Source organism: Amaricoccus tamworthensis, assembly GCF_049800875.1.
GTDB classification, from domain to species: Bacteria; Pseudomonadota; Alphaproteobacteria; order Rhodobacterales; family Rhodobacteraceae; genus Amaricoccus; species Amaricoccus tamworthensis.
Map to the genome: position 1 here is coordinate 1 of NZ_JBNAFV010000025.1, position 41,397 is coordinate 41,397.

The 41,397-nt window shown below is 59.9% G+C and carries 30 protein-coding genes and 7 pseudogenes; 12 read left to right on the forward strand and 25 right to left on the reverse strand.

Annotated elements, in window-relative coordinates:
• Positions 1 to 17: 17 nt before the first annotated feature.
• From ACP15P_RS22000 to ACP15P_RS22060, 13 genes and pseudogenes are all read right to left on the reverse strand, one after another.
• A complete protein-coding gene (locus ACP15P_RS22000; RefSeq protein WP_424927820.1) occupies positions 18 to 1,118 on the reverse strand; it encodes an IS110 family RNA-guided transposase in 1,101 nt (366 codons plus the stop codon).
• A gap of 281 nt (positions 1,119 to 1,399) precedes the next feature.
• Positions 1,400 to 2,413: pseudogene (locus ACP15P_RS22005) on the reverse strand (transposase); the annotation flags it as partial.
• A 57-nt stretch (positions 2,414 to 2,470) separates the two neighbouring features.
• A pseudogene (istA, locus tag ACP15P_RS22010) lies at positions 2,471 to 3,061 on the reverse strand (IS21 family transposase); the annotation flags it as partial.
• Positions 3,062 to 3,489: 428 nt separating this feature from the next.
• Positions 3,490 to 4,011, reverse strand: coding sequence for a DUF2478 domain-containing protein (locus ACP15P_RS22015; protein WP_424930614.1), 522 nt, complete (start codon positions 4,009 to 4,011; stop codon positions 3,490 to 3,492).
• A gap of 12 nt (positions 4,012 to 4,023) precedes the next feature.
• Complete coding sequence (locus ACP15P_RS22020; protein ID WP_424930615.1) at positions 4,024 to 5,301, reverse strand: molybdopterin molybdotransferase MoeA; 1,278 nt, start codon at positions 5,299 to 5,301, stop codon at positions 4,024 to 4,026.
• Positions 5,298 to 5,930: a carbonic anhydrase gene (locus ACP15P_RS22025; RefSeq protein WP_424930616.1), complete on the reverse strand. Its 633-nt coding sequence runs from the start codon at positions 5,928 to 5,930 to the stop codon at positions 5,298 to 5,300. The genes ACP15P_RS22020 and ACP15P_RS22025 overlap by 4 nt, the downstream gene beginning before the upstream one ends.
• Entirely contained in the window at positions 5,920 to 6,489 is a 570-nt protein-coding gene (locus tag ACP15P_RS22030; RefSeq protein ID WP_424930617.1) for a hemerythrin domain-containing protein, read from the reverse strand. The genes ACP15P_RS22025 and ACP15P_RS22030 overlap by 11 nt, the downstream gene beginning before the upstream one ends.
• Before the next feature lie 20 nt (positions 6,490 to 6,509).
• The gene (locus ACP15P_RS22035) at positions 6,510 to 7,304 is read right to left on the reverse strand and encodes a peptidylprolyl isomerase (protein ID WP_424930618.1); all 795 of its coding nucleotides are present in this window, start codon (positions 7,302 to 7,304) and stop codon (positions 6,510 to 6,512) included.
• Positions 7,305 to 7,309: 5 nt separating this feature from the next.
• Positions 7,310 to 8,095, reverse strand: coding sequence for a respiratory nitrate reductase subunit gamma (gene narI / locus ACP15P_RS22040; RefSeq protein ID WP_424930619.1), 786 nt, complete (start codon positions 8,093 to 8,095; stop codon positions 7,310 to 7,312).
• 1 nt (position 8,096) lies between these two features.
• Entirely contained in the window at positions 8,097 to 8,816 is a 720-nt protein-coding gene (gene narJ, locus ACP15P_RS22045; RefSeq protein ID WP_424930640.1) for a nitrate reductase molybdenum cofactor assembly chaperone, read from the reverse strand.
• 2 nt (positions 8,817 to 8,818) lie between these two features.
• Positions 8,819 to 10,345, reverse strand: coding sequence for a nitrate reductase subunit beta (gene narH / locus ACP15P_RS22050; protein WP_424930620.1), 1,527 nt, complete (start codon positions 10,343 to 10,345; stop codon positions 8,819 to 8,821).
• Entirely contained in the window at positions 10,342 to 14,088 is a 3,747-nt protein-coding gene (locus ACP15P_RS22055) for a nitrate reductase subunit alpha (protein ID WP_424930621.1), read from the reverse strand. The genes narH and ACP15P_RS22055 overlap by 4 nt, the downstream gene beginning before the upstream one ends.
• 64 nt (positions 14,089 to 14,152) lie before the next feature.
• Positions 14,153 to 15,211, reverse strand: a complete 1,059-nt coding sequence (locus ACP15P_RS22060; RefSeq protein WP_424930622.1) for an MFS transporter — start codon at positions 15,209 to 15,211, stop codon at positions 14,153 to 14,155.
• A gap of 60 nt (positions 15,212 to 15,271) precedes the next feature.
• Between ACP15P_RS22060 and ACP15P_RS22065 the strand changes: the two genes are divergently transcribed.
• Complete coding sequence (locus tag ACP15P_RS22065; RefSeq protein WP_424930623.1) at positions 15,272 to 16,633, forward strand: ISKra4 family transposase; 1,362 nt, start codon at positions 15,272 to 15,274, stop codon at positions 16,631 to 16,633.
• Between the two features lie 66 nt (positions 16,634 to 16,699).
• Here the strand turns inward: ACP15P_RS22065 and dld are convergent, their stop codons facing one another.
• The 4 genes from dld to ACP15P_RS22085 form a co-directional block, all read right to left on the reverse strand.
• Positions 16,700 to 18,394, reverse strand: coding sequence for a D-lactate dehydrogenase (gene dld, locus ACP15P_RS22070; protein ID WP_424930624.1), 1,695 nt, complete (start codon positions 18,392 to 18,394; stop codon positions 16,700 to 16,702).
• Positions 18,391 to 19,602 carry an alpha-hydroxy acid oxidase gene (locus tag ACP15P_RS22075; protein WP_424930625.1) on the reverse strand — a complete coding sequence of 404 codons (1,212 nt, stop codon included), beginning with the start codon at positions 19,600 to 19,602 and terminating at the stop codon, positions 18,391 to 18,393. Before ACP15P_RS22075 ends, dld begins: the two co-directional genes overlap by 4 nt.
• Positions 19,603 to 21,669 carry a TRAP transporter large permease subunit gene (locus tag ACP15P_RS22080; protein WP_424930626.1) on the reverse strand — a complete coding sequence of 689 codons (2,067 nt, stop codon included), beginning with the start codon at positions 21,667 to 21,669 and terminating at the stop codon, positions 19,603 to 19,605.
• A 114-nt stretch (positions 21,670 to 21,783) separates the two neighbouring features.
• The gene (locus ACP15P_RS22085) at positions 21,784 to 22,833 is read right to left on the reverse strand and encodes a TRAP transporter substrate-binding protein (protein ID WP_424930627.1); all 1,050 of its coding nucleotides are present in this window, start codon (positions 22,831 to 22,833) and stop codon (positions 21,784 to 21,786) included.
• Between the two features lie 338 nt (positions 22,834 to 23,171).
• On the opposite strand from ACP15P_RS22085, the gene ACP15P_RS22090 reads away from it, so the two are divergent.
• A complete protein-coding gene (locus ACP15P_RS22090; RefSeq protein ID WP_424930628.1) occupies positions 23,172 to 23,957 on the forward strand; it encodes a FadR/GntR family transcriptional regulator in 786 nt (261 codons plus the stop codon).
• A 137-nt stretch (positions 23,958 to 24,094) separates the two neighbouring features.
• On the opposite strand, the pseudogene ACP15P_RS22095 reads toward ACP15P_RS22090, so the two are convergent.
• A pseudogene (locus ACP15P_RS22095) lies at positions 24,095 to 24,841 on the reverse strand (helix-turn-helix domain-containing protein); the annotation flags it as partial.
• 171 nt (positions 24,842 to 25,012) lie between these two features.
• Between ACP15P_RS22095 and ACP15P_RS22100 the strand changes: the two are divergent.
• Both ACP15P_RS22100 and ACP15P_RS22105 read left to right on the forward strand, forming a co-directional pair.
• On the forward strand, positions 25,013 to 25,723 hold the full coding sequence (locus ACP15P_RS22100; RefSeq protein WP_424930629.1) for a helix-turn-helix domain-containing protein: 711 nt from the start codon (positions 25,013 to 25,015) through the stop codon (positions 25,721 to 25,723).
• Positions 25,720 to 26,754, forward strand: coding sequence for a TniQ family protein (locus ACP15P_RS22105; RefSeq protein WP_424930630.1), 1,035 nt, complete (start codon positions 25,720 to 25,722; stop codon positions 26,752 to 26,754). Before ACP15P_RS22100 ends, ACP15P_RS22105 begins: the two co-directional genes overlap by 4 nt.
• On the opposite strand, the gene scpB (ACP15P_RS22110) is transcribed toward ACP15P_RS22105, so the two are convergent.
• Together scpB (ACP15P_RS22110) and ACP15P_RS22115 are read right to left on the reverse strand one after the other, a co-directional pair.
• Complete coding sequence (gene scpB / locus ACP15P_RS22110) at positions 26,738 to 27,337, reverse strand: SMC-Scp complex subunit ScpB (protein WP_424930631.1); 600 nt, start codon at positions 27,335 to 27,337, stop codon at positions 26,738 to 26,740. The genes ACP15P_RS22105 and scpB (ACP15P_RS22110) overlap by 17 nt on opposite strands.
• Before the next feature lie 3 nt (positions 27,338 to 27,340).
• Complete coding sequence (locus ACP15P_RS22115) at positions 27,341 to 28,225, reverse strand: DUF1403 family protein (RefSeq protein ID WP_424930632.1); 885 nt, start codon at positions 28,223 to 28,225, stop codon at positions 27,341 to 27,343.
• Positions 28,226 to 28,379: 154 nt separating this feature from the next.
• Here ACP15P_RS22115 and ACP15P_RS22120 point away from each other — a divergent pair.
• Positions 28,380 to 29,401, forward strand: a pseudogene (locus ACP15P_RS22120) (integrase).
• 153 nt (positions 29,402 to 29,554) lie between these two features.
• Here the strand turns inward: ACP15P_RS22120 and ACP15P_RS22125 are convergent.
• Together ACP15P_RS22125 and ACP15P_RS22130 are read right to left on the reverse strand one after the other, a co-directional pair.
• Positions 29,555 to 30,589 carry a ParB N-terminal domain-containing protein gene (locus tag ACP15P_RS22125; protein ID WP_424930633.1) on the reverse strand — a complete coding sequence of 345 codons (1,035 nt, stop codon included), beginning with the start codon at positions 30,587 to 30,589 and terminating at the stop codon, positions 29,555 to 29,557.
• Positions 30,586 to 31,896, reverse strand: a complete 1,311-nt coding sequence (locus tag ACP15P_RS22130) for an AAA family ATPase (protein WP_424930634.1) — start codon at positions 31,894 to 31,896, stop codon at positions 30,586 to 30,588. Before ACP15P_RS22130 ends, ACP15P_RS22125 begins: the two co-directional genes overlap by 4 nt.
• A 369-nt stretch (positions 31,897 to 32,265) precedes the next feature.
• Between ACP15P_RS22130 and ACP15P_RS22135 the strand changes: the two genes are divergently transcribed.
• The 7 genes and pseudogenes from ACP15P_RS22135 to ACP15P_RS22165 all read left to right on the forward strand — a co-directional run bounded on the left by ACP15P_RS22135 (position 32,266) and on the right by ACP15P_RS22165 (position 38,361).
• A complete protein-coding gene (locus ACP15P_RS22135; RefSeq protein ID WP_424930641.1) occupies positions 32,266 to 32,964 on the forward strand; it encodes a DnaA N-terminal domain-containing protein in 699 nt (232 codons plus the stop codon).
• Between the two features lie 137 nt (positions 32,965 to 33,101).
• A pseudogene (locus tag ACP15P_RS22140) lies at positions 33,102 to 33,985 on the forward strand (DUF1403 family protein).
• A 2-nt stretch (positions 33,986 to 33,987) separates the two neighbouring features.
• A complete protein-coding gene (scpB, locus tag ACP15P_RS22145) occupies positions 33,988 to 34,602 on the forward strand; it encodes an SMC-Scp complex subunit ScpB (protein ID WP_424930635.1) in 615 nt (204 codons plus the stop codon).
• Between the two features lie 112 nt (positions 34,603 to 34,714).
• Positions 34,715 to 35,554: pseudogene (locus ACP15P_RS22150) on the forward strand (IS3 family transposase); the annotation flags it as partial.
• 181 nt (positions 35,555 to 35,735) lie between these two features.
• Complete coding sequence (locus tag ACP15P_RS22155) at positions 35,736 to 36,335, forward strand: helix-turn-helix domain-containing protein (RefSeq protein ID WP_424930636.1); 600 nt, start codon at positions 35,736 to 35,738, stop codon at positions 36,333 to 36,335.
• Positions 36,328 to 37,545, forward strand: coding sequence for a type II toxin-antitoxin system HipA family toxin (locus ACP15P_RS22160; RefSeq protein WP_424930637.1), 1,218 nt, complete (start codon positions 36,328 to 36,330; stop codon positions 37,543 to 37,545). Before ACP15P_RS22155 ends, ACP15P_RS22160 begins: the two co-directional genes overlap by 8 nt.
• A 12-nt stretch (positions 37,546 to 37,557) precedes the next feature.
• On the forward strand, positions 37,558 to 38,361 hold the full coding sequence (locus ACP15P_RS22165) for an AbiJ-NTD4 domain-containing protein (protein WP_424930638.1): 804 nt from the start codon (positions 37,558 to 37,560) through the stop codon (positions 38,359 to 38,361).
• Between the two features lie 38 nt (positions 38,362 to 38,399).
• Here ACP15P_RS22165 and ACP15P_RS22170 read toward each other — a convergent pair.
• The 3 genes and pseudogenes from ACP15P_RS22170 to istA (ACP15P_RS22180) form a co-directional block, all read right to left on the reverse strand.
• Positions 38,400 to 39,239 (reverse strand): annotated as a pseudogene (locus tag ACP15P_RS22170) (IS5 family transposase); the annotation flags it as partial.
• Positions 39,240 to 39,382: 143 nt separating this feature from the next.
• A complete protein-coding gene (istB, locus tag ACP15P_RS22175; protein WP_424929791.1) occupies positions 39,383 to 40,111 on the reverse strand; it encodes an IS21-like element helper ATPase IstB in 729 nt (242 codons plus the stop codon).
• On the reverse strand, positions 40,044 to 41,397 hold a 1,354-nt coding region (gene istA / locus ACP15P_RS22180), incomplete at its 5' end, for an IS21 family transposase (protein WP_424930639.1). The genes istB and istA (ACP15P_RS22180), both read right to left, overlap by 68 nt.

Genomic DNA, 41,397 nt, shown 5'->3' on the forward strand with positions numbered 1-41,397 from the left:
GATCCTTGGACGCCCTTCTAACAGTCAAGGGCTGATTTGGTCCGGGCGATCTCGAGGTTTCGTTTCCGGATGATGTGGTAAACCTCCCGGGCAAGGTAGCGCTTCAGACATCGGATCGCCTCCATTTTTGATTGGCCGTCTGCGACCCGTCGCTCAACATAAATTTTTGTTCGCTCTTCGGTTCGCAGACGGCCAATGGCGATGATGTGCAGGGCAGAGTTGGCAGCCCGGTCTCCACCGCGGTTCAAACGGTGGCGCTGAACTTTCCCCGATGACGCCGGAACGGGACTGACACCGCAGAGTGCTGCAAACCCCGCCTCCGACTGCAAACGGTCGGGATTGTCGCCAGCGGTTATCAAAAGCTGTGCCGCCGTTTCATATCCAATGGACGGGCGTGCGATCAAATCCGGTGCCAGGCTGTCGATGATTTCCTTAATCAGGGCATCGAGGTCAGCGGCCTCATCGGTCAGCTCGAGATACCGGCGTGCAAGCGACTTCAGTGCGATCCTGTAGGCCGATGTTACGTTCCCTCCGTCCGACAGATCCGGGCGCCACGCTGCAAGTGTCCGGATCAGTTGCATCCGGCTCATGGAACGGAGTTGCTCCCGCAGGTGATCCGGGGCGCTCACAATGTTGGTCTGGATCATCTGAAGGGCAACACGGCGGGCGGAGATTGCTGTTTTCCTGCAGGTTTTCAGAACACGTAACGCCTCGATCATGCCATCCCGGCTTTTGGGTGTGACGGTCCGGGCTCCAGAGAAAGCTGCATGAGCCGCGTTTACCGCATCGAGCGTGTCGTCCTTGCCGCGCCGCCGCCGGTCTGCTTTGTCCGGTGCCGTCACTTCCAGAACCGTGATGCCGGCATGCTGAAAATAGCGCAGCAGCCCCGCCCCGTAGGTCCCGGTGCATTCAATGCCGACGCGCTCCAGCTCTCCAAATGACAGCATCCAGGTCAGCATTCTTTTGTATCCATGACGCGTCGTGGCAAATGTTTCCGTTGCCAGAAGCTGATCCCGCGCATCGACAATGGCCGCGACATGAAGGTCTTTATGTGTATCGACCCCGGCAGTAACCTGGGCAATTGTTGTGGGATCAACAGTGTTGTGGTCTTTGGGCATGTGTGTCTCCGATGCTGGAATGAATTGATCCGCATCGGCCAAATGTCTGGACAGGACAGTAAAGTGACAAAAGTCAGGCCCTTCTCGGGTCACAGGCACAGCTGAGGCGGAGCCTCACCGCCCGATGCCCACAGGCCTCCGACAGGTCCAGGGAATGACACGGAAATCCCGGTCGATCGCTGTTTGGGTCAGGAGGCCTGGAACACCTTGCGGTACCAGCTTCCTCTCGGTCGACCCAATGCTGCAAGTGCCTGGGAGAACTGTCGGAAGATGGCCATCACACTATTACTATCGGTGTTGAATATCTCGGGGGTGCCGTATCCGGCCAGCGCTTCTTTCAAAGCCTCGTACCATTGCCCGGCAGGCGATTTGCAACGCAAATCTGCCGAGAGGGGCAGAATCCCGCGTCCATGCTGTTCGACAGCCGCCAACTCAGCACTTTCCGGCTGTGCCAGTCCATGATGGCAACGAGGTAGAGAAATCCCCGGCGCATAGGGATGTAGCTGATGTCGGCACACCCGTTGCCCGGCAGGCGATGTTTACATCGCCGAGAGGGAGACCTGGTTGGGCCGGCTGATTGCCAAGCCTTTAAGGAGGTACGGGTAAATCTTGTGCTCGGGATGCTTCCTGCTGGTCTTAGGCTCCTGGTAGATCGGCACCAGTCGCATGAGCCTCATCAGCCGCCGCACACGGTGGCGGCCGCATCTGTGCCCCTCTCGCTGCATGTGACGGGCCATTCGTTGGCCGGCAGGCGATTGCACAGCAATCGGCCGAGAGGCTGCCGCGACCCGTACCAGGGCGTCTCGAGGAACTGCCGGTCCCCTCCCGGCAGATTTGCAGATGCAAATCGCCTGCCGGGCAATGGATGATTTCCATGAGCTTCAGGTTCTCGGTTCTTTCCCCGCGCGGCTGATAGTAGAGAGTTGAGCGTGCCAGTGACAGCAGGCGGCATTGCCGCCGGAGGCTGAGATCGGGATGGTCTTTCTTCACCGCTTTTTGCCTCCAGTGCCGGGGACGAGACTGGAGGCTTCCGACAAAAAATCCCGTTCCACGACCAACTGCCCGATCTTTGCGTGCAGCTTTTCGACCTCTGCCGTTGATATCGGCGGCTCGGCAGTCGACGGACCGTTGAAGGCCTGTGCCATGTTCTCAATCGCGGTCCGTTTCCAGCCGCTGATCATGGTAGGGTGGATGTCATACTTCTTGGCCAACTCGGCCGTCGTCAGCTCCTCGCGGATGGCCTCCAAAGCAACCTTCGCCTTGAACTCTGCCGAATAGCGTTTCCGTTTGGTCATTTCTGTGCGTTCTTCCTCAGGCGCTACAGCTTAACACCTGGTCCGAAATCCCGCGACCACCTCTGTATTGTCATACAGGATCGACACCGGCACGCCGCCAAAAAACGTGAAGGCCGCGACATGCCCGTCACAAAACGCCTCGGTCGTCTCGGCAGGGTATGTCTTTATGAAGAGCGCGTCCGAATGTGGCATGGACATCGCGAAGTAGTGCAGCTTGCATTTGACACCGCCAATCACGCCAACCGCCTCGCCGAAATCAACCTGCGCATGCCCCGGCGGATGCGACAGCGGTACGAACACCTCGCGCGACCTCCGTTTCTTCTCCCGGACATGGTCGGTGACGATGGTGATGCCGCCAGTGAACCCGTGCTCGTCGCGCAGCCGTTCGAAGATCCGCTTCGCCGTGTGCCGTTGTTTCTTCAACTGGCTTTTGTCGTCTTCCAGGATCTGGTCGATAATCGGAATGAAGGGATCGAGCTTCGGCCGCACCGGCGACTTCGAACGCCGGTAGCCCGGTGGCACCGAGTGCTTCAGGATCTTCGCAACCGTCTTCCGGTCAATCCCGAACACCCGCGCCGCTTCGCTCTTGCTCATCCCTTCAACATGGCACGCCCGGCGCACCCGGTTGTACAGTTCCACAGAATACATCTCCCGCCCTCAGCTCATTCGCATCGGGCTCAAGATGCGGAATTTTACTCCGCGACGGTCAGATCATCCGACAGTTTCCGCTGTCCATATTGTCTCCGGGATTCACACACGGTGCACGAAATATCGCCACGCGATATATGTTACATTCGAAGGTGAGGGAGCAGAAAAATCGAAAATCGGTGCTTAGAGACAGATGACCAATTTGCATGCAGTTCCGGGTACTTGGTGTTGCAAATGCTACTAGGGCGAGTAGCGATGACCGTCAATACACCATGACACGAAACAGCGTCAGTCACGCATAATGAAGTTTATGTAAATTTTTGAAAAGCCGGGCCAACTCCGAAACCGGGCAGAACATGCTCTTTTTCAGTGACCGCCCGACCTTCAACTCGGAAAGATAAAAAACAGACCCCGACAATCGGCCGAAATCAGACCAGCATGTCAGCCGACGCGGTCATCTCGTTCACCCAAGCCATCAGCGCCGCGGGATCAGACGGTAGCTGAACTGCCAGCCCTTCCGCGAAACTCTCGAAGGCCGGTCGGTTGAGCGCGTTGAGGCCGACCAGAACGGGGATATCCATCGCGACCGCCTCGGCGATCACGCTACGCAACCCTCTCCCTTCGGCCTCGTGTTTGCCGAACTTGTTGACGATCAGCAGGTCGGCGCCGGAGGACAGGCTGGCCGCAACCATTGCGACCGCCGTTTCCAGCGCGGTCGGGTCGAGGCGGCACCCCCGCGCCTGCGGGCCGAGGTCCTGGCTGATGCGCAGAACGGCACCAGCGGGCAGCACCCGCACATCCATGTCGCAAGGGCCAGCATCGGCGCGCTCGCTGTTGATTTGGACTGTGCCGCAGCATCTGAGGCCCCGGGCCGCGAGGTCTGCTGCCAGCCGTTCAAGCACCAGATCCGTATCGCCGCGTCCCGGCGCCATCGTGTAGGCGAGTTTCATGTTCGGGCTCCTTCAGGATTGGCAGAATGGTTGGAATTCGACCAGCGCACCGGCTGGCAGGCTCTCGGCGTCGGCGGGCAGGAAGATCAATCCATCCGCCGCGGAAAGCAGGCCGACACGGGCCGAATGTGTGGCATCCTCGAAACCGACGATCTCGCGACCATGGGCATCGAAACCGGCCAACCTGACGGGCCGGAGTTCGCAGCGCCCGGGCTTGCGGCGGATCGGGCTTGCGGTCACGACATGGCGCCGGGTCGGAGTGGGTCCCTCGCCGCTCAGGGCACGGATCAGCGCCAGTCCGAAGACTTGCCATGTGACGAAGGCTGATACCGGGTTGCCGGGCAAGCCAAGCCACTGAGCCTTGCCGATACGGCCGACCGACACCGGCTTGCCCGGTTTGATCGCGACGCCGCTGAACAGGGCTTTGCCGCCCAATGCCATGACGGCCGACTTCACATGATCTTCTTCGCCCACCGAGATACCGCCCGTGGTGACGACAAGATCGGCTTGCGCCGCCATGTCGCCCAATTGACGGACAAGGCCGGAAAGGTTGTCGGCACCATGATCCGAGGCAACGATGTCGACATCCGCAGCTGCAAGGCTTGCCGTCAGCATCGGAGTGTTGACGTCCCAGATCTGGGCGGCCTCACGCGCGCCTCCGGCGCGCCGAACCTCGTCGCCGGTGACCAGTAATGCCACGCGTAGCCTGCGCCGAACGCGCAGGATGCCTGCACCGGCGGCGGCACAGGCGGCGATCTCCCTCGGGCCGAGCCTCTGCCCCTTGTCGAGGACGGTCGCGCCGCTGGCCATGTCACTGCCCGCACGGCGGATATTCAGTCCCGATCCAGGTCGGCGCGACAGATGAACCACGTCCCCGTCACGCTGAACCTCCTCCTGCATCACGACCGCGTCCGCGCCATCCGGGATTGGCGCGCCCGTGAAGATCCGGGCCGCCACGGCTCCTGCAACCGGCGTCGTCACCGCCTGCCCGGCAGGCACGCGCGCAACGACAGGCAACACCCAGGGTCCGGCGCCAGTCAGGGCCGATGTCGCGATCGCATAGCCATCCATTGCCGCATTATCGAAAGCCGGTGCCATGGACCGGGACCGGACCGGCTGGGCAAGAATGCGGCCAAAGGCGTGGCCGAGCGACAAGGCCTCGGTGCGGCCGACCGGTGCTACATTTCCTGCAATCCGGGCCAGGGCCTCGTCGATGCTGATCAGCGCGTGAAGCATGTCCTGACTGTCACAGCCGCAGCCCGGTGACGCGATGGCTTGATGGATGGTCATTGTGCTGCCTCCTCGGCGGAATGGGTAGGCTGGAAATGCCCGGGCCCGATGCTGCAATCGAGATCGCGCAGGCGCCCGTCCTTGAGCCCGTAAATCAGGCCGTGCACCCAGACATCAGCCCCGCGACGCCATGCCCTCTGAAGGATCGGCGTTTCGCAGACACGCCGAACGCCTTCGACGACGTTCAGTTCGGCCAGCCGGTCACGTTGTCCTTCGAGGTCGGGTTCGCGCCCCAAATCGACCGCGTAAGCGCGGGCCAGGCGCCGGATCGGCTCGAGCCAGTGATCGGCCAGACCGTGTGGCAGATCCTCGGTCGCGGCCTTGACCCCGCCGCAGCCATAGTGGCCGCAAACGATGATCTCGCGGACATGCAGAGCATCGACCGCGAATTCCAGCGCCGACAGGAGGTTCATGTCCGAGGAATGAACGATGTTGGCGACGTTGCGATGGACGAACACTTCGCCCGGATCCAACCCCGCGACCACGTTGGCCGGCACCCGGCTGTCCGAACAGCCGATCCAGAAGAACTCGGGCGCCTGAAGGGCGGCAAGGCGGGTGAAATAGTCTGGCTCCTCGTCGTGACGTTGTTTCGACCACGCCACGTTGCGCGCCAAGAGGTCATTCAGCATCGGTCGTCTCCGAAAAATCTGGCAGCCCGCGTCTTGACCGCATGTGTTTCGACAGGATCCGCAGATCGGCCCGAGTCAGCCGGACCCGGGCAATCGGCAAGAGGATTGCGTTCTCGGCCACCAGGTGGCGGCGCACGTGCCCCGCAAACCTGGACAACACCCCGCGCTCCCTGGCGGACAGATCACCCCCCCGATCAAGGCACCCGGCCAACATCGCACGCACCTCGGGCAGCAGACGCATCGCCTCATCCTGATCTGCCCTGATCCGGTCGATCACACCTTCGATCGCATCCTCAGCCGTGCAGCGCCGGGCAAGAAGCGGGAACAGGTCCTCTGCCTCGTCGCGCAGGTGGACATTCAGTTCCTCGTTCAGAAAGCGCAGCACCGTTGTCACTTCCCGGCGATTGAGAGCGTCTGCCGTTGCCAGCCGGTCGATCATCGCGCAAACCTGACGTTCGCGCAGGTGGTCTTCGCTGATGAAATCCAGAGGATTTGCAAGCAGGCCCAGGCTCGTCGGCTTCTCACCGCTCCCACGCAGCAGAGGCTCTGACGGTTGCATGACACGTCCTTTCGCGGGTTTCAGATCGGCGCAAGACTGGCGCCGGTGATCTTTGCGCCTTGGGCCAGGGTTTCGACAAAATCACGTGATGCCCGTGCCCAAGCCGCCTTTTCCAACGCCTGCGCGATTTTCGGGCCGACGGTATCAAAGGGAAGCACCTGCCCCGGTGCGATGGCGTTGAGGCGGATGATGTGCCAGCCATGCCGTGACAGAACGGGTGCTACGCTGATGGTGCCTTCGGTCAGGCCGCGAAGTGCTGCCTCGAACTCGGGCACGGTGTCGCCCGGGCCAAGCTGGCCCAGATGGCCACCCGATGCCTTGGAGCCGCAATCGCTTTCACGGGCGGCGGCGACAAAGCCCTTGGCGTCCCCGTCCAGACGGGCCAGCAGGGCCGTGGCCCGTGCTTCGGCTGGCGCGCGCTCAGCTTCGTCACGCGGGTCACAGGCGCACAGAATATGCGAGACATCCCATAGCGGTGCGGACCGGTAGCGGTCCGGATCCTTCGCCCATTCGTCGTGAACCGCCTCGTCCGACACGGGCGCGATGGTCAGCGCCTCGTCCAGAAGGGCGCGGATCAGGGCCTCCTCTTCAGTCTCAAAGCGGCCGGGGGCCAGCTCAAGGGGATCCGGCGTCAGGCTACGTGCCTTTGCCTCTTGCAGAAGCAGAGCACGGATCGCGAGCGCTTGGGCCGCCTTGCGCCAGGCGATGCCGGGCTTGTCCTTGGGGGCCGTGTGGTTTTGGGCCTCGGCGGCGATGGCCGCCGAGGGGATGGTTTCATCGTTCACGACAACATCGGGAAACAGGGCCATGTTCATCGCGTTCACTCCGCAGGTGTGGTGATTTTGGGACCGGTCTTACCCTGCCGGGCATCATAGGCGCGGCGGCGGTCGTTCAGCGGACGGGTCCGGCGCGAGCGCACGATTTGGTAGCCTGGCCGCGTTAGCAGGTAGCGGAAGGGTGCTGCAAATCCCGAGATCATGTGCACCAGCCGGGTGAACGGAAAGAGCGCGGTGATCAACAGGCCCAGGAAGATGTGCAACCGGTAAAGCCAGTGGACATCGATCATCGTGGTCCAGGCGTTGATGTTCCAGGTCAGGATGCTTTGTGACCAGGTCATGAAGCGGACCATCTCGGCGCCGTCCATGTGTTGCAGCGTTTGGGTGATCGTCAGCAGACCGATTGCGAGTTGCAGCCAGATCAGCACCATGATGCCGATATCCGCAAAGCTGGACGTGACCCGGATACGCGGATCGACCAGCCGCCGGTGCAAAAGCATGGTCGAGCCGATCAGGGCCGCGATTCCCGCCGGGCCGCCGATGATGACGGCAAGCCATTGCTTGAACCAATAGGGAACGCCCACCGCATCAAGTACCCAAACCGGCGTGAACAGGCCGATGAGGTGACCGAAGAAGACCGTGATGATGCCGACGTGGAACAGGATCGAGCCCCAGAACAACTGCTTCTGGCGCAGCAACTGGCTGGAGGAGCTTTTCCAGGTGAACGGGTCGCGCTCGTATCGGGCGATGGACCCGACCACAAGGATCGTCAGCGCCGCATAGGGCATGATGCCGAAGATTATGAAGTCTATGTCGAGATTGGCGAACATGTCATGCGCTCCTGTTCATGTTGGTGGGGGCGGTAGCCGCTTTGGGAGCGGGCTTGTCCATCAGAGAAAGCATGTCGCGAACCTGCGGGCAGCCCGCGTTTGGGTCGGGTCCGAAGGTGACTTCGGTTTCTTCCCAGACTGCGTCGAGCGCTGCCAGATCGGTGGGGTCGTCGTCTGGCTGCGCCAGCATATCCGCCACTGCGTTTGTGTCGGCCTGCGCACCGGCAAGCTGGGAAAGAGCGGCGAACGCGGCGGCATACCTACTCTCGCGCCGCACAAGCCGGCCAGCCAAAGCATCGAAAATATGGGCCGCATCTGCCAAGGTTTCCCGCGCCTCGGACGATGGACGCGTCGACAGAAATTCCAGCAGCACCGGCAGGTGGTCGGGCAGTTCCGTGGTGGCAGGCTCAAACCCGCCCTCCCGGTAGGTTTCGATCAGGCTGACCATCGCCCCGCCCCTGTCCCGGCTTTCGCCGTGCACATGTTCGAACAGGTTCAGCGACAGCGTCCGTGAGCGATCGAAGAGCATCACATAGCTTTCCTGAACGTCGAAGAGATCGCCCTGCCCGAGCCCATCGGCAAGCGCCTGCAACGCCGCCCGCGTGTCGGGTGCGATGCGAGGATCGGCGCCCAGAACGGCCCTAATCTCGGGCATTGCGCCTTGAAGCTCTGCGCCCGGATAGCTGAGAGTCAGCGAAAGCGCCTTGAGTGTACGGTCCATCATCAGAATGACTCCAGTGGAAGGGCAAAGGATTTCTTCTTACCGCCGAACAGGCTGGTCTTGCCCGTCTCGCCGGTAGAACAGCCGTTTCCATCAGTGAACCCGCAGCCGCCGCGGATGTCGGCGCCTTCTTCGTTCTGCTCGCGGTGCGCCGTGGGGATCGCGAAGCGGTCCTCGTAATCGGCGATGGCCATGATCTTGTACATGTCCTCGATCATCCGGCCCGACATGCCGACGCGGGCGGCGATCGCCTCGTCGCGCACACCGTCCACACTCAGCGCCCGCATGTAGAGCCGCATGGCCGACATCCGTTCCAACGCGTAAACGATGGGCTCCTCGTCGCCCGCCGTCAGCATGTTGGCGAGGTACTTGACGGGGATGCGCAGGGACCGCACGTCGGGCATCTGGTCGCTCATCGCGATCTGTCCTGCCTCGGCCGCGTTCTGGATCGGTGAGAGCGGCGGGATGTACCAAACCATCGGCAAGGTGCGGTATTCGGGATGCAGCGGGAAGGCGACCTTCCAATCCATCGCCATTTTCCAGATCGGACTGACCTTGGCGGCCTCGATCCAGTCCTCTGGCACGCCATCGCGGCGTGCGGCGGCGATCACCTCGGGGTCGTTGGGGTCAAGGAACACATCGAGTTGCGCGCCGTAGAGATCGGTCTCGCGTTCGCTGCTTGCCGCCGCTTCGATCTTGTCGGCGTCGTAGAGGATCACGCCCAGATACCGTATGCGCCCGACACAGGTTTCCGAACACACCGTCGGCTGACCACTCTCGATGCGCGGATAGCAGAAGGTGCATTTCTCGGATTTGCCGCTTTCCCAATTATAGTAGATTTTCTTGTAGGGACAGCCCGAGACGCACATCCGCCAGCCTCGGCATTTCTCTTGGTCGATCAAGACGATGCCGTCTTCCTCGCGCTTATAGATCGCGCCCGAGGGGCAAGAGGCGGAACAGGTGGGATTGAGGCAATGTTCGCACAGACGCGGCAGATACATCATGAAGGTATTTTCGTACTCTCCATAGATCTCTTTCTGCACATCCTCAAAATTGTAATCCTGCGACCGCTTCGAAAATTCACCGCCGAGGATTTCTTCCCAGTTCGGGCCTTTCTCGATCTTCTCCATCCGTTCGCCAGTGATCTTTGACCGGGGGCGTGCGGTGGGAAAGGCGTTCATGTCGGGCGCCGATTTCAGGTGGTCGTAGTCGAAATCGAACGGCTCGTAGTAGTCGTCGATCTCAGGCATGGAGGGGTTGGCAAAGATGTTGGCCAGGATCCGCCACTTGGCTCCCTGTTTGGGGTGCAGCTTGCCGCTGGCCGACCGAACCCAGCCGCCGTTCCAGCGTTTCTGGTTTTCCCAGTCGGTCGGATAGCCGGTGCCTGGCTTGGTTTCCACGTTGTTGAACCACGCGTATTCCACACCCTCGCGGGTGGTCCACACGTTCTTGCAGGTCACTGAGCAGGTGTGACACCCAATGCACTTGTCGAGGTTCAGAACCTTACCGATTTGAGCGCGAACTTTCATTCTGCTGCCTCCACTTTGCGGGTTGCGGGCGTATCGAGCCAGTCAACCTTTTTCATTTTCCGCACGATGACGAATTCATCTCGGTTGCTGCCAACGGTGCCATAGTAGTTGAAGCCGTAGGACAGCTGCGCGTAGCCGCCGATCATGTGGGTGGGTTTCAGGGTGGCCCGGGTCACCGAGTTATGGATGCCGCCGCGATTGCCGGTCTTTTCCGATCCGGGCGTGTTCACGATTTTTTCCTGCGCGTGATACATGAACAGCGTTCCCTGCTTGATCCGCTGGGAAACGACGACGCGGGCCGTCAGTGCGCCATTGATGTTATAGGCTTCCACCCAATCGTTATCGACGAGGCCTGCTTTCTGGGCGTCGATCTCGGACATCCAGACCACCGGCCCGCCCCGGTTCAGTGTCAGCATCAACAGGTTGTCGGTATAGGTACTGTGAATGCCCCATTTCTGGTGCGGCGTGATGAAGTTCAGCACCACATGCGGGCTGCCCTCGGCCGCGTCGTTGTTGACGGCGGCTGTGATGGTCTTGAGGTCGACCGGCGGGCGGTAGCTGACGAAGCCTTCGCCAAAGGCCCGCATCCACAGGTGATCCTGGTAGAGCTGTTGTCGGCCCGTCAGGGTCCGCCACGGGATCAGTTCGTGGACGTTGGTGTAGCCCGCGTTGTAGCAGACCTCCTCGGACTCGATCCCCGACCATGTGGGGCTGGAGATGATCTTGCGTGGTTGGGCGGCGATATCGCGGAAGCGGATCTTGGTGTGATACGCGCCCTCGGCCAGGTGCGCATGGTGGCGACCGGTGGGTTTTTCGAGTTCCTCCCACGCCTTCACGGCCACTTCGCCGTTGGTCTCGGGCGCCAGCATCAGGATCATCTCGGCCGCGTCGATGGCCGTTTCGAGTTTCGCGTGCCCCTTCGAGACACCCTCGTCCTGCACCACGCCATTGAGGTCGCGCAGATGGCCGACCTCGACCTTGGTGTCCCACGTGATCCCCTTGCCGCCGTTTCCGAGTTTCTCCAGGAGCGGACCGACCGAGGTGAACTTCTTGTAGAGGTTGGGATAATCCCGCTCGACCGCGATGTAGTTCGGCGCGGTCTTGCCGGGGATCAGGTCACATTCGCCTTTCTTCCAGTCCTTCACATGGGCCTGCGCCAATTCGCCGGGAGTGTCGTGCAGCAGCGGAAGTTGGACGATGTCGGTCTCGACACCCAGCACTTCGGGGGCGACCTCGCTGAACTTCCGGGCGATCGACTTGAAGATTTCCCAGTCCGAGCGGCTTTCATACGCCGGGTCCACCGCCGCCTGCAGCGGGTGGATGAACGGGTGCATGTCCGATGTGTTCAGATCGTCCTTTTCGTACCAGCTTGCTGTCGGCAGCACGATGTCGGAGTAGACGCAGGTGGTCGACATCCGGAAGTCGATGGTGACCAGCAAGTCGAGTTTGCCTTTGGGTGCCTCGTCATGCCAGACGGCCTCTTTCGGCATCACGCCGCCCTCTTCGCCGAGATCCTTTCCCATCACGCCGTGATCGGTGCCCAGAAGGTGCTTGAGAAAGTATTCGTGCCCCTTGCCGCTGGACCCCAATAGGTTGGACCGCCACACGAACAGGTTGCGCGGCCAGTTCTCCGGTGCGTCCGGATCTTGGCAGGACATCTCCAAGTCGCCAGATTGCAGCTGCTCGACGACGAAATTCTTGATCTCCTTGCCTGCCGCCTTCGCAGCTTTCGATACCTCGAGCGGGTTGGTTTTCAACTGAGGGGCTGAGGGTAGCCAACCCATGCGCTCGGCGCGGATGTTGTAGTCGATCAGGGAAATGTCCCAGTCGCCATCGGGCGCCGTGGGCGACAGGATCTCGCCCGCGCGGAGCGTTTCATAGCGCCACTGATCGGTATGGGCATACCAGCAGGAGGTCGAGTTCATGTGCCGCGGCGGGCGGTTCCAGTCGAGCGCAAAGGCCAGAGGCTGCCAGCCGGTCTGCGGGCGCAGCTTTTCCTGCCCGACGTAATGCGACCAACCGCCACCTTCCTGACCGATACAGCCGCACATCACCAGCATGTTGATGATGCCACGGTAGTTCATGTCCATGTGATACCAGTGGTTCAGACCGGCCCCGAGGATGACCATGGATTTGCCATGAGTCTTTTCGGCGTTACCCGCGAATTCACGGGCGACCGCGATGATCTTTTCGCGCTCCACGCCGGTGATCTTTTCGGCCCAGGCGGGGGTGTAGGGGCTGTCGTTGTTGAAATCCTGCGACACCCAGTCGCCGCCCAGACCACGATCAAGCCCGTAATTGGCGCAAAACAGGTCGAACACGGTAGCGACGAGGGCTCCCGAGCCATCGGCCAAGGTAACGCGGCGAGACGGGATGTTGCGGGTCAACACATCGGGATGGTCGCATTTGACGAAATCCCCCGTGGCCGCACCGCCGAAATAGGGGAAATCGACGCCGACCACTTCGTCGTGATGGCCCTCCATGATCTGGCTCAGGCGCAACTGCGCCTCGGTCCCCTTGGCACGCTGTTCGAGGTTCCACTTGCCCTCTTCGCCCCAGCGGAACCCGATGGACCCATTGGGGGCCACGATCTGGCCCGAGGCCTCGTCATAGGCCACAGTCTTCCAGTCGGGATTGTTGGTCTCGCCTAGTTTGTCGTCGAAATCTTCCGCGCGCAGCATCCGGCCCGGAACAAGGCGCCCATCCTTTTCGTCGAGACGCACCAGCATCGGCATGTCGGTGTATTTGCGGGCATAGTCCTCGAAATACTCGGCCTGACGATCGAGGTGGAATTCGCGCAGGATCACGTGGCCCATTGCCATCGCGAGCGCGGCGTCCGTCCCGGCCTGCGGGTTCAGCCAGATGTCACCGAACTTCGCTGCTTCGGAATAATCGGGGCTGACCACTGCGGATTTGGTGCCGCGATAGCGCACCTCGGTATAGAAATGCGCGTCGGGCGTGCGCGTTTGCGGCACGTTAGATCCCCACAGCATCAAGAAGCCCGCGTTGTACCAGTCGGCAGATTCCGGCACGTCGGTCTGTTCGCCCCAGGTCTGAGGCGAGGCGGGCGGCAGGTCGCAATACCAGTCGTAGAACGACATGCAGGTGCCGCCCAGCAGACTCAGGTAGCGAGAGCCCGCGGCGTAGCTGACCATCGACATGGCCGGGATCGGCGAGAAGCCGAACACCCGATCAGGGCCATAGGTCTTGGCGGTATAGGCGTTGGCGGCAGCGACGATCTCGGTCGCCTCGTCCCAGCTTGCCCGCACGAACCCGCCCTTGCCGCGCGTCTTGGTGTAGCTGGCCCGCAGGATTGGATCGTCCTGGATCGCGGCCCAAGCGGCGACCGGCGTCATCGTTTCGCGCATCTTGCGCCAGGCGCGCATCAGGGCGCCGCGGATCAGCGGGTTCTTTACCCTGTTTGCGGAATAGAGATACCAGCTGTAGGACGCCCCCCGCGCACAGCCGCGCGGCTCGTGGTTGGGCAGGCCAGCCCGGGTGCGCGGATAGTCGGTCTGCTGCGTCTCCCAGGTGACGATGCCGGACTTGACATAGATCTTCCAGGAACACGACCCGGTGCAGTTCACCCCGTGTGTCGAGCGCACGATCTTGTCGTGCCGCCAGCGGTTCCGGTAGGTGTCCTCCCAATCGCGGTTCTCGCGGGTGGTCTGACCCCAACCGTCGGAGAATTGTTCCAGCTCTTTGCTCTGGAAGAAGTTCAGTTTGTCGAGCAGATGGCTCATTGGGCTGTCCTTTCGGGTGTCTGGATCTGAGCGGCGACCTGCGCCGCCCGGGAATGCGGTTGGGTCATTGTGCGGGTTGCGCGGCAGCGCCTTGCGGGGCGCGGCCATGTTCGATGTCGTGGAGTAGGCCGCCGGGGCGCGTATAGACCGCCCAGGTGATGACGACGCAGATCACGTAGAAGATCAGGAAGGCCCAGAGCGCGCCGACCGCGGAGCCCGTCATCGCGATGGACGTGCCGTACGCCTTGGGGATGAAGAAGGCGCCGTAAGCCGCGATGGCCGAGGTGAAGGCCACGATCGCGCCGGATTCCATGGCGATCTGCCGCTTGCGTTCCTCGACGCCGAGATGCGGCATCAGGCGCGGAACTTCGCGGCCCATGATGACCGGGATCATCTGGAAGGTGGAGGCGTTACCGACACCGGTCAGGAAGAACAGCGCCATGAAGCAGGCGAAGAAGCCGATGAAGGAGCCTAGTCCGAGGAAGGTGATCACGCCGAACGTGGCCACGATCATCAGAGCAAAAGTCCAGAAGGTCACCCGCCCACCGCCGAAGCGGTCGCTGACCCAGCCGGTTCCGGCGCGGCTGAGCGCGCCCACCAGCGGGCCGAGGAACACATAGTTCAGTGCGTTCACGTCGGGGAAGGCCAGCCTCGTCAGCAACGGGAAGCCCGCAGAATATCCGATAAAGCTGCCGAAGGTGCCGGTGTAGAGGATACACATCAGCCAGTTCTGTTTGCGGCTGAAGATCACGGCCTGATCGGCGAAGCTGGCACGCGCATCGGCGATGTCGTTCATACCCAGCCAGGCGGCGACGGTGGCCGCAACGATGAAGGGCACCCAGACAAAGCCTGCGTTCTGCATCCAGAGCTGACCGCCATCGGACATGGTCACCGGCTGGCCGCCAAGTGCGCCGAACACGCCCGCCGTGATGACGATGGGCACGAGGAATTGCATGACCGAGACACCGAGGTTGCCGAGGCCCGCATTCAACGCAAGTGCATTGCCCTTTTCGGCCTTGGGGAAGAAGTAGCCGATATTGGCCATCGAGGAGGCGAAGTTGCCACCGCCGAAGCCACAGAGCAGCGCCAGCACGAGGAAGATGAGGGGGAGTGGACAAAACATGGGGGTCGTCGTCGGTGGTCTGGCCTGTGCTAAGGTAAGCTCTTTGCGAGGGGGGCTGCCATGGACGTTCGGATTACGATCGAAACGATTTTCGACAACGGGGAGAAGCGTACCCATCAGCTTGATAGCATATCTCGACCCTACCGGGTTACCTGCCCAGACGGGATCGGGCTGCGCCTTGAGGATGGGAAGAGGATCGTCGAACAGATCCAGAGGGTAATCCTTTACGATCAGGTCGAGGAGATCACTCGAGAGAGCCGCATATGCCCGGATTGCGCCTCGGTTCGTGCCATTCATGACTATCGCACGCGCGTTCTTGACACGCTCTTTGGTCGGGTTCGGGTCAAAGCCGCGCGCTTGCGCCGCTGTTCTTGTGATGTGAGGTCAGCGGCGATGCCCGGCGGGCCTATTTTTCCGCTGGCCTATTTCTTTCCAGACCGAGCTACCCCGGAACTGCAGCGGCTCCATGCGGAGCTTGGGTCCCGGCATTCCTTTCGCGAAGCCGCACGGCTGATGAAGAGCTTCTTGCCCTGCCACCCGCCCCATCACACCACGGTGCGTGACCGGTTGGGTAGAGTCGCCACGGGGCTCGAGAAAAGTCGAAGGGCATCAGTCGATCCCGTTGAAGCACCGCCCAAAGGTGGTTTGACGGTTTTTCTGGACGGTGCGCATATCCGCTGTCGACCGGAGTATCAGCAGCGACACCTGGATCTTGTGGTCGGTAAGATTGAAAGCCGCAATATGTGCCGACGATTTGGCTTGGTCGCCAATGCGACGGCATCGCCAGGCAGCCGAATGCGAGACGAGCTGTCAGACTTCGGATGGAAGCCAGGCCGTCTGTTGACGGTGATCTCGGACGGCGAGCCAGCTTTGCCAAATCTGATCCGAAATGCCACCAACGGCGACGCCCCGGTGAAGCATATTCTCGACTGGTGGCACATCTCCATGCGTGTGCAGCATGTCGAGGCAGCCATTCAGGGGCTCGTCCAGACACAAAGTTTTGCCGGCAATCCAGTGCTGTTCCAGCGCCCTGCGAAAAGCCTCCGCTGGTGGCTTTGGCACGGCAGAGCACGTGTCGCGGAAACTTATCTGAAGGGGCTCATGCACGATTGCGCCCGCCTTGCGGAAGAACCTCTGGCTGTCCGCACCGCTGCCGCTCGCGTGCAGGTCCGCTGCGAGACACTGTACACCTATCTCGCGAACAACATGGAATCCCTTGTCGACTATGGCCGACGGTACCGTAAAGGGCTGCCCATCTCGTCTTCTCGTGCCGAAGGATCAGTCGATGACATTGCCAATTCCCGCATGGGAAAGCGCAGAAGGATGAGGTGGTCACCAAAAGGGGCTCACCGAGTTGCCATCACACGTGCCGCCGTCCTCGACGGTCGCCTGACGGTTGCAAACAGCAAACGCGCCACATGACCCCCATGTTCTGTCCACTCCCGCTGCCAACAGCAGTACGGGCAGCAGATGCGATTACAACATTGGTCATTGGATTTGGTCCTCGGCATAGTTGCGGGCTTTCGACGTTTTGCCAATCCCGGGATTGAATGAATTGGTGGGGTCACAGGTCTTGTAGTGCGCAACGAGATCGGGCTTGGCCTTGTACAGGTGCCCGACATTGTGCTCGGCGGGATATTCCGCGCCACGCTGATCAAAAAGCCTAAGCATTTTGGCTTTCACCGCCTTGGGATCACATCCCTTTTTGACAACGTAATCCTGATGCATCACGTGACACATGAAGTGCCCGTAATAGAGTTTGTGCACGATTTGCGCGTCTATCTCTGGCGGCAACACCTCGAACCAGTCTTGGTCATTGCGGCGCAGGGCCACGTCAAGCGCGATGATGTCTTCGACCTCGTTTGAATGGATCGCCATGTAGCGCACAGCGGCTCCTGCGGCGGCAAAGCGGTGCAAACCTGCAATTTTGGCTTCGCGCTGGGTGCATTCAAAGAAGCTCGCATCGCGGCCTCCAAGGAATTTGGGCAGCCAGGCCTTTGCCTCATCAATGCCGCTGTTCTTCATCTTGAGAATCAAGTGATGCTCATAGGTATCGCGAAACGCAGTCATCCGTTTGGGCAACACGCGGGGCCAGAGCTTGGCGGCGATCTGCATCGCGCGATCCGTAAAGTTGCGTAGGAACGGCACGCTGCGCAGCCGCGCATCAATCGCCCCTTTAATGGCAAAGAACATCGGCAGACGATCGGTGCCCAGCTTGTCAATCATGACAACAGTGTCTTTGCCGTAAACCTCGGTGATGTCGAACACCTCGCGGTGAACATATTCGGCTGACACTGGTAGTGATGCGAAATTCGCTAGAATTTGGCGTCGGAGGGCGGCCAGGTCAGTGTGATCATTGGTGCCAATGTAGAACACCTGCTCCGCATCGTTTTTAAGGAAGGTATCCAGACGCACGGCGAATACGCCCAGTTTCCCGGCGGATCCAGCGGCCTCATATAGCTTGGATTTATCCGCGTTGAACCGCGCCGGGGTGGCTGCGTCTACATCGCGCACAATTCGAGCGTAGTCACTTGCAGAGGCCCGCTTGTTGCTGGCCTGCGGGTTTGGATAATAAGTACCGTTTTCAAGGTTGGTCAGGATCTCTTCAGGAGTTGCCCCCAGATCGATTCCCAGATGGTTGACCAGCTCCAGCTGACCCTCTGCCGTGATCTGCGCATACAGCGACAGTTCAGTATAGACGGGCCCGCGTTCCACAAGCGATCCGCCAGAGTTATTGCAGACCCCGCCAACAATCGACGCACCGATGCAAGACGAGCCAATCACCGAATGCGGCTCTCGGCCCAGCGGAGCAAGCATCTTTTCCAACTTGAAAAGAGTCGCACCCGGGAAGGACAAGGCCTGTTGCCCATCGTTCAATAGCCTCAGCTTATCCATGCGGCGCGTGTTGATCAGCACCACATCGCGGTCATATGAACCACTGGGGGTGGAGCCTTCGGTCAGGCCGGTGTTGGCGGCCTGCATGATCACGATCTTGTCGGCCTCGACACAGGCTTGCAGCACTCTCCACTGCTCGAGCAGCGTGCCAGGGCGCAACACGCACAGCGCCTCACCCTCGCCCGAGCGGAATCCGCGGCGAAACCGCTCTGTCGCCTTCAGACCGGTCAGCACATGACGACGACCGACAATGCTGCGGAACCGTCGGATGAGGGCGTCGTTGGTCATACCGCTACCGCTTGCCGTTGATTGCTGCTGGTCTGCGGGATACCCCGCAGGTTTTCACGGCTCAGCTGGTCGACACGGGTCACGCCCATAAGTTTCATGTCACGCTCAATCTCGGCGCGCAGCAGGCACAATGCGCGTTCCACGCCCGGCTGGCCCGCCGCCGCCAAGGCATAAAGGTAGCCACGCCCGATCCCGACCGCCTTGGCCCCCAGCGACAGCGCTTTGAGCACATGGGTGCCGCGCTGGATGCCGCTGTCCATCATCACATCGATCCGATCACCCACGGCGTCCACAATTTCGGCAAGTTGATCAAACGGCGTGCGTGATCCATCCAGCTGACGCCCGCCATGGTTTGACAGAACAACCCCGGTGCAGCCAATCTCGGCGGCGCGACGCGCATCTTCGACCGTCATGATGCCCTTGAGGCAGAACTGCCCGTCCCAATCGCGCACCATTTGCGCCACGTCGTCCCATGTCATGCTCGGGTCGAGCATTTCGCTGAAGTAGCCCCCGATGGAACTGGCCCCGCCGCTCATATCAACATGATCTTCCAGCTGTGGGAGGCGGAATTTTTCGTGGGTGACATAGTTAACGCCCCACATGGGCTTGATCGCGAATTGAATCATTCCGCCCAAGGTCAGGCGAAACGGGATTGAAAAACCGGTGCGCAGGTCGCGTTCGCGGTTGCCGCCGGTGATCGAATCCACCGTCAGCATCATCACCTCGACACCCGCCTCTTTGGCGCGCTGCATCATGGCAGCGTTCAGGCCCCGGTCCTTGTGAAAGTAGAACTGGTAGACCTGCGGTGTCTTGTGCTTTTTGCGCAATTCCTCCAGCGATACAGTGCCTAGCGACGACACGCCAAACATTGTCCCATGCTTTTCCGCCGCTGCTGCAACCGCGCGTTCACCCTGGTGGTGGAACAGGCGTTGCAGCGCAGTGGGTGAGCAATAGATCGGCATATCCAGTTTCTGGCCCATCACGGTCACCGACATGTCCACGTCCGACACACCTTTCAGAACTGAAGGAAGCAGATCACAGTGATCAAAGGCGCGGGTGTTGCCCCTCATCGTCACCTCATCATCGGCACCGCCATCGATGTAGTTAAAGATGGGCCTTGGCAGGCGCCGCTTTGCCAATGTCCGGAAGTCGTGAAAGTTGTGACATTGAGACAATCGCATGATCTTTCCTCCGTTCTCCGATGACAATCAATAGGCGACCGAGGGCAACCAGGTGGCAAGCGCGGGCCACAGGAAGACAAGCGCCAGGCCGGTCAGCTGGAGCAGCACGAAGGGGATCACGCCGCGATAGATGTGCATGAGGCTGATCTCTTTCGGGGCGACGCCCTTGAGATAGAACAACGCAAACCCCACAGGCGGCGTCAGGAACGAGGTTTGCAAGGTCACCGCGACAAGGATCACGAACCACACCAAGGAAGGCTCATCAATGACGCCAAAGCCGGGGATGTCCATGCCAAGGCCGTTCACGATCGGGCGCATCAGCGGCAGCACGATCAGGGTAATCTCGATCCAGTCGAGCACAAAGCCCAGCAGGAAAACGATGAACAGAATGAAGATGATCGTGCCCGTCGGCCCAAAGCCGGTAGCGGCAATCATGTGCTCGATGAGTTCATCTCCGCCAAGTTCGCGCAGGACGTAGGAGAAGACCGTGGCCCCAAGGAAGATCGCGAAAATGTAAGCGGTTGTGTTGAATGTAGACACCAACACATTGACCAACTTCTTCAGCGTCAACTTGCGGTAGCCCAGAGCCAGCAAAGTCGCGCCCAATGCGCCGATGCCAGAGGCCTCGGTGGGTGTTGCAAGGCCGGCAAAGATGGACCCAAGAACAGCAAGGATCAAACCAAGTGTCGGGATCACCGCAATCAGCACCGCTTTGACAGCGTCCCAGTCAGGGGTCTTGGCACCTTCGGGCACCGGGGCCACATCAGGTTTGATCAGCGCGATGATAAAGATGTAGGTTAGGTACAAGCCACCAACGATCACACCGGGAAAGACCGCCGCCATGAACAGATCACCCACAGACAAGGCCATCTGATCGGCCATGATCACAAGCATGATCGACGGCGGGATCAGGATGCCCAAAGTGCCGGACGCGGCAACAACACCGGACGCCAATGTGGGGGAGTATTTCTGCTCCATCATGGAAGGCAGCGACAGGACGCCCAGCAGAACAACAGAGGCACCGATGATGCCGGTCGAGGCGGCAAGAATGATGCCGATCATGGTCACCGTGATGGCCAGGCCACCGCGGGTCTTGCCAAACAGACGCTGCATCGCGGTCATCAGCTTTTCGGCGACGCCGGACTCGTCCAACATGAGCCCCATGAAGATGAACATCGGCAAGGCAACCAGAACCGCATTTGACATGGTCGCATAGACCCGGTTCACGACTGCGCCCAGGGTCAGGTAGTCAAGGCCCGTCAGCGTTTCTTCAAGTCCGGTCCAGTTCATTGCACCGTTGTCAAAAAGATACGCGAGACCACAGTAAGCGACACCAACACCCGCCAGCGTCCACGCGACAGGGTAGCCCGTGAACAGCAGCGCGATGAAGGTCACAAACATCGCGATGACCAGCTTTTCTTCTGTGGTCTCAACCACAAAGGTCAGCGCAGTGGCAACAACAGCAAAGCAAAGCAAGGCGATGACGATCAGGCGCAGGCCCTTGCCCACCCGTTCATGTTCGTAGTTGGCGAACAGGGCGTGCACATCGTGGATCAACCGCGCAAGGGCGGCTATAGCCAGGAGAACGAACGAAATCGGGATTACCGCTTTGAACGCCCAACGCCCCGGCAGACCCGTTGGGCTGGACGAGCGTTCATTCACCCGCAGGCTTTCGTAGAAATAGTCGTAACCCTGGTCGATCATCAGGTAGATAAAAGGCACCAGGAGCGTCAGGATACCGATGACTTCGATGATCCGTTGAGAGCGACGGCTGAGTTGCATGTGCAGCAGATCAACCCGCACGTGGCTGTCGGTGACGAGGGCATAAGAGATGCCGACCATCGTGACGAGCCCATAAAAGTGCCATTGAATTTCGTCGAGTTTCGGGAAGTTCTGGTTCACCAGGTAGCGGAACAAGACCTGTGCAACGATGGCTGCAATCAACGCAATATTGGCCCACATGACCACCTGGCCGATGCCTTTGACAGATCTGTCCAATGCAACTGCGACCGCCTGTGTGTCCGTTTCAGGATGCTCCAGAATGTCTTCATAGACTTGGATCGGATCGTCTGTGTTCTTGCCCTGGTTGACCATGGTCCCCTCCCGGTGTCTGTCAGCGCATGCAAAACAGACTTAAAAAATCGTAGATGTTGAGGATGAAATGCGTGTCGAGTGGCAGCTAACGCTGCCACTCGAATGCGGTAGCGCTTACTTGCGTGGCAAGAAGGCGTTTTCTTTCCAAGTCTTATAACCTTCACGGAATTCCGTCATGTCGGCAAGAACCTTGGCAAAGAAGGGATCAGCAGCAGCTTCTTCTGCGGCGACTTCGTCCCATGTGGTACGAAACGTGTCGAGCATCTCCGGTGACCATTGTTTGATGATCACACCATTGTTTTCGACGTTGTCGATCAGAACTTCGTGCTGGATCGCTTCACCTTCTGCAAAGCTGTCTGTCATGGAACCCTTACACGCATTCTCGATAATCGCCTGATGCTGTTCGGACGTTTCGTTCCAGACGTCTTTGTTGATCAACAATTCAAAAACTGTCGCCTGCTGGTGCCAGCCGGGGAAGTAGTTGTACTTGACCAGTTTGTGAAAACCCAGTCGCGCGTCGATGGCAGGCATGGAGAATTCAGTTGCGTCAATTGCACCCTTTTCCAAGGCGGGGAAGATTTCGCCGCCGGGCAGTAGGGACGTTGCAACGCCAAGTTTCTGCATGACTTTGCCACCCAGACCAAAGAAGCGCATTTTCAAGCCCTTCAGGTCTTCGGGAGAATTGATTTCTTTTGCGAACCAGCCGGATGTCTCTGGCGCGATGATCGCGCAGGGCAGCACGTGGACGTTAAAGCCAGCTTGGTCGTACATTTCTTGATACAGCGTCATGCCGTTACCGTAGTAGAGCCACGCCATGTATTCCCCAGCTTCCGGGCCAAACGGCACGGCAGAGAACAAAGGTGCCGCCGGGATATTACCCGCCCAGTAACCAGCTGTTGTGTAACCAGAGTTGATCTTGCCCGAAGAAACGGCATCGAGAATTTCGAATGGCGGAACCAGTTTGCCCGGCTCATACACCTTCATCTGCAATGTACCGCCTGACATAAGGTCCAGTTGCTCTGCCACGCGCGGGATTGGCGAACCCAAGCCAGGCAACGCGGTTGAGAATGCAATAGGTGTTTTCAACAGCAGCTTGTCTGCGGCAACCGCTGGCGCGCCAAGAAGGCTCGCGGCGACTGCAAGGCTTGTAAGGGTCTTATTCATTTAGGTTTCCTCCAGGTTGGGTTGGGGCCTCCTGCCCCATGAAACAGCGCGGATGATCCGGCACCTTGGTAGTGGTAAATAATATTAACCACACTGATCAGTCAACAACTTTATTTACCACTGAGACCAAAGGAGCGAACCGCACTACCCACCTCCTAACCTTGCCAGCTTTTGAGGCTTCAAAGATTTGATCTAGCTCAAACGTATTATTATCATTTATAATCATCGTGATAATTCGACACACTGGCTGATGAGTCATAGGGTTGCACTGCGTAGATTAAAGGTTATATTTGTTTACCATAACCTCTTTACCGAACTCCCATTCAAAGGTTTTCCTGATGACACCCACATCTCTTTTCGAACCAATCGGACACGAATCCTTGGCCGATGCTGTGGTTGCACAGATTGAAGAACTGATTGCCGCGGGTATCCTGAAGCAGGGGCGTAAACTGCCATCAGAACGGGATCTGGCTGAAAGCCTGAACGTCTCACGGCCAAAACTCAGAGAAGCGCTGCACGCTCTAGAGGAAAGAGGTCTGGTTCAGATCCGTCATGGAGAAGGCACATTTGTCGCCGCACTCACCGGGCAAGCGATGCTGCCAGCTTTGTTGTCGCTTTACGGTCGTCACGAACCGGCGTTCTTTGACTATCTTGAGTACCGGCGCGAACAGGAAGGTTTCGCTGCACGCCTAGCAGCGCAGCGCGCAACCAAGTCAGACAAGGCCCGCATCGCCGAGATTCTCCAAGAGATGGAACGCGCTTGGAGGGAGCAGGACTCTGAAGCTTCGCGAGAAACGGACATCGCACTGCACACTGCAATCGTAGATGCCAGCCAGAACGCGACACTCATTCATATGATGGCGTCAATTTACGATCTGACCCGACAAGGCGTCTTTTACAACCGTGACTTCCTGCGTACGATTGATGGCACAGGGAAAGAGCTGTTTGATCAACATGTCGGGCTTGGGCAAGCTGTAATAGAGGGTGACGAGGCGCGCGCCGAAACCGCTGCTCTTGAGCATATTAACTATGTAGAAAAGTCATTCCGCATGGGCATCGAACAAAAACAACGCGAGGCCATGGCTGAGAAACGTCGACTGCTTTCCAGATCCGCATCAAAGTAGTTGGATATATCTGAAATTCACACGCTGGGATCCATGTGCAGCTTCGCTGGTTACTTCCTAAACTGGTCAGACCAATGCCTGCAACTAGGTGAACACAAGCGGGCTTATGCGACTTCTGGCTAGCGTGCGTGCATGCTCTAGGTTTTTATCCGCCACATTCGATACCGCCCCTGCCCTGTCACCTCGCGGATCAAATCGCATTCGTCCATCCACGCCAGATTGCGCTGGACGGCGGCGCGACTGGCTCCAGTCATGGTTTCAGCCATTGGGGCGGACACCAAAGGCCACTGGGAGAAAGTTTTTCGCAAGGCGACCGGCGTGCGGCCCGACAAATGCGCCATGACGTTCTCTGCCCGCCCAGTCCACTTTTCAATATCGTCAAGTGTTCGCATCGCTTTGAGAATGGCACTTTCCGTCCCCTCCAACCAGCGGGCCAACCGTTAGGGTGGCAAGCCCGAGGCACGCAGCCCCCCTACCCCGCCCATAGCGAGCGGTGCAAATATGGCACCGCTTCCATCGCTGGCCGCGATCCTTGAGGCGGTGACTGCGGCTTCGATTTGGTCTCCGTGTTGCCCGAGACCCGCCAGGCTCCAGAGATGAAAGCCCATGCAGGCCCGCGTGATTGGGTGGAGATCGGCTGCGGCTGTCATTACGTCCAGCCATCCACTGGCGCGATCCTTGAGGCGCTCAGCGCTGTCATCAATGTTCTCGGGATCGCGGCGATCCAGGAATGTGGCCAAGTCATCTTTTGGTCCGGGACCGCCTGTCAGGCGCCGAACAGCCCATCCAACTCTTGCCAGGGCATTTGGGTCATCCTGTGCGCCCGAGAGCCGCATCGATACCCAGAGCGCCAGACGATCAGAACTCACCCGATCCCCTCCGAACCTGTCGCAATTGCTTTGCCGTTTCTTCAAAAAGTTCTTACAGGATTCCAGTAGGATGAAGCGTAATCCGACGTGGTATTTCACGTTTCGATTTCAATCTATAGCTCGCGTTTCAACAAGCGAGAACATGGGGCAGAAGATGGGGTTTAGAAACCGTGGAGCGGCCGGTTCATGACGCTGCGCGAAAACGAAGCGTCTGACGAGGCTTGGGCCAAGGCAACGCGTATCGCGCGAGAGCTGGGTCGCATTTTGGACGGGCAAGAGCCTGTGCGTACCGCAGTTGCTCGCGCCGCATCCGAATTGCGTCTCTCGACGCGCCAAGTCTACAACCACCTGCGCCGATACCGCACCGAGCGTCGGGTTTCTTCGTTGTTGCCAAAGACTGGTGGGGCGAGGCGCGCAAGGATCAGCCCGGCTGTTGAAGAGATCATTGCGGCAACGCTTCGGGAGCTTTGGCTTCGGCCCGAGCAACCGGACCTTGCGCCGATTGTCGATGAAATCCGCACCCGTTGTGTAAGCGAGGGTCTTGATCCGCCCGCCTATGTCACCGTTTCCAAACGTATCCCACGGCTGTTCACGCCCGAGGAGATTGCACGACGGCGACATTCAGGAGGGAAAAGCCTGCGACGTCTGAAACCCCGCCCAGTCTATATCCGAGCCAAGCACGCACTCGATGTCGTCCAGATAGACCATACCCCTGCCGACATCATCCATGAATTGTCAGAGGGCTTGATCGGAGAGGTCGTCGATATCGTGAGCAGCGCGGCCATCAAGGCGATAAGGAACGGCGAGGAACAAATTTCTGAAGCGACCATTACCTCGCTTGGTTACACGCCCCTGTCGAAACGCCGAAATGCGCCTTTTCGCCGCGAAATGATGTGAACCAGTCTGCGTCCGAGATCACAGTCACACCTGCGCGCGACTACGGCAATGAGGTGGGGCAAGGCTGGCCCGGCGTTGTTGCACCGGCACCCGGAGAGCTTCTGTCGAGCTGGCTGCATCGGCTGGCCATGGCCAATGGAATTCCACCTCAATATTTTGGGCGGGTTCTGGATGTCGCAGTTGGAGATTGGTCTGCGAAGCTTGACCGAGACCTTCCCGGGCGAATCCTCAGTTTGCTGGTCGAGCGAACCCGGTTGCCCGCCGAGGAGATTGATGGCCTGGCTTTGCACCGCGACCCGCTGGCCCGGTTGCGACTGCGGCAGATCACAGGATCAGGAGATGCCCGCACATCGACCGCTCGGGTCAATCGCCTGCAATATTGCCCGGCATGCCTGAAAGAGGATCGCGCACCGTTCTTCCGGCGCGGCTGGAGCCTGGCGACGCGCGTTTCCTGCTTTCGGCATGGATGCCGCTTGCGCGATCACTGCCCTGCCTGCGGCGGCGGCATTGCGCCTGCTCGACAGAACCGGCTTCTGCCGCAACATTTCTGCGTCTGGTGTGATGCTGATCTCCGAAAACCCACCCTGCCCGCCGAGTATGATGTGCAGCGTCTCGAACGGCTCATCGACGATTTGCTTCGAATGCATGTTGCAGGACATGGACGGCATGGAAAGACATCCCTGCCCGCCATGCTTGGGGCGGCTTGTTTCACGTTCAATGGCCAGCCGACGTCAATTTCGCGCTTGCCGCACCGGGTCCGCTACGCATTGTTCCGCCAGTTGGCCGATGGAATGACGCACCTCCAAAAACGTTCCGTGCATCCTGCAATTTACCTCTGGACCCGCATTGCACTGGCTGCGCCCAAGCATTCCGACTTGGTGGCATCATTGAGTGCAGAGATCACGTTACAGATCACACCGGGACCAAAGACGCGCTCCAGACATCCTGATTTGGCGGACTTACAACAGGTCATCGTTCGCCTTCATTCAAACCGCCGCACATCATTGGCAACGGCTATGCCTGCGCATTGATGACCCCTGCATCCTCTAGCCACTCCCGATCCGGCAAGTCCTGCAAACTCTCCAACCCGAACGCGACTAAAAACTGCTCGGTGGTCACAAAGGTATAGGGCGCGCCGCGCCGGGGTGCGCGCGGCCCCGTTCCGATCAATTCCCGCGCATGCAGCCGCCCGATCAGGTCGCGGCTGACCTCCTTGCCAAAGATGTCCTTCAGCCCGTCGCGGGTGATCGGCTGGTGATAGGCGATCGCGGCCAGCACGGCGACATCGAACTCGCTCAAATCCAGCAACTGGTCGCCAACATCCGCCGCAGCGCGGATCGCGGGCGCATAGGCGGGCCGCGTCCGGAACATCCAGCCGTCTGCGACCTTTGCCACCTCAAACGCCCGCCCTTCCAGCTCGGCGGCCAGATCCTCGATCAACAGGTCGACCGAGGCCCCCTGCCCCACGACCCGCGCCAGATCTTCGCGCGCCACCGGTGTGGCGCTGGCAAACAGCACCGCCTCGATCCGGCGCATCCATTCGCGCCAGCGCAGGTCCGGCGGCAGGTCCGACAACTCGCGGTCAAGCTTTGGCTCTGATCTATTCCGGGTCATCGCCTAGACCCCATACAGCCGGAAGGTGTCGCGCCCGGTCAACTCGTGCACGGCACCAAGATCAACCAGCCGGTCGCACAGCCGCCGCGCCGCCCGGTCCGGCAGCGGCAGCGCCGAGGGTGCCACGGCATCGCGGGTCAGGAACATCTGCACCGCCTCCCCTGCCCCTTTGGCGCGCAGCTTGGGTGCCACGGATTTGAGATGCGCAGCGCGGCGGGCCATATCCGCAGCCAAGCGCACAGCCTCGATTGCCGATGCGATGGCCGCGCGATGACAGGCCAGCGCCAAGTCGTCGCCGCGCTTGCGCAGATCGCCGCGCTTCAGGCCCGCCGCCAGCAGCGGCACGGCAGTATCCCAGCCAAGTGCCTGCGCCAAAGCCGCATCCGCGAGGATCAGCGCCGCAACGTCCGCGCGCGGTGCCTGCGTCAAAACCGCCGCCAGCACCGTGGCCGCGCGCGTCACCGGGGCGCCCTGCCCCGCATCAAGCCAACCCGCAAGCCGCGCCCGATCAAACGTTGGCAAGGCTCGGTGCAAAGCTTTGACCGGCACCGGTCGTTCAACGGCGCGCCGCCAAGACAGATAGACCTCTCCGGCCGGGCCGGGGCTGTCCCCGGGGCGCAGCAGATGCACCGCGTCGCGCAACTCGGCCGCCCGCTCTGGCCGTCCCGAAAATCCGACACAGGTCTCTGCCGCGCGCAGCGCGAGCCTGTCCCGCAACAAGGTTAGGGGGACACAGTCCCGCCCCAACACAAGATGCAGTTGGGCCAGGGCCGCGCCCGACAAAAACGCCACATCTTCAGGGGTTTCGGCACGGACCGAGGTGACCCAGGCGGGCATCCGGGGTATCGTATCCAGGTCGCTGTTGTGATCGGGCCGGGCAAATGTCATGCCGGAAGCCTACATCGTCGCGGCGCTTTCCACCAGCAAATAGCACATAAACCGCCCTGCTTTGCCAAATCCTGTGATGTCCAATAAGTTTTTTATCGGACATAAAAAATTTTACGACAAAGCAGTTCAATTTTATCGCCGGAGCTAGTGGATAATGACCTCACATACCGAGAAATCGACGTCAGCGCCCTCTGATGAACTAGATGATGCTTGCTTCGACGAAAGAGGGCAAGAGGAAAGCGATAGCATCGCCCTGCCCTCCCATGTCGCCGGTTCCGGCACCCTCGACCGCCTCTTCGACACCGCCCGCGACTACGCCCGTGCTGCTGGGTCCGAGAACACTCTGAAGGCTTATGCCAAGGACTGGGCGCATTTCGCCCGCTGGTGTCGGATGAAGGGCGCAGAACCGCTGTCTCCGTCGCCCGAGATGATCTATCTCTATCTTGCGGACCTAGCGTCCGGTTCGGGCCCCTTCACTGCGCTCTCGGTCAGCGCCATCGACCGCCGCCTGTCAGGTCTCGCTTGGAATTATGCGCAGCGCGGGTTTTCCCTTCGCAAGGACCGCCACATAGCGACGGTGAGGGCCGGGATCAAACGCAAGCATCCGCGTCCGCCGGTGCAGAAGGCGGCGATCCTGGCTAACGATATCCTCGCGATGGTCGCTACCCTGCCCTATGACCTGTGTGGTCTGCGGGATCGGGCGTTCCTGTTGCTCGGCTTCGCTGGCGAGATTTTCGACAAGGGCGCTCTGCTGACGTTGAATGAGAGGACCGGCTGGCGCGAGGTCGAGATCGGACGCGGCACCAAAGAATCTGCCTGCCCCGTCCATGCGCTCGAGCAATGGCTGCACTTTGTAAAAATTGATTTCGGACCGGTCTTCGTCGGCACTTCACGCGATGGAAAACGCGTATCTGAGACGCGCCTAAACGACAAACATGTCGCACGCTTGATCAAGCGCACGGTCTTGGATGCGGGCATCCGATCCGAGATGCCAGAGAAGGAGCGGCTGGCGCTTCTTTCGGGTCACTCGTTGCGCGCCGGACTCGCCAGTTCGGCAGAGACCGACGAGCGTTATGTGCATAAACACCTCGTTCACGCTTCCGCAAAAATGACTCGCCGCTACCACGTCGCCGCGACCGTTTACGTGTCAACATGACCAAGGCGACGGGTTTGTGAATTGGACCAACTCCGCAGAAACAATGCCGCCCAAGCGCATGCGGCCACGGCATACCATCAAAGCCCCGTCTCAATAAAGAGGCTCATTGCTCTAGCACTCATGGTAACCCACGGGTTACACGCGGTTTGCAGGCAAGTGGCGTAACCCGTGGGTTACGACCCTTTAAGCACTTCATCGAACGCTTCTATCGCACGCTGAAGCAGCTTCCGGTCAACAGACGAGAAATCAACTTCTGACAAGATACGGCACTCTCCCTTACGGGCGGTAACCTTGGAACGACCCACATGAAACTCGTATTTCACATTACGCTCTACTCGTCGGGGCTTCGCCGGCTGGACCGCGCCGGCATCCGCAAATCGGCGTAACACATTTGCCTGAGCCTCCGGCGTTTCAGACATGCTCAATTCATCCCGAAGCGCCTGAACTGCGTCCGGCTCGGCTTGGAGCCGCCTGGACACCTCAACACCCAGATTTCGTGCGACAGCCTTTGGAAACGGCAAGGCTCCTTCAAGGTGCTGCAGAAGGTGCACAAAGCTTCGGATATAGCTTCGCTTCATCTTATGCAGCGAAGAATAGATGCGGCTCACCAGATCCGCCGCGCCCTCACCTTCCTCCTGCGCAGCGATGATCGCCACCTGCGCCATTTCGGCAAAACTCAGGTCCTCCCGGATGACATTCTCTTCGACCATGTCGATGTAAAGATCGATCCGGCTGGCCGCATCTTCATCGATACGCGCCGTGACATGCGCGAAACGCTCGTCTGCGGTCTCCTTGAAGAGCTGACGCATCGCGGTCAAACGCCGCCAGCCTTTCTTGAGCTGATAGCCGCTCTCGGTGACAAATACCTCGATGGGTTCTTTCTGGCCCCGCTCCCGGATGGAGGTTTTAAGTTCTTCCATTTCGTCCGAAGCCGCCACGGCATCCAGGTCCAGTCGATCACGGGGCAAACCGTCCGTTAGGATCGCGTCGAGAGCGATCTCCACAAGCACCCGCCCTTCGCCCTTTGCGCGGCGCCACTCCTTGGCATCCGCGGCATTCAGGCGGCGCTGCTCGACAAGGTTTTCGGTGCTTTCCTCCAGACTGCCCGCGGCTTCTCGCACCGCAGCACCCATCGGTCCGACCTCACGCCGGCGTTTGGGGGCAGGCGGCGTTTCCAAGGGCGCAAATCCGAACTTGTTCTTGCTCATGCCTCAACCTCCTCTTTCGTATCGCGTCGCTCCCACGCGTTCAGAAACACCTGCTTGAACTCGTCATAGGCGTTGTCGAAACTCTGCCGCGCCCGCTTCCACGTTTCGCGTGTCATCTGGCGATAGTCCTGTTCGTAGACCGACATCTGAAACCGCCCGGATTGCTCAACCGCACGGGTCATCTCAATGGGGTTGCGACAGACGTCGGCGCCAAAGACATTCTGAAACGCTTCCAGCATCGCGGAATGCAACGGGTTAGCTGATTCGAACCGCGTCATCAGAAGTCGGACGTCGTCGAAGGTCTTGGGCAGTTGAATCCCAGCATCACGCGCAATTTTGGCGTATCCGGCCGAGATATCCTCCAACGCGTCGCCCAGCTGACCGAGGAAGCTGGTGGTACTATCGTACTCCCAGTAGCCAGGGCCAGAAGGGATATACAGGATGTCGGCAGCGAAAGCCGCATTTAGCGACTGGTACCCGATGGCCGGGGGACAATCAAAAATGATTAGGTCGAACTGATCGTCGGGCAGCTCGTCAAGATAGCGTGCGACGCAGCCAAAAAAACTCCAGGCCTTGTGCAGAGCGCGGTATTGCGCGCTGGCGAATTCCACAAATGCCGCATTGGCACAGGACGGGATTATGTCGATGGTCGGCCAGGCAGTTTTCTGTATGAAGTCCTGAACCCGCTGGGCACCAATGGACTGAACGTCACCGGGTAATTCGTCGGCAGTGGGGTAGGGGCAGTCGGCAGGGTCGTCATAAGCGCGGGCGATCCGGTCCGCCTCGCGGCACAGGTCGCGGCACATGATACCCCAGACCGTGTTCCACTCTTTGACCTCGACTAATCCCATTGAATGCGTAAGCGTGGCCTGCGGATCGAAATCCACCACGAGCACTCGGTAACCATCAAGCGCCGCCGCGTTAGCGAGGTGTTGCGCCACTACGGTCTTGCCCACCCCGCCCTTGAAATTGGACACCGCAACCCGCATCGCGCGCCCGGCGGGGCGCTTGGGCAACAATGCCTTGCCCCGGAAACGCACTCGGCGGCGCAGCTCGTTGATCTCGGACAAGGTGAACCAACGCTGGCGTCCGTCTTCTTCAGTGACGCCCTGCGGCAGAGATGGGTCTTCCGCCAGTTTCTTGCGCAAAGTATCGGCAGGAACTCCGAACATGAACTGGCTGATTTCCCAGATGGAGAAGGGCCGCAGGGTTTTCTCTTCCGAGGGCGAGAAAGTCGCCTTGCGCACGGCTGCCTGTTGGACAAGGCTTCTTTCGTTCATGGATTGAAGGTTGGAATGATCTCGCATGGCCTCACTCGCGTTTTTTGCTATTGATGACTGAATAACCCGATTTTCAGGAAGGACAAAACGCAAATTCCGAAAATTCGCGATTTTCGGTTCGATCTAAGGAAAATACGCGAAATCTGTGGGACCGGAGCAACGATTTGGGTGACAGGACATGTTTAAATACAGTACTTAGGGTGACAACATCCGCTCGATAAGGTGACACCAAACTGTCACCCATTACCTATAAACCAATATTTTTAGATTTTTTTGGAGATCTCGGCCAAGTCCCGTATTTTGAAACCTGTTGACAAAATACGCGATTGATGGACATTTAACCACAGAAAGGGAATCGGACGTCAGAGACGATCCCTGAGGCAACGAGTGGCAAAAATGGATGCGAAACGGTTTACGGGACCGCAGGCGGGTTCACAGAAGTACGACATCCTTACCGCGCTTTCTGTCGCAGGACTGAATGGCACGGCAGGGTTCCAGACATCGATGCTTCGGCTCGTTGCCTTGGTCACTGCCCGGTACAATTGGTCACGAGACGAGTTGACCGTGGGCCAACGGGAGATGGCGCGTCTCTGGTCGGTCGATGAGCGAACGGTCAAACGCGAAATCAAACGGCTGACCGCAGTCGATATTCTGATGCAGATTCGTCCCGGCGTGCGGGGCAGGGTGGCGGCCTACCGTCTGAACGTCGCCGAAATCCACCGTCTGAGTCAGCCGGTCTGGGAGCGGGTTGGTCCGGATTATTCCGACCGCATGGCGCGGCAAACACCAAGGAAGACATCCGAAACCGTTGTTCGCGTGGATTTCTCGACCGGACCAAAGACCGACGCGCCTGTCCCAACGGGCGAGGCGGCACCTTGGGCTCGGATTCTTGGGCGTCTGGAGAAACTTGAGCCCGGCCTCTTCAGACATTGGTTCTCCTGCTTGGCTTACACAAAGATTGATGCCGGGGTGTTGATCTTACGCGCACCATCCCAGTTCCTGGCGCAGTATGTGAAAACGCATCACATGCGACTTCTCCTTGGGACCGCTCAGTTAGAAATACTCGACTTGCGACGTGTTGAAATTCAAACTTAACAGGCAGGTCCCGAAAAAGTGCTTTCTTTAAGTCCGATAATCGGCGGGACTTATTGGATATAAGTGTGAACAGCAAGGCGAGGCGGATTGTGAGCTATTATCTGGAAGAAAGCGCCGCGCTGTTGTAGGCTCCATGCATGACATTTGCCCGGCACGGCCACATCGACGACCTGGACACGCTACCCCGGATGCCCGCCTGGGTCACGTCGCCCCGTGCTGAAACCCTTGAAGATGTTGCGTTTTTGTCAGGCGCCGCGCTGAATCACCTGCATCTTGTGTTGGGACGCGAGGAAGTGCCCCAAGCCTTGTTGCGGGACCGGCTCGCGCTGCGCGCGGCCGAGGCTTGTGTCGCGATTTCTGGTCGGCCTGAGCGGGAAAGGGACCTGCGCGACGCGGTACATGTTCTGCGGCCCGGTGACTTGCCGGGTCCGGCGGGCAAACCTACCTGGTCTGGCGGCGCGCGGTGGAGCGGCCGGTGTCGATCAAGGCTCTAGGCCGAGCCTTGCCGACCTTCGAGCTGGGCCAGATTGCTACATGGCTCGATACGGGAAAGTGGGCGCCGGTGACCCGCGCCGCGATGGCGCTGGAAGCCGTTCTGCGCGAGGCGCCACGTGCAGACGATGCAGCGCTGATCCTCGCGGATGCGGTCCTCGCCCAAGTACTCGGTTGGGATCATCTCGTGCCGCTGTTGGCTCCGGGCCTAAAACGTGCCGACTTGCGCAGGCAGGGCGATGACCTTCGCTTGGCTTGTCATCGGGGACTCATCTCTTCAGCGGTCGAAGCTGCCAAGCAGGCTGCCGACCTCGCGCGTCGGGCGGCGCATTTCAAGGCAGTCGCGCCGAAGCTGCGGGCCAAGGGGGCAGGGGATTCCGTTGACATGTTCCTGACCCGCGATGCCGTGGCGCCTTCGGCCTTGCCCTTGCCGGATCGCGCTGCGCGGCGGCTCTGCGACCGGTTGGTCGAACTCGGAGCGGTACGAGAGCTGACCGGACGCGACACCTTCCGGCTCTACGGGGTGTAAGGATGGCCAAGGATCGTCCGGAATCAGACCTAGACCGCGAGTTGACCGACCTGCCGCCGGAGTTGCGCTGGCGCGAATGGATGCGCCGGATCGAGGCTGTGCTTTTTGCCTCCACCACGCCGGTCGTCCGCGAGGATCTGGCGCGGGTGGTGGGGCAGGGGGCCTCGGTCGATGTGCTGGTCGAGGACTTGGCCGCGGATCTGGAGGGGCGGGCATTTGAGATTGCCAAAGTGGCTGGGGGATGGATGTTCCGGACGCGACCCGCCTACACGTCGGCAATCCGCGCCGCGGCGGATGTCGGTGATCAATTGCTGGATCTGAATGAATTCGACGTCGCGGTCTTGGCAGCCTTCGCCTGGCACCAGCCTATCACCCGCGACGGGCTGAAGGACATCTTCGGCAAAGAGATCAGCCGTGACCTGATCGGGCGGCTCCATGCGCGCGGGCTGATCGGGACCGGGCCACGGACGCCCCGGCGCGGGGCTCCCTATACCTTCGTGACCACCGATCACTTCCTCGTTGCCTTCGGGTTGGAGAGCCTTCGCGATCTTCCAGATCGGGAACAGCTGGTGGATGCGGGGGTTGTGGAGGAGCCACTTCAAGTCGGCGTCGACTGACGAACTGGAATCCTTGGCACAGAGATCATCCCGACTTTGCTCTTGCGGATGCTACCTTGGGGCATCATCGTCAGTCGTGGTGACATCTGGTCGGGAAAGCTTGATAGACGTGTTGACCGGTCTGCACCGGTCCGTTTTCCAGTATCAAAAGCAGGATCAGGGCGATGTGGCCCTGCGCAAACGGCTGCGGGAGCTGGCCAACGAGCGCCGCCGTTTTGGCTACCGGCGGCTTCACATCCTGTTGGCCAGAGAGGGGTTCGAGGTTAACCACAAGAAACTGTTCAGACTCTATCGCGAAGAAGGCCTTGCGGTGCGCCGCAGGCGGTCACGCAAACGGGCGTTGGGGACACGCAGGCCGATCCTGGTGCCTGATCGCCCCAACCAGCGCTGGTCGCTGGACTTCATATCCGACGCCTTTGCGGACGGTCAAAGGTTCCGCGTGCTGTGCATTGTCGACGATTGCACGCGCGAGGCCCTGGCAACCGTTGTGGACCGCTCGCTGTCCGGTGCCCGCATGACCCGTGAACTGAATGATCTGGTCCTCAGGCGCGGCCGGCCAGAGATGATTGTCAGCGATAATGGAACCGAAATGACATCCCATGCCGTGCTCCGGTGGTGCCAGGATACTGGCGCCGTCTGGCACTACATCGCCCCCGGAAAGCCAATGCAAAACGCATTTGTCGAGAGCTTCAATGGCCGCCTGCGGGACGAATGTCTGAACGAACATATCTTCGGCAATCTCGCTGAAGCCCGGAAAATCATCGAAAACTGGAGGATCGATTACAATACACACAGACCACATACATCGCTTGGCGGGCTGGCTCCTGCTGTCTACGCCAAACTCAAACGTTCCGACCGGCCTGCTTCGCCCGAGCTCCGCAATGGCTCCGCTCAGCAGGCCTTGACCGCAAACCAGTCAGTGAAAACAAATGTGAACGGATTCTACACCTGAGCGGCCCGGATCAGGGGGCTGGGTCACTTTTTTTTGGCAAGTGACTCCTTTGTTGCTTGATACATAAAAGCACATCGTTCACATGACTTGATGTGGAATTATAGATCAATCTTGAAGTCTGCTTCGTTGAGTGATATGTTTGTGCATATCATAAATTGGAAACGAAACAGCAAGACAGATCATGAGCTACGCAACGGAGTACATCGCAGAGTCGCTCAAAGCCGCGCGGGAACGCAAGGGGCTCTCTCAGCGCGCGCTCAGTGCGAAAGCGGGGGTTCCACAGAGTCACATCTCCAAGATCGAGAGAGGGGCGGTCGATCTGCGGCTATCCAGTTTGGTCGAGCTTGCACGTGTACTTGATCTGGAATTGACTCTGGTCCCGCGCAAGAAGCTGCCTGCCGTTCGGGCGATCATTCGCGGCGATGATGATGGTCACCGTGACGTTCAGAGCGCGCGTAAGGCGACGAACCTGTTGCAGCGCTTCGATGACCAGATAGCAGCGCTTCCCAGTGAAACGCTCTCTGAGATTGCCGTTCAGGAGTTGCAGCGCCGGGCGCGCGAGCTGATGCACTTCAAGCTTTCAGCCGATGATCTTGTTCATTTGCAGGAAGCGTCTGCTGCCATGCAGGAGTTCCTGAGCGATCCGCGCAATCTGGAAGCGGTCGAGCAGGCGCAGAGCCAGTTGCGCATGTTGCGCAACGCACTCGCCCATGGGGCGGGTGCATCTGCACCATCCTTGCCGCGTCCGGCCTATCGTCTGGATGGTGACGATCATGGCTGATGTTAGTGTCCTTGAAGTCCTGCTCTACGGAGAGCCGATAGGTACGCTGACGCGGGTCAGCGGTGATACCTCGCTCTTTACTTTCTCTGAAGACTATGTCGCCAATGCGGGCAGGCCGGTTCTGAGCCTCGGCTTCAAGAATGAGCTTGGCGAACTGACGACCGATTTCGGTACGCAGAACATGCACTTGCTGCCCTTCTTCTCCAATCTTCTGCCCGAAGGTCACATGCGGGACTATCTCGCCGAGCGCGCGGACGTGAAGCCCGTCCGTGAGTTTTTCCTGCTCTGGGTTCTCGGCGAGGACCTTCCCGGCGCGGTCACTGTTCGGCCTGCTGATGGTGAGGCGTGGCCTCCCGATGTTGATGACGGTGATGATCATCATGATGATCATCGCGAACAGGCGCTGAGGTTCTCGCTGGCAGGCGTTCAGTTGAAGTTTTCCGCCTTGGGAGACAAGCAAGGCGGCCTTGCGATACCGGCCAAGGGGGTTGGCGGCTCCTGGATCGTCAAGCTACCGGCGCAAGGGTTCGATGCCGTCCCCGAGAATGAATTCTCGATGATGACGCTCGCACGCCTGTGCGGCATGGATGTTCCGCCGATAAGGCTGATCGATGTTGCCGACATCGGCAACCTGCCCGAGGGCATGGACAAGGTTGGCGGTCAGGCGCTGGCGGTCGAGCGGTTTGATCGTCTGAGTGATGGCAGTGCCGTCCACATTGAGGACTTCGCGCAGGTCTTTCGCGTCTATCCCAACGACAAGTACGAGAAGGCAAGCCAGCGCAACATGGCACAGGTACTGGCCGCTGAATGCGGAGAGGACGACATCGCCGAGTTTATCCGGCGGCTGACCTTCAATGTGCTGATCGGCAACGCTGACATGCACCTCAAGAATTGGTCGCTGATCTATCCGGATCGTAGGCAGGCAGCGCTCGCGCCGTGCTACGACTTTGTCTCGACCATTGCCTACATAGAAGACGACAAGGCGGCGCTCACCTTTAGCCGCACCAAGAAGTTCTCCGGGTTCTCGAAGGACGAGCTATCGCACCTGGCTGCGAACGCCGGTCTATCCGAGAAGCTGGTTCTGGGAACCGCGCGCGAGACTGTCGCGCGCTTCCATGAGCACTGGCAGGCCGAAAAGGGAAACCTGCCGCTGACCGCGGATGTGATCAAGGCGATTGAAGCCCATTTGCGCACAGTGCCGATAGCGTAGGGGATTGGCAGAATGGCAGAGAGTTTTTCGAACCGGCACGGCTACCGCAGCGCAGACGCGGAGATTACCGTTCACGAAGACGCGCCCGAAAACCTGCGCTATGCGATCCTGCTGATCGGGCAGGACATCGGCATGAGTCCGTCCGCCATGCGCCGGATCATCTGTCAGGTGTTGCTCGTTCCGCCTGACCGGAACAACTGGTCGGAGCACCCCAACATCTGGGAAGAGGTCGTCGGGCTTGTTGCCGACTGTCCCTGGTACAAGGTCTATGACATCGCCGAAGCGTTCCATGCGACACTCGCGCAAGGGTTCAACGACAATGCAAGCAGGTTCGATGACCGGCTGAACCAGTTTTTTGTCGAAAATGGCATCGGCTGGCATATGAACGACGGCCAGATTGTCTATCGCGGCTCCGAAGCATTTACCGGCGCGACACGAGAGGCCGTCGAAATCCTGGAACAAACCGGGCGCAGTGCCGCCGCACGCGAGATCCATGAAGCACTGCGTGATATTTCACGGCGGCCGGAGCCGGATGTGACTGGGGCAATCCAGCATGCCTGCGCCGCGATGGAAGCAACCTCGCGGGATCTGGCCGGCGATCCCAAAGCAACATTCGGTCAGCTTGTAAAGCGATTGGACCTTCCAAAACCTCTTGATACCGCAGCCGAGAAACTGTGGGGCTATGCGTCCAACATTGCTCGTCACGGGCTGGAAGGACAGCAGGTTGATACGCCGGAGGCCGAGCTGGTTGTCAGTGTAGCCTGTGCGATCTGCACCTATTTGGCCAAACGCGCGGTGACAGACGATGTTGCATGAAGACGGTTCGGGCCACGTCTGCCCCTTTCCCCGTTTTGTTATGCGACACGCTCATAGGTCGCACGACCCAGACGGGTCATGCGGTTGAGGGCTTTTACTGCGATCCTGGTTTCGGTTGTCTGGGTCTCCATTTTACGGCTGCGCAGGTCCGGTCCGATGACCTGTTTGTAGCGCCCGATCTGGGCCTCGCCGCGTGATCTCTGGCCATAGTCGGTGGCCTTCTGACAGGCCATTCTGCCGCCCTCCGCGATCATCTCGAGATGAGCATTGCGTCCGGCGCAAGCACCCGGGACAGCATTCTTAGGTGGTGGAATGATCAACTCGACATCCGGACCAAACGCTCGCCGGATCGTTGCGGTGGTCGGCGCACCGTCATAGGCTCCGTCGCCGATGAAACGGCGCACTGGACCGGCCACCCCAGCCAGCAGGTCAGTCAACGCGCCGGGGTCCCCGACATGTTCGGTTGTCAGGCATGAGGTGACGAGCTCCCCGCACTCCGGGTCGAAGCCGATATGCAGTTTGCGCCATGTTCTACGGGCCTTTGGCCACCCGTGTTTCTCCTGCATCCAGTCACGGCCACCGTGGACACGCAACCCTGTGCTGTCCACAATCAGCGTGATCGGGCCACTGACTGTCCGGGTGTCTGGCGCGATCTCGCGTAGTGGCGCACGTCGGCAAAGCGTCGAGTAATCCGGCACGGCAAGCTCCAGTTCCATGAGCCGCAGCAGACTGCGCACGAAGCCTTGCGTTTGCCGAAGCGGCAGGCCAAACACCACGCGCAATGTAAGACACAGCTCGATCGCCAGATCTGAGTACCGCTGCTGAGCACCGCGCTTGCCCGAACGTGTCGCCCACCAACCACGCACCGCATCCTCGCTGAACCAGACCGTCTGTCAATCGGCATCCAATCTTAACCCCTCATCGGCGTCCAAAATTGACCCCCCTGGTGCTAAGCTGGCCCGGTGCTGCGCAGTCTCCGATTACCGCAGCGGCGCCGGGCCAGTGTGGGGGCGGCCTGGTATTATGCCCGGTTTTTGAAGCGCCAGCTTTCGTTGCCGGTTTCGACGATCTCGCAGTGATGCGTCAGCCGGTCGAGCAGCGCGGTTGTCATCCTGGCGTCGCCGAAGACGCTTGGCCATTCACCGAATGCCAGATTGGTTGTGACGATTATCGAGGTGCGTTCGTAGAGCCTGCTGATCAGGTGGAACAGGAGCTGGCCGCCGGTCTGGGCGAACGGGAGGTAGCCGAGTTCATCGAGGATCAGGAAATCCAAGCGCGATATCAAATCGGCGGTTCGTCCCTGACGCTCGGCGCGGGCTTCGGCGTCCAACTTGTTTACCAGATCGACGACATTGAAGAACCGCCCGCGCCGCCCGTTCCGGATGCAAGCCCTGGCGATGCTGACGGCGAGATGGGTTTTGCCCGTTCCGGTGCCGCCGATCAGGACCAGGTTGCGCTGATGATCAAGGAAGTCCCCGGCGGCCAGATCACGGATCAGGGTCTCGTTGACCTCGGCTGCTTCGAAGTCGAACTCTTCCAGTTCCTTGGCCAGAGGCAGTTTGGCGATGGTCATCTGGTATTTGATCGAGCGGGCCTGCTTCTCCGAGATCTCAGCCGTCAGCAATTCGCCGATGATCTGCTGGGGCTCATGCTGGCGTTTGACGGCGGTGGTCAGAATCTCGTCATAGGCGGCTCTCATCCCGTAGAGCTTCAGCTTTCCCATCGCGTCGAGCACGTCTGAGCGTTCCATCTGTCTGTCTCCTCAAGCTGTCATATCGGTCGCAATTCGCCGTGGGTTCGCAGTTCAGCCGCAGCGCGTCCGGTGTGGTGATTGTCAGGGGTGGCGGCGGTTCCCGGTGGCGGGCCAGGATGTTCAGCACGACGCCCGCAGAATGGACGTTGTGGGACAGCGCCTCGGTACAGGCGGCTTCTACAGCATCAATGCCATCCGTCATCACAGCGCTCAGGATCTCGACCATCTGGCGGTCGCCGCCGGGCTGGCGTTCCAGCTTACGCTGCACCCGGCGGATCGCAACCGGCAGGTCCCACTCCTTGAATGGCGTACCGTTACGAAGGGCGCCGGGCTTGCGGGCCAGAACAGGTATGTAATGCAGGGGATCGTAGACGGTGTTGTCGCGCCCGAAAGCACGCGCATGGCGACTGACGATCCGGCCATCCTGCCAGCATTCCATCCGATCTGCGTAGGCTCTGATCTCGACCGGCCGCCCCACGGCACGGGCGTCAACCGAGTATCTGTTTTTGTCAAACCGCACGAGGCAGGTCTTGGAGACAGACGCCGTAACCGCGTGGAACCCATCGAACGGGCCAACATAGGGCACGAGGCTCGGGCGCTCTTCTTCGAACACCTCCCAGACCGTTTTGTCCCGCATCTCAGGATGCGTGTTCGCCCGGGCATGGGCCACGCAACGATCTTCCAGCCAGGCATTCAACTCGGCATGGGATTTGAACTTCGGGCGCGGCACAAAGAACCGCCGCCGGATCACGCCGACCTGGTTCTCAACCTGACCCTTCTCCCAGCCCGAGGCAGGCGTGCAGGCAACCGGATCGACCAGATAATGCCCGCACATCTGCTGGAAACGCCGGTTATAGGCACGGTCCTTGCCGACAAAGATCGCATCAACGGCGGTCTTCATATTGTCGTAGATGCCCCGCGCACAGGCACCGCCAAAGAAGGCGAACGCCCTGTCGTGCGCGTCGAACACCATCTCCTGGGTTTCACGGGGATAGGCCCGGACATATGGCATCCTGCTGTAGCACAGGCGGACATGGGCAACCTTGACCGTCACCGTCACGCCATCGAGGATCACGATCTCATGGCTCCAATCGAACTGGTAGGCTTCGCCCGGATCGAAGCTCAGCGGAACATACGCACTGGCCGACGCTTCCCGTGTCGCCTTCGACCAGCCCGCCGCATATCGGCGTATCGCATCATAGCCGCCTCCATAGCCACGGTTACGCAGTTCCTCATAGATCCGGATGAGCGTCAGGCGTTCCCGCTTCGGCCGCCGGACGTTC

Bases quoted from the DNA above. Each gene is read 5' to 3' on its own strand.
- narJ (WP_424930640.1), bottom strand. From the start codon at position 8,816: ATGGACCGTACACTCAAGGCGCTTTCGCTGACTCTCAGCTATCCGGGC.
- ACP15P_RS22015 (WP_424930614.1), bottom strand. From the start codon at position 4,011: ATGAAACTCGCCTACACGATGGCGCCGGGACGCGGCGATACGGATCTG.
- ACP15P_RS22135 (WP_424930641.1), top strand. From the start codon at position 32,266: ATGGATGCGAAACGGTTTACGGGACCGCAGGCGGGTTCACAGAAGTAC.
- ACP15P_RS22155 (WP_424930636.1), top strand. From the start codon at position 35,736: ATGAGCTACGCAACGGAGTACATCGCAGAGTCGCTCAAAGCCGCGCGG.
- ACP15P_RS22100 (WP_424930629.1), top strand. From the start codon at position 25,013: ATGACGCTGCGCGAAAACGAAGCGTCTGACGAGGCTTGGGCCAAGGCA.
- ACP15P_RS22115 (WP_424930632.1), bottom strand. From the start codon at position 28,225: ATGACATTTGCCCGGCCCGATCACAACAGCGACCTGGATACGATACCC.
- ACP15P_RS22030 (WP_424930617.1), bottom strand. From the start codon at position 6,489: ATGCAACCGTCAGAGCCTCTGCTGCGTGGGAGCGGTGAGAAGCCGACG.
- scpB (WP_424930635.1), top strand. From the start codon at position 33,988: ATGGCCAAGGATCGTCCGGAATCAGACCTAGACCGCGAGTTGACCGAC.
- ACP15P_RS22085 (WP_424930627.1), bottom strand. From the start codon at position 22,833: ATGAATAAGACCCTTACAAGCCTTGCAGTCGCCGCGAGCCTTCTTGGC.
- ACP15P_RS22090 (WP_424930628.1), top strand. From the start codon at position 23,172: ATGACACCCACATCTCTTTTCGAACCAATCGGACACGAATCCTTGGCC.
- ACP15P_RS22020 (WP_424930615.1), bottom strand. From the start codon at position 5,301: ATGACCATCCATCAAGCCATCGCGTCACCGGGCTGCGGCTGTGACAGT.
- ACP15P_RS22165 (WP_424930638.1), top strand. From the start codon at position 37,558: ATGGCAGAGAGTTTTTCGAACCGGCACGGCTACCGCAGCGCAGACGCG.
- ACP15P_RS22080 (WP_424930626.1), bottom strand. From the start codon at position 21,669: ATGGTCAACCAGGGCAAGAACACAGACGATCCGATCCAAGTCTATGAA.
- ACP15P_RS22160 (WP_424930637.1), top strand. From the start codon at position 36,328: ATGGCTGATGTTAGTGTCCTTGAAGTCCTGCTCTACGGAGAGCCGATA.
- scpB (WP_424930631.1), bottom strand. From the start codon at position 27,337: ATGACCCGGAATAGATCAGAGCCAAAGCTTGACCGCGAGTTGTCGGAC.
- istB (WP_424929791.1), bottom strand. From the start codon at position 40,111: ATGGAACGCTCAGACGTGCTCGACGCGATGGGAAAGCTGAAGCTCTAC.
- ACP15P_RS22060 (WP_424930622.1), bottom strand. From the start codon at position 15,211: ATGTTTTGTCCACTCCCCCTCATCTTCCTCGTGCTGGCGCTGCTCTGT.
- ACP15P_RS22130 (WP_424930634.1), bottom strand. From the start codon at position 31,896: ATGCGAGATCATTCCAACCTTCAATCCATGAACGAAAGAAGCCTTGTC.
- ACP15P_RS22065 (WP_424930623.1), top strand. From the start codon at position 15,272: ATGGACGTTCGGATTACGATCGAAACGATTTTCGACAACGGGGAGAAG.
- ACP15P_RS22025 (WP_424930616.1), bottom strand. From the start codon at position 5,930: ATGCTGAATGACCTCTTGGCGCGCAACGTGGCGTGGTCGAAACAACGT.
- ACP15P_RS22125 (WP_424930633.1), bottom strand. From the start codon at position 30,589: ATGAGCAAGAACAAGTTCGGATTTGCGCCCTTGGAAACGCCGCCTGCC.
- ACP15P_RS22035 (WP_424930618.1), bottom strand. From the start codon at position 7,304: ATGAACATGGCCCTGTTTCCCGATGTTGTCGTGAACGATGAAACCATC.
- ACP15P_RS22055 (WP_424930621.1), bottom strand. From the start codon at position 14,088: ATGAGCCATCTGCTCGACAAACTGAACTTCTTCCAGAGCAAAGAGCTG.
- dld (WP_424930624.1), bottom strand. From the start codon at position 18,394: ATGACCAACGACGCCCTCATCCGACGGTTCCGCAGCATTGTCGGTCGT.
- narI (WP_424930619.1), bottom strand. From the start codon at position 8,095: ATGTTCGCCAATCTCGACATAGACTTCATAATCTTCGGCATCATGCCC.
- narH (WP_424930620.1), bottom strand. From the start codon at position 10,345: ATGAAAGTTCGCGCTCAAATCGGTAAGGTTCTGAACCTCGACAAGTGC.
- ACP15P_RS22000 (WP_424927820.1), bottom strand. From the start codon at position 1,118: ATGCCCAAAGACCACAACACTGTTGATCCCACAACAATTGCCCAGGTT.